At 60.8% G+C, this 44,312-nt stretch carries 34 protein-coding genes; 26 read left to right on the top strand and 8 right to left on the bottom strand.

From position 1 onward, the window contains the following. The first annotated feature begins 236 nt into the window (after window positions 1-236). The 4 genes from AAA069_RS09025 (at window position 237) to AAA069_RS09040 (ending at window position 5,959) form a co-directional block, all read left to right on the top strand. Complete coding sequence (locus AAA069_RS09025; protein WP_349128164.1) at window positions 237-950, top strand: ABC transporter ATP-binding protein; 714 nt, start codon at window positions 237-239, stop codon at window positions 948-950. Window positions 951-958: 8 nt separating this feature from the next. After that, window positions 959-3,625 (top strand): FtsX-like permease family protein, encoded by a 2,667-nt coding sequence (locus AAA069_RS09030; RefSeq protein ID WP_349128165.1) that lies wholly within the window; start codon window positions 959-961, stop codon window positions 3,623-3,625. Window positions 3,626-3,744: 119 nt separating this feature from the next. Next, window positions 3,745-4,389, top strand: coding sequence for a class I SAM-dependent methyltransferase (locus AAA069_RS09035; protein ID WP_349128166.1), 645 nt, complete (start codon window positions 3,745-3,747; stop codon window positions 4,387-4,389). Window positions 4,390-4,762: 373 nt separating this feature from the next. After that, entirely contained in the window at window positions 4,763-5,959 is a 1,197-nt protein-coding gene (locus AAA069_RS09040) for a DUF362 domain-containing protein (RefSeq protein WP_349128167.1), read from the top strand. A 131-nt stretch (window positions 5,960-6,090) separates the two neighbouring features. On the opposite strand, the gene AAA069_RS09045 is transcribed toward AAA069_RS09040, so the two are convergent. Beyond that, window positions 6,091-7,056, bottom strand: a complete 966-nt coding sequence (locus tag AAA069_RS09045) for an alpha/beta hydrolase (RefSeq protein WP_349128168.1) — start codon at window positions 7,054-7,056, stop codon at window positions 6,091-6,093. Between the two features lie 186 nt (window positions 7,057-7,242). Here AAA069_RS09045 and AAA069_RS09050 point away from each other — a divergent pair, with 186 nt between their 5' ends. The 8 genes from AAA069_RS09050 (at window position 7,243) to AAA069_RS09085 (ending at window position 16,472) form a co-directional block, all read left to right on the top strand. Further along, a complete protein-coding gene (locus AAA069_RS09050; protein WP_349128169.1) occupies window positions 7,243-7,926 on the top strand; it encodes a hemolysin III family protein in 684 nt (227 codons plus the stop codon). Window positions 7,927-8,036: 110 nt separating this feature from the next. Further along, a complete protein-coding gene (locus AAA069_RS09055; protein ID WP_055285343.1) occupies window positions 8,037-9,410 on the top strand; it encodes a hemolysin family protein in 1,374 nt (457 codons plus the stop codon). A gap of 24 nt (window positions 9,411-9,434) precedes the next feature. Next, the gene (locus AAA069_RS09060; RefSeq protein ID WP_233504106.1) at window positions 9,435-10,268 is read left to right on the top strand and encodes a hypothetical protein; all 834 of its coding nucleotides are present in this window, start codon (window positions 9,435-9,437) and stop codon (window positions 10,266-10,268) included. A 136-nt stretch (window positions 10,269-10,404) separates the two neighbouring features. Next, complete coding sequence (locus AAA069_RS09065) at window positions 10,405-10,794, top strand: YtxH domain-containing protein (protein WP_035136593.1); 390 nt, start codon at window positions 10,405-10,407, stop codon at window positions 10,792-10,794. Next, window positions 10,794-11,549: a hypothetical protein gene (locus tag AAA069_RS09070; RefSeq protein ID WP_055252569.1), complete on the top strand. Its 756-nt coding sequence runs from the start codon at window positions 10,794-10,796 to the stop codon at window positions 11,547-11,549. The genes AAA069_RS09065 and AAA069_RS09070 overlap by 1 nt, the downstream gene beginning before the upstream one ends. Window positions 11,550-11,621: 72 nt before the next feature. Further along, the gene (locus tag AAA069_RS09075; RefSeq protein ID WP_349128170.1) at window positions 11,622-13,028 is read left to right on the top strand and encodes a polysaccharide deacetylase family protein; all 1,407 of its coding nucleotides are present in this window, start codon (window positions 11,622-11,624) and stop codon (window positions 13,026-13,028) included. Between the two features lie 328 nt (window positions 13,029-13,356). Further along, window positions 13,357-15,201, top strand: coding sequence for a CBS domain-containing protein (locus AAA069_RS09080; protein WP_152067472.1), 1,845 nt, complete (start codon window positions 13,357-13,359; stop codon window positions 15,199-15,201). 74 nt (window positions 15,202-15,275) lie between these two features. Continuing rightward, window positions 15,276-16,472 (top strand): Nramp family divalent metal transporter, encoded by a 1,197-nt coding sequence (locus AAA069_RS09085; protein ID WP_349128179.1) that lies wholly within the window; start codon window positions 15,276-15,278, stop codon window positions 16,470-16,472. Between the two features lie 543 nt (window positions 16,473-17,015). On the opposite strand, the gene AAA069_RS09090 is transcribed toward AAA069_RS09085, so the two are convergent. Further along, entirely contained in the window at window positions 17,016-19,232 is a 2,217-nt protein-coding gene (locus tag AAA069_RS09090) for an acyltransferase family protein (RefSeq protein WP_349128171.1), read from the bottom strand. Window positions 19,233-19,418: 186 nt separating this feature from the next. Between AAA069_RS09090 and AAA069_RS09095 the strand changes: the two genes are divergently transcribed. From AAA069_RS09095 to AAA069_RS09125, 7 genes are all read left to right on the top strand, one after another. Beyond that, window positions 19,419-20,381, top strand: coding sequence for a ribokinase (locus AAA069_RS09095; protein WP_161144657.1), 963 nt, complete (start codon window positions 19,419-19,421; stop codon window positions 20,379-20,381). A 30-nt stretch (window positions 20,382-20,411) separates the two neighbouring features. Beyond that, the gene (locus tag AAA069_RS09100; protein WP_138374336.1) at window positions 20,412-21,386 is read left to right on the top strand and encodes a nucleoside hydrolase; all 975 of its coding nucleotides are present in this window, start codon (window positions 20,412-20,414) and stop codon (window positions 21,384-21,386) included. A gap of 102 nt (window positions 21,387-21,488) precedes the next feature. Beyond that, window positions 21,489-21,977: an S-ribosylhomocysteine lyase gene (locus AAA069_RS09105; protein WP_195521906.1), complete on the top strand. Its 489-nt coding sequence runs from the start codon at window positions 21,489-21,491 to the stop codon at window positions 21,975-21,977. A 144-nt stretch (window positions 21,978-22,121) separates the two neighbouring features. Next, entirely contained in the window at window positions 22,122-22,766 is a 645-nt protein-coding gene (locus tag AAA069_RS09110; protein WP_148332917.1) for a DUF4867 family protein, read from the top strand. Between the two features lie 253 nt (window positions 22,767-23,019). Then, window positions 23,020-24,819: a histidine kinase N-terminal 7TM domain-containing protein gene (locus AAA069_RS09115; RefSeq protein ID WP_349128172.1), complete on the top strand. Its 1,800-nt coding sequence runs from the start codon at window positions 23,020-23,022 to the stop codon at window positions 24,817-24,819. A gap of 2 nt (window positions 24,820-24,821) precedes the next feature. Continuing rightward, the gene (locus AAA069_RS09120; protein ID WP_349128180.1) at window positions 24,822-26,315 is read left to right on the top strand and encodes an ATP-binding protein; all 1,494 of its coding nucleotides are present in this window, start codon (window positions 24,822-24,824) and stop codon (window positions 26,313-26,315) included. Beyond that, on the top strand, window positions 26,312-26,932 hold the full coding sequence (locus AAA069_RS09125; RefSeq protein WP_217107415.1) for a response regulator transcription factor: 621 nt from the start codon (window positions 26,312-26,314) through the stop codon (window positions 26,930-26,932). The genes AAA069_RS09120 and AAA069_RS09125 overlap by 4 nt, the downstream gene beginning before the upstream one ends. Before the next feature lie 109 nt (window positions 26,933-27,041). Here the strand turns inward: AAA069_RS09125 and AAA069_RS09130 are convergent, their stop codons facing one another. From AAA069_RS09130 to AAA069_RS09145, 4 genes are all read right to left on the bottom strand, one after another. Then, the gene (locus tag AAA069_RS09130) at window positions 27,042-27,884 is read right to left on the bottom strand and encodes a hypothetical protein (RefSeq protein WP_349128173.1); all 843 of its coding nucleotides are present in this window, start codon (window positions 27,882-27,884) and stop codon (window positions 27,042-27,044) included. 80 nt (window positions 27,885-27,964) lie between these two features. Further along, a complete protein-coding gene (locus AAA069_RS09135; protein WP_349128174.1) occupies window positions 27,965-29,206 on the bottom strand; it encodes an SPFH domain-containing protein in 1,242 nt (413 codons plus the stop codon). 49 nt (window positions 29,207-29,255) lie between these two features. Then, entirely contained in the window at window positions 29,256-30,578 is a 1,323-nt protein-coding gene (locus AAA069_RS09140; protein ID WP_349128175.1) for a hypothetical protein, read from the bottom strand. Between the two features lie 24 nt (window positions 30,579-30,602). Beyond that, window positions 30,603-31,340: a DUF4428 domain-containing protein gene (locus AAA069_RS09145; RefSeq protein WP_349128176.1), complete on the bottom strand. Its 738-nt coding sequence runs from the start codon at window positions 31,338-31,340 to the stop codon at window positions 30,603-30,605. Between the two features lie 370 nt (window positions 31,341-31,710). Here AAA069_RS09145 and AAA069_RS09150 point away from each other — a divergent pair, with 370 nt between their 5' ends. Then, on the top strand, window positions 31,711-33,246 hold the full coding sequence (locus AAA069_RS09150; RefSeq protein ID WP_349128177.1) for a helix-turn-helix domain-containing protein: 1,536 nt from the start codon (window positions 31,711-31,713) through the stop codon (window positions 33,244-33,246). Between the two features lie 181 nt (window positions 33,247-33,427). On the opposite strand, the gene mgtA is transcribed toward AAA069_RS09150, so the two are convergent. Beyond that, on the bottom strand, window positions 33,428-36,196 hold the full coding sequence (gene mgtA / locus AAA069_RS09155) for a magnesium-translocating P-type ATPase (RefSeq protein ID WP_349128178.1): 2,769 nt from the start codon (window positions 36,194-36,196) through the stop codon (window positions 33,428-33,430). A gap of 681 nt (window positions 36,197-36,877) precedes the next feature. On the opposite strand from mgtA, the gene AAA069_RS09160 reads away from it, so the two are divergent. The 5 genes from AAA069_RS09160 (at window position 36,878) to rpiB (ending at window position 41,658) form a co-directional block, all read left to right on the top strand. Then, entirely contained in the window at window positions 36,878-37,816 is a 939-nt protein-coding gene (locus AAA069_RS09160) for a TIM barrel protein (RefSeq protein ID WP_117821517.1), read from the top strand. 3 nt (window positions 37,817-37,819) lie between these two features. Continuing rightward, on the top strand, window positions 37,820-39,196 hold the full coding sequence (locus AAA069_RS09165) for a PTS transporter subunit EIIC (RefSeq protein WP_117821518.1): 1,377 nt from the start codon (window positions 37,820-37,822) through the stop codon (window positions 39,194-39,196). A 215-nt stretch (window positions 39,197-39,411) separates the two neighbouring features. Then, window positions 39,412-40,197, top strand: coding sequence for a DeoR/GlpR family DNA-binding transcription regulator (locus AAA069_RS09170; protein ID WP_229107741.1), 786 nt, complete (start codon window positions 39,412-39,414; stop codon window positions 40,195-40,197). Between the two features lie 261 nt (window positions 40,198-40,458). After that, window positions 40,459-41,112, top strand: coding sequence for a ribulose-phosphate 3-epimerase (locus AAA069_RS09175; RefSeq protein WP_117821519.1), 654 nt, complete (start codon window positions 40,459-40,461; stop codon window positions 41,110-41,112). 69 nt (window positions 41,113-41,181) lie between these two features. After that, window positions 41,182-41,658 (top strand): ribose 5-phosphate isomerase B, encoded by a 477-nt coding sequence (rpiB, locus tag AAA069_RS09180; protein ID WP_117821520.1) that lies wholly within the window; start codon window positions 41,182-41,184, stop codon window positions 41,656-41,658. A 277-nt stretch (window positions 41,659-41,935) separates the two neighbouring features. Here the strand turns inward: rpiB and AAA069_RS09185 are convergent, their stop codons facing one another. Then, window positions 41,936-42,946: a LacI family DNA-binding transcriptional regulator gene (locus AAA069_RS09185; protein ID WP_152076446.1), complete on the bottom strand. Its 1,011-nt coding sequence runs from the start codon at window positions 42,944-42,946 to the stop codon at window positions 41,936-41,938. A 468-nt stretch (window positions 42,947-43,414) separates the two neighbouring features. Here AAA069_RS09185 and pyrE point away from each other — a divergent pair, with 468 nt between their 5' ends. Then, window positions 43,415-44,095: an orotate phosphoribosyltransferase gene (pyrE, locus tag AAA069_RS09190; protein ID WP_347478416.1), complete on the top strand. Its 681-nt coding sequence runs from the start codon at window positions 43,415-43,417 to the stop codon at window positions 44,093-44,095. The last annotated feature ends 217 nt before the right edge of the window (window positions 44,096-44,312 follow it).

Below are 44,312 nucleotides of genomic sequence, written 5' to 3' on the forward strand. Positions count from 1 at the left end.
GGCGATATACGCCGTGATGCGCGACCGGGTGCCCTACCGGGAGTAGCCCCGACGGTTGACAAAACTATAGGAACACCTAACTGCCGGGTGGCGAAAGAGTGTCCCCAACAGCTAGTCGTTTAAGAACGTCCCCAACGACTAGTCTTGAAACAAACCCCCACTCTCGCCCAAAAATAGTTCACTTGGGTTTACTATTACCCTATAAAAGTAGCAATAGGCTAACAATGGGGGATACCATGGCAACGCAGGAAGCCTACGTCCAGGTTAAGGATCTCAAAAAGCACTACGGCGACGGTGATGCGCGCCTGACGGTACTCGATGGCATCGACACGTCCATCAACCGGGGCGAGATCTGCGTCATGCTGGGGCCCTCGGGCTCGGGTAAGTCGACGTTTCTTAACCTGATCGGCGGCCTGGAGGATGCCGACGCCGGCTCTATTCTGGTGGACGGCTGCGACCTCACCACGCTCAACGCCGGCGACCTAGGCGAGTATCGCCGACGTGAGCTGGGCTTCGTGTTCCAGTTCTACAATCTGGTGCCCGACCTCACCATCAAGGAAAACATCGAGGTCACGGCGCACCTGTCCAAAAACCCGCTCAACATTGACGACCTGCTGCGTTCGCTGGGCCTCTACGAGCACCGCAACAAGTTCCCGCGCCAGGTCTCGGGCGGCCAGCAGCAGCGCTGCGCCATCGGCCGTGCGCTCGTCAAAAACCCGGGCCTGCTGCTGTGCGACGAGCCCACGGGCGCGCTTGACTATAAGACGTCCAAGGAAATCTTGCAGCTCATGGAGGATGTCAACCGCACCTACGGCTGCACCATCATCATTGTCACCCACAATGCCGCCATCGCGCGCATGGCCAATCGCGTGCTGCGCCTGCGCGACGGGCGCATCGTCGAGGATGAGCTTAACGAGTCGCCCGTTGCGGCCGCCGAGCTCGATTGGTAGGCGGCGCCATGGCACCTCTCGCAAAACGTCTCCCGCGCGAGCTGCGCCGCAATATCGGCAAGTACCTGGGCATCTTTTTGCTTATGTGCGGAAGCATCGCTCTCACCTCGGGCTTTTTGCTCGCAGCGCATTCCATCGGCTGCCTTATCGACGACATGCGCGATGCGTACACGATTGAGGACGGCCGCGTGACCACCTCCTTCGAGGCCACCAAAGACCAGCTCAAGGCGGCCGAGGATGCAGCCGGCGACGTCGGCGGCGTTACGCTCTACAAGAATTTCTCCATCGACGCCATCATCAAAAAGACCGCCGGCGACGACGGCACCAAGCGCACGCTGCGCACCTATGCGCACCGCACCAAGGTCGATATCGCGTCCTACTGTGAGGGCAAGGAGCCCAAGACGGACGATGAGGTAGCCATCGACCGTGTCTTCGCCACCAACAACGACCTCGCCGTGGGCGATAAGGTTGAGCTTGAGGGCCGCACCTACATCATCTGCGGCATCATGACCCAGCCCGATAGCCAGGCGTTGTTCCTCAACAATTCGGACTTTACGGTGAACACCATCACGTACGGCGTGGCCGAGGTCACCGATGGCGGCTTTGCCGCGCTCGAAGATGTCGGCGGCGCACCCGCCTACACCTACTCCTTCACCTTTACCGATCGCGACCTCCCCACCGCGGACCGCATCGACGCCGAGCAAGATATGGTCGAGGCACTGACCGACGCCGATGCGCGCGTGGACGATCTGATCGACGCCGATTCCAATCAGGGCATTGGCTATGCGCGCGATGACGTGGACGGCGACTCCATGATGTGGATGACGCTGCTCGACATCATCATCGTGATCATGGCGTTTGTCTTTGTGGTCCTTACCGACGCCACCATCGAGGAGGAGAGCGCCATCATCGGCACGCTGCTCGCCAGCGGCTATCGTCGACGCGAGATCGTGCTGCACTACCTTGCGCTTCCCGCCATCGTGGGCGTGGTCGCGGCGCTTTTGGGCACTGCGCTCGGCGTTGTGTTCTTTACCGAGCCCATGCGCAGCCTCTATTACGGTTCGTACAGCCTGCCGTCTTTCCAGGTGTACTGGAGCTGGGAGATCTTCGTGAAGTGTGCCGTGGTTCCCGCCGCCGCGCTCATTCTCATCACGCTGGTGGGCCTGCTTCGCAAGATGGGCAAGACGCCGCTGCAGTTTCTTCGCCACGAGGCGAGCGGCAAATCGGGCACCAAGCGCGGCTTGCAGCTGCCGGAGCGCATGGGTTTTGTTTCCCGCTTCCGCCTGCGTATCTTCCTGCGCAATCTGGGCAACTTCGCCACGCTCTTCGTGGGCATTGCGTTTGCCTCGCTGCTACTGCTCTTTGGCCTGGCGATTTTGCCCACGATGACGCACTATGCGGACAACCTCGAGACAAGCCTGGTCGCCGAGCACCAGTACACGCTCAAGGCGCCGCTGGAGCTCGAGGGCACTGCCGAGGAGCGCGAGCAGTGGTCGGCACTCGAGCGCTTACAGTCGGTTGACGGCGTGCTGCTTTCTGCCGCTCAGGATGCCGATGACGAGCTTGACGACGCGGCCGATGCGGCGCAGGCGGCGACCGATGCCGCGACCGCATCTCCGTCTGCCGAGAGCCTGACTGCGGCGCAAGATGCGCTTGCAAACGTCCAGGACAAGAAGGATGCGCTTTATGCGCGCCTCGATGACCTTGCCGATGCCCTCGGCTGCGACCGCGACGAGGCTATCGACCTGATCGACAAGGCCTCTAAGATCGACACTGACAACGACGACATTCACCCGGTTAACACGACCAATAACGGTGCAGACAAGATTGCGCAGACCGAGAAATATGCCGTTTACCAGCTGCAATACGACCGCGGCGATGGTAATGGCGAGGAGACGATTTCCGTCTACGGCATCTCGTCCGATTCGCGCTATTGGAAAGACCTCAACGTTGGCGATGGGCGCGTCGTCTTTGGCGGCGGCCTGCTCGACAAGTTTGACTGGAGCGAGGGCCAGAAGGTCACGCTCATCGACAAGTACGAGGGGGAGCATTATTCCCTTGAGTACGCGGGCAAGGACTGTGCCTGGGGCTCCAAGTCGGACATGAATATCTATATGAGTATCGACGACTTTAACGAGCTGTTCGGCAACGACACCGCCTACTTTAACGGCTATGTGAGCGACGAGAAGCTCGACCTCGATGCTCGTTACTTTGCCGGCGACACCACGCCCGACGACATGCGCGCCGTGGGCGACCAGTTCATCGGCATGATGAGCAAAATGATCGGAATGATGATCGGGCTCGCGGTGTTTATCTTCCTGCTGTTTATGTACCTGCTGACCAAGGCGGTGATCGACCACAGCGCCCGTTCGATCAGCTACATGAAAGTCTTTGGCTATCGCGATAGCGAGATCTCGCATCTGTACATCCGCTCGATCACGCTGTGCGTGGCGGCGTCGCTCGTGCTGAGCCTGCCGGTCATTATTGGCTCGCTCACGGCCATCTTCCGCTCGATGCTGCTCGCCTACAACGGCAATATCGAGATCTACGTGCCCGCTTGGTCCATGGCGGCGTGCGTGGGCATTGGCTTTGTGACCTACCTGGTCGTGGCGCTGCTGCACACGCGTTCTATCAAGCGCGTGAGCCTCTCCGAGGCGCTGAAGGTCCAGGAATAGAGAACCGCCCGCACGCGGGGGCCCGAACCGAAGGAAGGGTGCCCCCGCGTTATTTGCCCGCCAGGCCCGACGTGGGCAAACGCGCGCAACGTCAGACTTCCCCGAACAGAAGGAGACCCATGGCAAGATCGGCAGAGGAGCTCAAGCAGCTCTCCATCAAGGAGTTCACCGAGGCGGCAAAGGTCTACGAATCCGGCCATGCCGGCATTTACGAGATGTGCAAGGACGACTATCCGCAAATGCTCGAGGAGCTTGAGCTCGAACCGTTCGAGGACGCGCTCGACGTGGGCTGTGGAACCGGAGCCGTCCTAGAACTGCTCCACGCCCGGTATCCCAGCAAGCGCTTGACTGGACTCGACCTCACACCCGGGATGATCGACGTCGCCCGGGCAAAGCAGCTCGATAACGTCAGCTTTGTCGTCGGAGACGCGGAGGCACTGCCCTTCGAGCCCCAGAGCTTCGACGCCGTGCTCTGCTCCAACAGCTTCCACCACTACCCGCATCCGGAGAGGTTTTTCGCCGAGGTGGCGCGCGTCCTTCGGCCCGGCGGGCGACTGGTCCTTCGCGACTACGCCTCGAACGATGTCGCGGTCTGGCTCATGAACAACATCGAGCTACCGCTGGCACGCCTCTTGGGCCATGGCGACGTGCGCATCCTCAAGCTGTCCGAGCTACGCGTGCTCGTCGAGGAATCCGGGCTCACCCCGCTCAAGCTCGAGGCGCAGAAGGGATTCCGCGCGCATCTGGTCGCGCGAAAGGGCTAGCGGTCCACGCCAGGACGCTCCGTCACGCCAGGGCACGCCATCAAACCAGATTGTGGCCACGCCAGAACGCGCCACCAAACCAAGGCGCGCCGCCACAAACGTGACGGCGCGCCCCACTTACCAGATGCCGATGATTCGCCGGTCTACCGGTCGGGTTGGCAAGGACTGTCCCTATATGTCGGCCTTCGGGGACGTTCCTTTCCTGCCGGCACTTGGGAACTGCCTCCAACTGCCGGGCGGTGAAAGAGTGTCCCTTGCGACTAGTCATTTAAGAGCGTCCCCAATGACTAGGTGCCGTACTTGACTTTAACTCTGCTTTAACTGGTACCATCCTCTATGTCTGTAACGCCATATAGACCGAGGGGATATATCTATGACCGCAACTGCACCCGCTAAGGTGTACTTCACCAACCTGCGCACGCATGCTCGCGAGAGTCAGCTCGACAAACTCAAGCGCCTCATCCGTCACGCCGGTATCGAGCAGATCGACTTTGAGAACAAGTTCGTCGCCATCAAGATTCACTTTGGCGAGTTGGGCAACCTGAGCTTTTTGCGCCCCAACTACGCCCGCGCCGTCGCGGATGTCGTGAAGGAGCTGGGCGGCAAGCCCTTCCTCACCGACTGCAATACGCTCTATGTGGGTAGCCGCAAAAACGCGCTCGAGCACATCGATACCGCCTACCAGAACGGCTTTACCCCGTATGCCACGGGCTGCCAGATCATCATCGCCGACGGCCTCAAGGGTACCGACGAGGCACTTGTCCCGGTCGAGGGCGGCGAGTACGTGCACGAGGCCAAGATCGGTCAGGCACTCATGGACGCCGATATCGTGATCAGCCTCACCCACTTTAAGGGCCATGAGCAGGCCGGTTTTGGCGGCGCCATGAAGAACCTGGGCATGGGAGGCGGCAGCCGTGCCGGCAAGATGGAGCAGCATGCCGCCGGCAAGCCGAACGTCGCGACCGAGCACTGCATTGGCTGCCATGCCTGCGAAAAGATCTGCGCGCACAACGCTATCTCGTTCGACGACACCCGCGACCGCGAGCTTGCCAGCGGCGCTACTCGCACGGTGCACGTGGCTGCCATCGGCCACGATCGCTGCGTGGGCTGCGGCCGCTGCATTGCGGCATGCAACCAGGACTGTATCAAGCCCGGCTATGACGCTGCGGCCGACGTGCTCAACTGCAAGATCGCCGAGTACACCAAGGCCGTCGTCGACGGCCGCCCGAGCTTCCATATCTCGCTTGCCATGGATATCAGCCCCAACTGCGATTGCCATCCCGAAAACGACACGCCTATCGTCAACGACATCGGCATGTTTGCGAGCTTCGACCCGGTCGCCATCGACCAGGCCTGCGCCGATGCCGTCATGGCATCCGAGCCGCTGCCCAACACCGAGCTTACCGATAGTGCTGCCAAGATGGAGCACAATCACGAGCATCTGGAGGGCGAGCAGGCCAAGGACCCCTTCTGCATCACGCATCCCGACACCGATTGGCGCGCGTGCATCGCGCATGCCGAGAAGATCGGCCTGGGCACGAGCGAGTATGAGCTCATTGAGGTCAAGTAGCGCCTAGCTATTGGACAAAATAAGCGCCTTTGTAGCACAACGTTAGTAAAAGCCGCCCGTGAGCACAGTGCCCACGGGCGGCTTTTTGGAAGTGCTAGGGGGTCAGATAGACCAGTAAACCGTCCTATTTCCTAAAAATACTCGTCGAGGAAGTCGTCGACCGTATTCCAGTAGAGCTCGGGGTCAACTTGCGCACTCTTGGCGTGGGTGGCGCCATGGATAGTGAGCTTTTGCTTGACCTTGCTGGCGCACGCGTCGTAGTTTTGGTCGAGCATGCTGTACGGTACAAAGGTGTCCTGGTCGCCGTGGATAAACAGCATGGGAACCGTCGCGTGTTTGAGTTGCTCCACACTGCTTGCCGTATGAAAGTCGTAGCCTGCGCGCACGTTGCACACTAAGTTTGCTACATCGAGCAAGGGAAAGCTGGGCAGGCCGAACACGTCCTTGAGCTGCAGGGAAAACTCGTCCCAAACACTCGTATAACCGCAGTCCTCGATAATGCATTTCACGTTTGCGGGCAGAGATTCCCCCGCGACGTTCATGGCGGTTGCCGCACCCATCGACTCGCCAAAGACCAGGATGCGCGCCTCGGGGTCAGCCTGAACGATTTGCTCGATCCATGCGACGATGTCGAGGCGCTCGGGCCAGCCCATGCCGATATAGTCGCCGCCGGAGCGCTCGTGGGCGCGGGCGGCGGGTGCGAGTACGTTCATGCCGCGGTCGTGGAATCGCTTGACGTATCGGGCCATACCGATAGGCTCGTTGGTATATCCATGCAGGCAGACGGCGTAGTCGTGTGTGCTCTCCGACGCAGCAAAATACCAGGCGGCGAGCTCAGTCCCGTCGTCCGCGGTGAGGCTGCTGCTCTCGCGGTTCTCTTTAAACCACGCCCGTGCCTCGCCCTCCTCGGCATCCATCTGCTCGCCCTTTTCGGCGTCCTTGCCGTCCTGCATCATCTTCATGGTGTATGGCGCGCGGGGATTCAGCGCGAAGTCAAACAGAAAGTTGCCGGCAAACCCCAGCAGCGCGACAACGAGCACCAGCGCAACGACGCCGGCTATCTTGAGCTTTCGATGGGAACGTGCGTTTTGAGACATAAGAAGCTTTCCTATAAGATGTTAATACATCAACATTTAATGCAAGCGCATTATGGACGTTCGCCGTTGATGCGTCAACAGGCAAAGAATGGGTAAACAAAGGGTCACGTATGGTGCAAATTTCGCACGTACCTAGACGCTTTGATATAGTGTTGAGAACTCTTTACGTTGGAGGATGTAACCGGCATGTCCGATTCGAGCGACAGTTCTAAGCCGCGACCCAAGACCGCGGCCGTTCCACACTACACGGTGGGCGAGGAGATCATGAACTCCGTCACCCATGGTGTCGGCTGCCTGCTGGGTATCGCGGGCCTGGTGCTCCTGATCGTATTCGCCGCCCTGCGCGGCGGAAGCCCGGCCCACATGGCCGCGGCGATTGTCTATGGCGTCAGCATTATCCTCGAATACCTAGCCTCCACGCTCTACCACGCGATTCAGCCCGCGCGCGCCAAGCGCGTGTTTCGCATCATCGATCACAGCTGCATCTACCTGCTCATAGCCGGCAGCTATACGCCGTTTTGCCTCATCACGCTCGCAAACGACGGCGGCGCTGTGCTGTTCTTTGCCGTATGGGCCATCGCCATCATCGGCATCGCCCTCGAGTGCTTTATGCGTGAGCGTCAACCGCACTGGGTAAGCGGCCTGGTCTACCTGCTGATGGGCTGGCTCGTTGTCTTTAAGCTGCCCGAACTTGTGGCGCTGCTCAACCCCGTGGCACTTGCCCTGCTCGCCGTCGGCGGCGTGTGCTACACCGCGGGCGTGCCGTTCTATATCGCCAAAAACGTGCGCTATCTTCACAGCGTGTTTCACCTGTGGGTACTCGCCGGCAGCATCTTCCAGTTCATGGCGGTGATCCTCTTCGTAATCTAGCGACCACGCCTGCGCACCCGCGTCCTTGTTTGGGCGCCGGTGCAATTGCCGTATCCGCCGTCAACGTTTTAATCCGACGTCCCGAATCTTGGAGGTTCGAGAAACTCCCGATGGACATAACCATCTCCCTTATCACCACCCTCGTTTTGACCCTCATCAACGGCTACTTCTCTATGTCTGAGATGGCGCTCACCACGGCCAAGCGCGCCGTGCTGGAGCACGAGGCCGAGGAAGGCGACAAGCGCGCCGAGCGTGCCATTAAGCTGGCTGCCGACTCCGACCAGCTGCTCGCCACCATCCAGGTCGCCATCACGCTCGTGGGCTTCGCCTCGTCCGCCGTCGCCTCGACGAGTCTGTCCGACCCACTCGCCACGTGGCTCATGAGCTTTGGCATCGCGCCGCTCTCCGCCATCGCGCGCGGCCTGGCGCCGGTCATCATCACCGTCGCGGTCGCCTTCGTGTCCATTGTGATCGGCGAGCTTGTGCCCAAGCGCATCGGCCTGGCCAACGCCGAAGGCGTGTCCAAGCAGGTTGTGGGGCCGTTGTCGTTTTTCCAAAAGATCGCCCGTCCGCTCGTGTGGCTGACCGGTGCTTGCTCCGATGGCCTGGCCCGCATCCTGCGCATCAAGAGTGCCGACGACCGCCAGAACGTCTCGGAAGAAGAGATCAAGTACATGGTCTCGGAGCAGGACGACCTGCTCGACGAGGAAAAGCGCATGATCCACGAGATCTTCGACCTGGGCGACACCGTTGCCCGCGAGGTCATGGTGCCGCGCGTGGACACCACCATGTGCGAGGACGACGAGACGGTCGCCGACGTGCTGTCCACCATGCGCCAGACCGGCTTTAGCCGCATCCCCGTCTATCACGAGGATCCCGACAACGTCGCCGGCATCGCGCACATCAAGGACCTGATTCAGCCCGCGCTCGACGGCAAGGGCGACCAGCCCATCGCCGGCTTTTTGCGCGACGCCACCTTTGTGCCCGACACCAAGGACATCCTGCCGCTGCTGTCCGAGATGCAGACCTCGCACGACCAGATCGTGGTGGTCGTGGACGAGTACGGCGGCACGGCCGGCATTATCACCATCGAGGACATCGTCGAGGAGATCGTCGGCGAGATCGAGGACGAGTTCGACCCCGACAACAAGTATCTCACGCGCCTTTCGCGCCGCGAGTGGCTCGTTGATGGGCGTTTTTCGTGCGATGACGCGATTGAGCTTGGTTGGCCGCTTGAGGAAAGCGATGATTATGAGACCATCGCCGGCTGGATTTTGGAGCTTTGCGACTCGGTGCCCGACATCGGAGAGGTGTTTGAGGTTGCGGGGTACAAGTTTAAAGTGCAGTCGATGCGTGGCCAGCGCATCTCGCTCATTCGCGTGATCGCTCCGGCCGAAACCGATAAGAAGGATTCCGAGTCTTCGGTAGACGAGCCGACGACGTCGGGTGCGGGTTCCGCGAATCCGCACGACGGCGACGAGTAGGACAAGGAAGAGTAGGGGAGAGTTATGGCAGGCCTGTTCAACATCCTTAAGGTCACCGTCAGCGAGGACAAGATCTGCGCGCACGTGCTGGTGAACCCCGGCATGCCGCTCATGACCTCGGAGGATATCGAGGCTACGGCGCGCGTGTATTACCTGGTGCCGGCGATTGCCAAGCACCTGTGCCTGGGTGATTCCGGTCGCGAGTTCCAGGACTGCATGGGCCAGACCGAGCTCTGCCACCTGCTGGAGCACGTGACGGTCGAGCTCATGAACGAGACCGGTCTTGCCGGTAGCATCTCGTGCGGCCGCACGCGCGTAAGCGAGCACGACGAGCGCGTTTTTGAGGTTGAGCTTTCGTGCCCCGACGACGCGCTGGCCATCGGTGCACTGTCTTCGGCCACCTTTATGATGGACTGGGCGTACCTGCACGCCGACCAGCCTGCCCCCGACGTGGAGGGCACGGTCGCGGGCCTGCGCAACCTGGTGCTGGGCATGCGCGCCGAGGCCGAGGGCAAGGATCCTCACGAGGCCGTCGCCGCTGCGAACGGCGAAGATGCTGCCGAGGACGAGGGCGCTGACGAGGGCGATGTGCCGGTCGACGCCGAGCCCGTTGCCGATGCGACCGCCGAGCCCGTTCCCACCGAGCCCCAGGGTGTCCCCAACTTTGACGACGAGCCCCAGGTGGCGATTGATACCGAGGGTGCGGTTGCCGAGAACCACGAGGCCTCCGCTGCCGTCTTTGGCGGTGCGGCGACGGTTCCGGCAGGACCTGCGCATGAGGGCGGCCTGCCGCTCGTGGACGGCGCCGGCGAGGACCCGGGTGCCACGGTGGCCATGCCGGCTATGCCCCAAGAGTAGGCCTACGCGTTTATCACCATCACGTACCTGCGCCTTTGCCGTACACAGATGAGCGGAGCGGCAAGTGATGCGCTGCGGGTATAATGGACAGCATTCAAACGGTGGGCACCGACGTGCCCGCAGGAGAGGAATGATCATGGGTAAGACTTTCAGCTTTGTCTCCGGCGCACTTTTTGGTGCCGCTGCCGGCGCTATTGTCGGCGTTGCTCTGGCCCCGCGCTCGGGCGCCGAGACCCGCGCCATGGCTGCCGATATCGCCAACGACGCCTGGGACAATATGCGCGACACCTACGAGCACAGCGCCGAGGAGGCCCGTGCTGCGGTGAATGACTTTGGCCCGATGGTCGACGCCAAGACCGACGACCTGCGCGCCAAGGTCGACCTGGCCCGCGAGCGCATGGACCAGCTGCGCGAGCAGCTCAACGACGCCATTTCGGGCGGCAACGTGACGCCTGCCGCCGACGTCGTGGTCGAGAACGCCGTCGAGGCTGATACCGAGGCTGCGGAGCCCTCGACCGAGGCATAATGCGCGCCGGGGATTTTGTCGGCGCCAAGATCTATCGCAAGCCTACCGAGGACAAGCGCACCAAAAAGGACGGCACGCCGCGCAGCCCTAAAAAGCTCGGAAAGATTCACTTTCCGGTCTTTACCCCGGGCGGTACGCGCGTGGTCGGCTTTATGGTCCGCCAGTCCGATATCGCGGGCATGATCGAGCGCCCCGACCGATTCGTAGCGCTCGACGCCATTGGTGTCTACGAGGGCGCCATTGCGGTCGATGACGTCAAGGACACATACGATGCCGCCGCCGCCAAGCGCCTCGACATCAACCTGGACGATTGCATCATCTGGGTCGGTATGGACGTGCGCACGGAATCGGGCGACGTCGTGGGCTATTGCTCGGACGTTGAGTTCAAGCCACGCTCGGGCATCGTGCAGGCATTCTATGTGACCGCCGGTGCTGCTTCGAGTGTTTTGGTCGGTGACACGCAGGTGCCGCCGACGATGCTGCGCGGCTACGAGAACGGCGCGATGGTCGTCTCGGACGAGGTCAAGTCGCTCGGGTATTCGGGCGGTGCGGCTGCCAAGGCCGCCGAGGCCAGCGTCGTGGTGGGCGACAAGGTCAAAAAGGGCGCCAAGGTGCTCGACGACAAGGGATCGGTTGCCGTGGACAAGGGCAGTCGCGCACTGGGCAAGCAGCTCGGCAAGACGCGCGGCATGTTCAAGGCCTTTAAGGACGAATACCAAAAGGCGAGCGGAGGCTCGTCAAAAGCTACAAAATAGCGACGTACCAAATGATGGGAGGCAAGCCGGAGACCTGTTGCTCCGGCTTGCTGTGTTTATGGGGGAGGGCACATGCGCCAAAACGGATCCAACTTAAACGGGCGTTCGGGTGCGCGTCCGACGGCGCGCCGCGATCTGGGGCAGCTGCCCAGCGGTCAGCGCAAGCGTCACCGTAAGCCCGGCGCGATGTATCTCAACCATAGCCGCGGTTTTAGCGATCGCAGCGCGCGCATCGGCAACAGCCGCACACCCCGTCGTTCGTCTCGCCTGCCCTATGCGCTCATCGCCGTGGGTTGCGCGCTCGTGCTGTTTATCGCTGCCGTCGTGGGCTACGTCAACCGCAGCGTGGACGTGGAACTCAACGGGCAAAAGACCGCGGTGCGCGTGGGCTCTACGTTGCAGAATCTTATCGACGATCAGGAGTTGACTGACACCTACGACGCAGGCGACCTGCTAGCCGTCGATGACAGCGTGCTCAAGCGCCATGGGGGCGAAAAGCTGTCGGTGAAGGTCGACGGCAAGCGCGTGAAGCAGGGCAAATGGGATAGCCGCGAACTTGAGGGTGGCGAGAAGGTGACGGTCAAGGATGGCCGTAACACCTACGAGAAGCACGAGGTTCAGGCTACGGTTATCGAGCCCAAGCTCAAGGTCGAGGGCACGGGCGCTATCGAGTATGTGCAGACGTGGGGTGTCCAGGGCCGCTCCGAGGTGTGGGTTGGTGAGCAGTCGGGCAAGACGCAGGACCGCGGCGAGGTTGTGCCCGCCACCGATTGCGTCGTTGCGTGCGCCAGCGTGGCGCCCAAGGGCAACAAAAAGTACGTGGCGCTGACGTTTGACGAGGGTCCGAGCGGCGCTACCAAGCAGATCTTGCAGGTGCTCAAGGAAAAGGGCGTCACCGCGACGTTCTTCCTTTCGGGCGATGCGGCCGAGGCCTCGCCTGCCACGGCCAAGGCGATTGTCGATGCCGGGTGCGAGATCGGATCCAACAGCTACAGCGACGATTCGCTCAAGGGCCAGGACCGTGAGGCGGTACGCGAACAGATCACGAAAGGCACCGATGCGATTAAGTCGGCGACCGGCGTGAAGACGATGCTACTGCGTGCTCCCTACGCTGCCTTTGACGAGCAAAACTGGATTGATGCGATGGACCTGGTCTCCGCCGTGGTCTCGTGGAATATTGACTCGGGCGACTGGCTGCTCAACGGTGCCGACGAGCAAGTCTCGACGGTGCTCGATTCGGTGACGCCGGGCAATATCGTGCTGCTCACCGATAGAGACGAATGCGCTGAGCAGACACTCGAGGCGCTGCCGCAGATTATCGACGGCCTCATTGCCGACGGCTACAAGATCGTGACGCTCAGCGACCTGGTCAAGACGGACACGTCGCTGAGCAAAAAGCTCACCTTGCTGACGAAGGTCACCATGCCCAAGGACGCCGTGTTCCCCCAGCTTGCTGAGGACAATGACACCACAGGGTAGTTATTGGGTAGTCATTTAAGAACGTCCCCAATGACTATGTCACGGATGCGTCAGCGTTTGGTATGCCTGCAATGTGCAGCGCATAAATTCGATGCCGCAGGGCGATGCTGATGCTATAGTTACTGCGGTTAATGAGGGTCAAGAGAAAGGTTACAGGTGAAATCCAAACCTCGACCATACAGTCGATGACCCCATGCAGGTGCTTTTTGCGCATGCACGGGGTGTAAGCGTCGAGCGGCGTGCCGCCCGCGCATGCGTATACATATCCAGAAGCCCCCAGACGCCGCACGCGCGGCCGCGTCCGGAGGAATAATGATGGGGAGCACCATTGAATTATCTGAGTGAGATGCTCAAATTGCCGGTCTTGGACGTCGACGGCGAAAAGCTCGGCGTGGTCAACGATTTTGGTATTGCTACCGGCGAAGTTTTTCCGCACGTGACGTCGCTCGCGTTCCGCGGACCCGGCAAGACGCCGTTTATGATCAGCTGGCGCAAATGGGTCGACCGTATCGACGAGACGGGTGTACACCTTAAGACGTCGGCCACCGAAATCCGTTTTTCGTACCTGCAGCCGACCGAACTCTTGCTTGCCCGCGACGTGCTCAACAAGCAGATTGTCGATACGCAGGGCATGAAAGTCGTGCGCGTAAACGACATCAAGTTTTCCATGTCGGGCGAAAATCAGCTGCGCCTGCTGGGCGCCGAGGTCGGTGCCCGCGGTCTGCTGCGCGCCATCAGCCCCGCGCTCGAGCATATCGTCGAGGGCTTTATGAAGCACCTGGGCAAGCCGCTCAGTGAGGACATCATCGCTTGGTCCTACATGGACCTGCTCGATCGCTCGACTAAGAACATCCAGCTCTCGGTGTCGCACAAGACGCTTGGCGAGCTGCACCCTGCCGACATTGCCGACATCATCGAGCAGCTCGACCCGCGCCTGCGTGCGCAGGTGTTCGCGCAGCTCGACACCGCCCAGGCCGCCGAGGCCATCTCGGAGTTCGATGATGACGAGCTCATGACCGAGATGCTCGAGGGCCTGTCCGATACGGACGCATCGTCGATGCTGGCCATGATGGACCCGGACGACGCCGCCGACCTGATCGACGAGCTCGATTACGAGAAGGCCGAGAAGCTCCTGCGCCTGATGGGCGTCAAGGAGGAGAAGGCGATTCGTAACCTGCTGGGCTATGAGGACAACACCGCCGGCCGCATCATGACCTCGGAGTTTGTCTCGCTGCCCGCCACGGCGACGGTCGGCGATGCCATCGAGGCGATTCGCAAACTCGATGAGGACTTCGAGAGTGTCTATTACGTCTATACCGAGGATCCGAGCGGCATGCTCACCGGCGTGCTCTCGCTGCGCACGTTGATCGTGGCCGACCGCGATGCCACGCTGGGCCAGCTCGCCTATCGCGACCTGGTCTACGTGTCGCCCGACGAGGACCAGGAAGACGTGACGGACGAGATGACCAAGTACGACCTGGTTGCCATCCCTGTCTGCGACGAGAACCGTCATATCCTGGGCATCGTGACCTTCGACGACGCCATGGACGTTATCGCCGAGGAGCATCAGGAGGACCTGCAGATCGCCGGTGTCGGTTCGGGCGATAGCGCGTCGGACGACTCGACGAACGTGCTCAGCTGGTTCGTGCATCGCCAGTACTGGGTTGTCGTGTGGGGCATTGCCTCGTGCATCATGGCAACGGTGCTGGGGACGGCGCTCGGCTCCGCGCATCTGGTGGTGTTCCCCATGTGCGCCATGCCGCTCGTGCTGCTTGCTGCCTCGCGCATGGTGTCGTTCGTCAAGAACTACTTCTTGGAGTATGACGGTCACGACGACGAGCCCAAGCCATATCTGGGATTCTTCTTCCAGAGCACGGGTATGGGCCTGATCCTTTCGCTCGTGACCTACCTGTGCGCCCAGCTGGTGCGCACCGCCGCGTTCCCCGATGCGCCCATGTTTGAGGAGCAACTCTTTACCGGGTGCTTTAATATCGCTGCCATCATTTGCCTGGTTGGCAACATGAGCGCCGTGATTTACCTGATGGTGCTGTTCTGGCGTGACGAGCATGACCTCAACACGTCGGGCACCGCCATGAACGTTATTGCCGTCATGATCTCGTGCGTAGCGTACTGCGCCGCTGCGGTGCTGCTCACCATGTCGGTCATTGGTTAGGTGGTCGCGTGCAAAATACCAAGCAAAAGTCGGGCACCAAGCAAAAGTTGACCATCGCGGCCATCTTTGGCGCTATGGGCCCCGGTCTGCTGGCGGCGCTTTCGGGCAATGACGCCGGCGGCATTGCAACGTATTCCAGTGCGGGCGCCAACTATGGCTACAAGATGCTCTGGATGCTTCCCGTCATGACTGTGCTGCTCATCGTGACGCAGGAGACCGCGGCGCGCTGCGGCTGCGTCACGGGCAAGGGCCTGGCATCGCTCATCCGCGAGCGCTTTGGCGTGCGCAAGAGTGTACTTGCTATGGCGGCGCTGTTGATCGCCAACACGGCTGTGACCATTTCGGAGTTTGCGGGTATCGCCAGCGGCCTTGCTCTCTTTGGCGTGCCGGCGAGCATCTCGGTGCCTTTGGTGGCGCTGCTGGTGTGGATGCTTACCATGTCGGGTAGTTTCCAGCGCATCGAGAAGATTCTGCTGCTGGTAAGCTGCGTCTTCGTGACCTATATTGTCGCCGCGTTTATGGCTGGCCCCAACTGGGGTGAGGTCGCGGTCGACCTGGTCGTGCCTAACATTCAAAATGACCCCAGCTACGTGTCGCTCGTGGTCGCAACGATCGGTACCACCATCGCGCCGTGGATGATTTTCTTGGCGCAGAACAACGTGGTCGACAAGAACGCGGGCGAGGACGATATCGTGCTGCAGCGCATCGATACCGTGAGCGGCTCGCTTGCCGCCGATGTCATTGCCGGCTTTATTATCATCACGACCGGTACGGTGTTGTTCCCGGCGGGCATTCAGATTAGCGATGCTGCCGATGCTGCCCGTGCGCTGGAGCCTATTGCGGGTCAGTGGTCCACGGTACTGTTTGCCTCGGGCCTGGTCGCGGCGAGCTTCTTGGCTGCCTGCGTGCTGCCGGGCGTTACGTCGAGCGCTATCTGCGAGGCATTTGGCTGGGAGCGCGGTGCCGACCGCAGCTGGGACGAGGCCCCGGTCTATCGCGGCATCATTACGGCCATCATCGGTATCTCTGCCGTGCTGGTGCTTATGCCCGGCGTCGATCTGTTCCAGATTATGATGACCTCGCAGGTCATCAATGGCGTGCTACTGCCCGTGGTTCTGGTGTTCCAGGTGGTTATTGCCGCTGACCGTCACATTATGGGCACTAACCGCAACGGCCGCGTGTGGAATGTGCTCACTTGGGCGACTATCGGTGTGATTACGGTGCTCACGGTCGTCATGTTTGTTCTGCAGGCGATGGGTTACAGCGCTTAGCGCCTCTTTTGGACTCCAAACAGGCCGCAGCGATGGGCTGCGGGCTGTTTTTGTCTGCTATAGGGTGTTAGTTATATGGCAGTGGGCAAAAAATGCCAAATATGAGTACTGTTGCTAAGTGAATAGCATTTACATTCAAGAAGATAATAAACATAACCTATAGTATGTTCATTAAAATTGGCTCCAATACGCCTTAAACCAGTCAGGTTGGCTGCTTTAGGGGGTTGTAGGGTTCGCTCGGACGTCATTTTGGGTGGTTTTGCCTGCTACTAAAATGGTAACAGTACTCATATTTGCCCTTTTTTGCCCACAGACCTTTGAGGGTGCGGCGAAAAGGGCTTGTTTTGATTGTTTGGGGCAGGCGCGAGGCGCGGAAACGATGTCTGGAGCGACGGAGCGGCCTGGAATTCATCCGTAGAGGTCTTCATTGGCTGCGCCAGGAGTGTCCCTAGGTACCGGTACATAAGGAACGTCCCTAACTGCCGGAGGGGGCGTCTGCCGTGGCAGACGCCCCCTCCGGATGTGGGAAGTTTGCGCTGCAGGTTACTTGTCGGTGCCCAACTTGTGCGGCTTGAAGGCAAGCGCATTGATGAGTGCGTCGGTGGCAGACTTGACGGCTGCCGGCTGCGGATCGTTGACGTGATCCTCGGGATGCACGGGCAGGTCCTTCTTGACTGCGTCGTGGATCAAGTTGAGGTACTCAGTCACGCCAGTGGTCGATAGGTGCGTGCCATCGCCATCGAACAGGTCGTTGCGGTTGGCGCTGTATCCGTACCAGTCGATAACGCGCACGTTCTTGTAGCGCGTGGCGGCGTTGGCGATGGCCTGGTTGGTAGAGCCAACCCACGGCTGCGGGCTGCGCGTGTTCACAAACACCACAATACGCTTATCTCCCGCATCGGCCATGATGGCGTCGATCTGGTCGTCGGTTACCAAGCCGTTGGTGCCCAGGGCAAAGACCACGATCTTGCCGGCAAGGTTCTGCTGGATATAGCCCTCAAATGTCGCGCGCCCCGCATCAAACTGGCGGCCCTTTTCGGCATCGATATGGCTGTGCGGGAACACGCCGTCAAAGGTGTCTACGGCACGCAGCGACACGGAGTCGCCGATCATAAGCAGATCGTAGGAGCCATCGGGGAAGCCGTCGTTGTCCTTGTCGGTGTCGTCGGCCGCCTGCTGGTCGGTGGGCGCGGTGTTCTTGGCTTCCTTGTTCAGAACTTCGGCGCCCTCGCCGCTCAGCGCAGACGTCTCGGGCACAAAGATCAGGCCGCCCAGTGCAACGACCAACACGACAGCGTAGGCTGCGCAGACAGGGATGTGCGTGCGTGCCCAGTTGGCGGGCGTGGTGGTGCCATCGCGGAATTCGGCGACGGTGCGCCCAAAGGCGCCCTTCCTAAACGGAGTCTCGATAAAGCGATAGCAGCACTCTGCCACGGCGACCACCAACAACACCTGCAAAATGTACTGCCACCACGGCGTATCGTTGATGTTGGCGACCGGGTTCATGAGGAGCAGCAGCGGATAGTGCCACAGGTAGATGCTGTAGGAGCGCTTGCCAACCCATACGAGCGGCTCGGCGGACAGCGCGCGGGCAACCATTCCCTGGGGCTGCACGCAGGCCGCGATGACCATGAGTGTGAGGATCGAGCACAGCAGCGTGCCTCCGCGATACTGGAACGCGGTGTAGCCGTTGGTGAGCGCGACCATGGCGGCAAGGCCAACCAGACCCACGAGGCCCAACACATCGATGGATGCGGGCGAGGACCAAAAGCGCACGAGGGCGCTCGGCTGTGCCGGGCCGGTCTCGGCTGATTCGTCGGCCTTCTCGCCAGGCTTGCCCTCGGCGTTCTTGCCGTGCTTGGCGGCGCCGGCCAGGCGATTGAGCCCCAAACGACGAGCGAGACGCACCGGCGCCAGGTCGCGATCGGGGATAAAGGCCATCCAGGCACCCAGCAGCAGCGAGAACACGCGGGTGTCGGTGCCGTAGTACACGCGGCTGGGGTCGGCGGCAGGGTTGTAAAGCACCATCATGGCAAGGGCAGATACCGCGGCAAGGCCCAGAACCACGCGGCGCGTGTTGGGCTTGCTCATGTGCATGGATACCATAGCGAGCAGCAGCGGGGGCCAAACCAGGTAGAACTGTTCCTCGATGGCGAGCGACCAAAAGTGCGTAAGCGGCGAGGGATCGCCCAGGGCGTTGAAGTACGAGACGTTTTGGGCAATCTGCCACCAGTTGTTGAAGAACAGCAGCGACGGCAGGATATCGGGGCGCATCTTGGTGAGCATCACGTGGTTGAAGACGGTGCACAGCGCACAGGTCACCACCACGACGGTCACCACGGCGGGGACCAGGCGACGGATGCGGCGGATCCAGAAGCTCTTGAGGTCGATACGGCCGGTCTTAGCGACTTCGTTGAGTAGCAGGCGTGTGATCAGATAGCCCGAAAGCACAAAGAAGATCGTGACGCCGAGCAGACCGCCCTGCGCCCACGTGAGGTTGAGGTGATAGAGCACCACCGCGACGACGGCAAGCGTGCGCAGGCCGTCAAGGGCAGGGATGTAGCGGGACTTGGGGCGAGCAGGCGTCTGCTCCGCGGCGGGAGTGTTGGCGCGGCCCGCGTTGTTGGCAGAAGCGCGATGGGGGCTCGTGGTGCGTCGCGGCTCGTTGGCACGGCGTTCGCTCTTCACGCGTTCGTGCGGCGCCGGCTCGTTGCCCGTGCGGCGTCGACCGCGCGAGCCCGATTGCGAGAATTGTTCCATAAAACATCATCCAATGACGAGAATAATCAGCACGTATTCATTGTAGCTGCCTGCTCCTGTGAATGCTTGCTGCTGGCGCAACCTCAAGGGTGCGTTCACATCAAAGTGAACTAAAGTTATAGAGGTGCGAAGGCGCGCAATCGACGGTCGACGGTGGGTGCAAAGCCCGCAGATGAGGAGGTTTCCATGGCAGATCGCGGCATCGTTGCGGTGTTCGGCAGCATGAACATGGACCTTTCGGTGGCGTGCGAGCGCATACCGCGCGCGGGCGAGACCGTCGGCGGCAGCGGGTTTATCACCAACGCCGGCGGCAAGGGCGCCAATCAGGCCGTAGCTGCCGCGCGTATGGGCGCGTGCACGCACATGATCGGCGCGGTCGGTCGCGACGCGTTCGGCGCGTCGCTCGTGGTGGGGCTCCAAGACGCCGGCGTGGACTGTGACTTTGTAGTGCATCGCGATGACGTGGAGACGGGAACGGCGACCATCATTCGCTGCGAGGGCGACAACCGCATCGTACTGTCACCGGGCGCCAACCATGCGCTTGCGGGCGCGGACGTTGCCTGCGCGCTGAGGCGTCTGGTGGCTCATGAGCTCGACGGCGACGCCAGCGAGATTGCCCCGGCTGCCGGAAGCGTCTTTATCGCCCAGGGCGAATGTGACCTTGCAGCGACGGCCGAGGCGCTTGTTTGCGCTCACGAGCTGGGGTTCTATACGGTCTTCAATCCAGCGCCCGCCTGCGAGCTGCCTGCGGAGGTCTGGCCTGCGGTCGACTTGGTCTGCCCCAACGAGACCGAGTGCCAGGTGCTGACGGGCATTCTGCCCACGGATGACGCGAGTTGCGTCACCGCGCTCAATGCGCTGCTCGACAAGGGTGCCGGAGCTGCGGTCATCACGTTGGGCGGTGCCGGCTCGGTTACGCTCGGCGATGGCGGTGAGCTGCTGCGCATGCCGGCACTTTCGAGTACGGTAGTCGATACCACGGCCGCCGGCGATACGTTTATCGGCGCGTTGGCGGCGGCTCGCCTAGAGGGCTTGCCGCTCTTTGAGTGCATGGCCGCGGGTGCTCGCGCCTCGGCAGTGACGGTGTCGCGCCTGGGCGCTCAGCAATCGATTCCCACGCGCGCCGAAGTTGAACATTGGTTTGGTTAAACGATAAAGACGGAGAAGCGGAGTAGAACAATGGCAATCAAGAAGCTGATCCTTGATCTGGATATGGGTGTTGACGATGCGATGGCGCTGGCCTATGCCATCGCGAGCCCCGAGGTGGAGCTCGTGGGCATCACCACGTGCTTTGGTAACGTGCGCGTCGAGCAATCGGCGCACAATTGCCTGGCGGTGCTCGATCTGCTGGGTCGCCCCGAGGTTCCGGTGTACCTGGGTGCCGACCGTCCTCTGCAGGCGACTGAGCCCTATACGCCGCCGGCGTCCACCGCGCTCATTCACGGCAAGAACGGCATCGGCGGCGCGAGCGTGCCCGCGTCGCCCTACGAGCCGGTGGGGGCGACCTCGGCCGACGGCAACGCTGCGGTCGATTATCTGATCGATGCCGCGCGCACCTATGGTCCCGATCTGGTCTACGTAGCGACTGGCCCGCTCTCCAACCTGGCGCTCGCCCTGGAGCGCGATGCGGCGGCGATGATGTCCATCGGCCGCGTGGTCGTGATGGGCGGCGCCCTTACCGTGCCCGGCAACGTGAGCGCGGGCGCCGAGGCCAATATGGCGAGCGACCCCGAGGCAGCCGACGCGGTGCTGCGCTCGGGCCGTAAGCTCACCATGGTGGGTCTGGACGTGACGCATCGCGTGGTGCTCACACGCCGCGACATTGCCGGCTGGACGGGCTCGGGCACCATGGCGGGCTGCGCATTTGCGAGCATGGTCGAGCACTACATTGGCTCGTACGAGATGAACGCACCCTACCTGGGTGGTTGTGCGCTGCACGATCCGCTGGCCGTTGCCGTGGCGATCGACCCCACGCTCGTAGGTGCGCTCGGCTGCAACCTGCGTGTTGATCTGCTGGGCGAGTACCGCGGTCGCACCATCTGCGATGAGCGCCGCCTGTCCGATCCGGACAAGAGCGCGCTTGTGGCACTGACCGTGGATGCTCCGCGCTTCCTGTCCGAGTTCAAGACGCGTATGGCCCGTGTCCTGGGCTAAGTTGTCTTTTTGGACGGGGCTTTTTTGACTGGTATGATTGGTACGACCATTCGAACCAGCTAAAAGAGCCCCGTCCCAATTTGACTATCGAGAGGATCTGCCATGGAGCGCATCGCCAGCTTTTCCGTTGATCATCTGCTGCTTGAGCCCGGCGTGTATGTGAGCCGCATCGACCGCGATCCGGCGACCGGTGCTGCCGTCACCACGTTTGACCTGCGCCTGACCACGCCCAACAAGGAGCCGGTCATGAACACCGCCGAGTGCCACACCATCGAGCACCTGGGTGCAACGTTCTTGCGCAATCATGCCGAGTGGTCGGGCCGCATTGTCTACTTTGGCCCCATGGGCTGCCGCACGGGCTTTTACCTCGTTGTGTTTGGCGAGGTGACGAGCGAGGAGATCCTGCCGCTCGTGCGTGAGCTGTTCGAGTTTGTCGCCGACTTTGAGGGCGATGTCCCCGGTGCCGCTCCCGAGGAGTGCGGCAACTACCTGGACCAGAACCTTCCCATGGCTAACTGGCTCGCGCGCCGTTACCTCGACCGCGACCTGGCCGATATCGACGAGAAGCACCTGCACTATCAGCAGGCATAAGGGCTTTATCGCCCAAAACGCGCGCATTGGGCGCCTTCGCTTATGCGGGGGCGCCTTTTTGTTGATTGGTCGGGACGAGCGTTCAAAATCGCTCATGTTTGTTCTAGAATGTTCGTATAGTCACATTTACGAACAGGAGTGAACATGCATATCTGCTCTGTCAACGATCCCGAGTTCAAATCCTATGGCAACGTTTGGAATAACGTTCCGTCCGAGCTCACGTCGCCCGTGCTCGAGGCGCTTTCTGCCACGTCCATTCCCGAGGGCAGCAAGTACGTAGCAAGTGCGCCGGAGCTCGAGGGCGTCAAGGATGCCGATAAACTGGGCTTTCTCATGTTTGGCGGCCGACCCTTCCAGCTGGGCTGGTGCAATGGCCACAACACGCAGCTCAACTGCCTGGAGTATCACCGCGCCAGCGAGTTCAACCTGGGCGCGCGCGACTTTATCCTGCTCGTGGCGCATCGCTGGGAGATCGAGGACGGTAAGCTCGACACCGCGTGCGTCAAGGCGTTCCGCGTGCCGGCGGGTACGGTCGTCGAAGTCTTCAACACCACGCTCCACTACACGCCCTGCATGGTCGATGACGGCGGCTTCCAGGTGATGGTGGCGCTGCCGGCGGGCACCAACGGCCCGCGCCCCGAGGCTGCATCCGACATGCCTGCTGCCGGCGACAGCTACTGCTACTGGAAGGCCGACAAGTGGGTCCTCTGCCACGCCGACAGCCCCAAGGCAGCCGAAGGCGGCTACGTAGGCCTCATCGGCAAAAATCTCGACATCACCGTGGACTAGCGCATCGCCCCAAACCACCACAAAGGTGCCTGTCTCCTTTGCGGTGGTTTGGGGCGGGCAGATATCGGGAAGTGCCAGACGGGGGAGGCTGCCGGGCGCCTTGCCGTCTGCGGATTTTGGGACATGTGGCCCGCTTTTTGAGCCTGCCTGTCGGTACACTAAAAGCACTATGGGTACCCGCGAGCGACATATCGGCAACGCGGCCGCCCGATCCGCACCCGTGGCGGATCCCAGGGGCGGCAGGCTCTTCGCCATGCCGCGATTCCTTGTTGGCATAACACATCAGGTGTACCGCCACCGCGTCTTTGCTATCGCCGGTGTCATCACCGCGATGTTCCTCATGCTTTTGGCAGTCTTGCCGGCGCTGTTCGCCTTCGACCCCAAACTTTCTAACGCCGTGCCCGCCTATAGCGAGGTGTCCGAAGAGGTCGTGGATGCGCTCGTCCATTCGAGCTCTCTGCCGTTGCTTGTTGCCGCAATTGCATTTTCGATCTGGGGCGTATCGGTCTATCTGCGCTGTTTGGACTATGTGTTGCGCCGCCGTCTTGTTGCCATCGCCACCATCTGCGCCCTGTGGATGATCGAAGTCATTCTCAAGTACAAGTCGTTCACGCCGTTCTATGCCACCGTGCTGTGGTACCTGTACTACGTGCCCATGACGCTCATTCCGCTGCTCTACCAGTTGTGTGGTCTGCGCCTTGCGGGCCTGGAGCAACACCGCCTGGGTCGCCGCTACTGCGCTGCGCTGTGGATTATGGCTATCCTGCTTATCGGATTTGTGCTCACCAACGATTTTCACCAGCAGGTCTTCCACTTTGACCGTACAAGCGACACCTGGAGCAACGATTACACGTACGGCTGGGGTTATTTCGCCGTCCTCGTGTGGACGGCCTTTAACTTTGTGGCCTTTTTTATCCTGGTGGGCCGGTCCTCGTCCTTTCGCATCCAACGTTTCTCGGGCACGGCGGCGCTCGTGCTGCTGGGCGGCGCGTTCTTTGCCATCTCATATGCGTTGCGCGTGCCTTGGGCATGGAGGCTCAACTTCTCGCTCGTCTATTGCGTCTTGTGCGTGGTGGCGATGGAAATCTGTCTCGATTGCGGTGTCGTTCCGTCATATCACGACATCGCCGGCATTTTCGACACCTTGCCGCTTGACCTCAAAGTTCTAACGCGCGACCTGCAGGAAGTCTATGCCACGCCAGTGTCAAAGCCAATGCCGGTGGGCGTGCGCGAGGAGTTGCGGACCCAGGCGCACAGCCGCGCCCATGCCTTTGCCGTGGCGTCCGATCCCGATGTGATGTGCCGTGCCTTTCCACTGCTGGGCGGATCGGCCCTGCTTGCCCAAGACGTGTCGGATCTCAACGAGCTTAACCGTGAACTGGCACATCGTCGTATGGAGCTGCAGCGTCAAAATGAGCTGCTCGCCGCCGACTACGACCTTAAGACGCACCTGGCAGACCAAGAGGCCGAGACCTTGCTGGTCCAAGACGTGGACCAGGCGCTTGCCCGCGCGCTCGAAGGGATGTACGACCTGCTGAGCTCGCTGCCGCCGTTGACCGATGAATCGTCTTCGCACGAGCGTTACCGCATGCTGCAGCGCGCCAAGATGCTCGTCGCCTATTGCAAGCGCAAGGGGTCGCTCACGTTGGCACAGCACGGGGAGAGCGGTTTTGATCGCGACCGCATTCAGCTCATTGCCAACGAGCTCGCAAGCGACCTGCGCACCATCGATATCGATTGCGCCTCGATTATCGCCATACGGCGCCCGATGCACGCCAGTACGGTAAGCGCCCTGTACGACTGCGTGTATGACTTTGCGTTTTTTGCCTACACCACCGACCATCCGGCGCTTATGTATCACTTGGGCGATCATGACCGATGCAGTGTCGAGCTGCGTGCCGCGCTTTTTTCCAACGATGATGCAGATCTTTCGCAGACGCCCGCTGCGCAAGAGCTCGAAAGCGCTCTGCAAGGGCGCAACGTGGCATACCGCCTTGAGGGCGAGCCCGGCCAGCTGCGCATGATCGTCTTGATGCCGAGGGCGGGTGAGTGACGATGCAGATTTCGCTCATTCTTCCCCAAATCGTTGCGCTCGATGTTGTCTTTGCCCTGGCTGCGTGTCTGCAGACGATCCACGTCCCGCTCATCGCATCGCGCCGCTCGTCCTATAACCGTAAGGTGATTTGTGCCTACGAGGCGAGCCTTGTGCTTCACCTAATTATTTCGGTGCTCATCTTGTTCGCGTCGTCTGGCTCATATCTGGTGGCGCCGCTTGACGTTTGCGCCAGGGCAATGGGCGGAGCGTTGTGGCTCAATGCCGTGATCTTTGCCTACGGCATGGTGCTTATGGTGCACTATCGTCGCCCCGTCATGCTGGCCGAACTGTTGCTCGTTGCCGCCGTGACACCGCCGGTGGTTTTTGCCATGGGCTCGGCGTGGACCACGGTCCTTATCGCAGAGGGAGCGTTTTTCCTGTTCCGCTCCATTGCGGCGCTCTTGATGGATGTCCGCAACCGCCAGGAGGATATCACCGCGTTCTCGACGATCGAAACCATCAACGTGATTCCCGTGGGCATCCTGTATCTGGACCCGAGGGGCCGTCCGCTGCTCATGAACCGCTGCATGCGAAAAAACCTGGTGGAGCTTCATATGCCCACCGACCTAGGCGATATGAGCGGTACATGGAACGACCTGCGCAAACTCAGCATGCAAATGCCCGAAAGCAGCCAGAACCGCGTGCGGATTAATCTGGACCGCTTTGGTGAGGCGCGCGTTGTGGTCGAGGTTTCTCCCGCCGAGATTCGCTTGTTCGTGCACGATGACGTTATGGTTTCGGGCCGCCTCTTCGAGCGCATTATCGGTCTGGATGTAACAGAGTATGCGCATGCCCATGATCGCCTAGCGCAAGCCAACCACCTGCTTGAGCTTGCGGGCCAAGAGCTCCAAGCCCAGATCGAAGAAGTCAAAAAAGTTGCTGACAATGCGGCCTATCTGCGTATGCGCGCTCGCGTGCACGACGTGATCGGGCAGCGCCTGTCCATTCTCCATCGTTATCTGGAGGAAGGGCGCCTGGATGACGAGTCACTCGAGCAGATCGACCCGCTGCTGCGCTCAATCGCTGCCGATCTGCGCAGCGGGGGCGACAGCGAACCGGCAGAGCAACTGGGCGATATCGTCCATGCCTTTGGCCTGGTGAGCGTGCGGATCGATGTGGAGGGCGAGCTGCCAAACGACGCGCGTGTCGCCGCAGCATTTTTGCAGATTATCCGCGAAGCCTCGACCAATGCCACCAAGCATGCACAGGCCCATCAGGTCCATGTGCGCCTGTGGCAGGAGGGGACAGAAGACGGCGCTGTCGCGCGGATGGTCGTTTCTAACGACGGCGCGCCTGCACCCGTATCGTATCGCGAGGGAACGGGTATCCCAGGTATGAGGCATGTCGCACAGAATCTGGGCGGCAGCCTGGAAGTCCACACCGCCCCGCCCTTCACGCTTACGGTGTCCATTCCGCTCGCCTCCAGCGCCACGGCCCAAAGGAGAAGTTCATGATTCGCGTGTTAATCGTCGAAGACCAGGCCATCCTGCGCGAGAGCCTCGCGCGCTCCGTCGGTGACCAGCCCGATATGACCGTCGTCGCCGCGATCGCCGATGCCTCCGAGGCCTTGGGTGTCGCGCTCAAGGAGCGCCCGGACATGATACTGATGGATGTGTGCACCGAGCACGATTCCAACGGCATCGTGGCGGCGGCGCACATCAAAGAACAACTGCCCGAGTGCCGCGTCATTATCATGACGGGTATGCCCGAGATCACATTTGTGGACCAGGCACGCGAGGCGGGCGTCGACAGCTTTGTGTACAAGAACGTCGGTATCGACGAGCTTTTCGCCGTGATGCGCTCCACGCTGGCGGGTTACTGCACGTTTCCCAAGCCGCCCGAGAGCATCTTCTCGGGCACGGCGGCCCTCGACGATGTCGAGCTGTCGATCTTGCGCCTTGCCTGCGAGGGCAAAAGCCGTCGCGAGATCGCGGCCGAGCTGTTTATGAGCGAGGGCACCATCAAGCGTCGCATCTCGGAGATCCTGAGCAAGACCGGCTACGACAACATCATGCGCCTGGCCGTGCACGCGGTGACCGAGGGCAGCATCGTTCCCAACATGGAGCGCTAAAGCTCGTCGCGCATCGGCATAAAAACGACGGGGCCGCAGGATCAACTCCTGCGGCCCCGCCTGGTGTGCGCGGATATGTCCGCCAATCCGCGGCTGTCGGTGTCTGTCGCTACGCGATGGTCGCGGTGTAGGAAGCGACGTCCTCGTAGGAATCGGTCAGGTAGGCGTCGATGCCGATGGTCGTGTTGACCAGGTCGTCAAGGCTGTCAAGCTCGCCGCTCGAGAACGTGAACTCCTCGGTGGCGTTGGTGCCGGGCATCAGGTGAGCCGAGAACCAGGGTTCCTTCATGGTGCCGTTGACGTTGGTCTTGCCGGAAGGAGCGTAGAAGGTCAGGTCCTTGTCGCTCTTGTTGGTGATGTTGACGACAAAGCCGATATCGCCCCAGTCGTCCTTGAACTTCTCGGTGATGGTGATGGTGCACAGATCGTCATCGGCGACGGTGACGGCGGGGGAGATTTCGACGTTCTGGACATCGTCGTCTTCGACGGCCTCATCGATCTCCTCTTCCTTCTCGGCCGCCTCGCGATCCTTCTTCACCGTGCCGGACAGGTCCTTGTCGGACTTGGTAAAGACAAGATTTCCGTCATCTTCTTCGAGGATGAGTTTGCCGTCCTTGAGCTTCATGTCATACGACTCGTCTTCGGCGGTGAGGGTTACGGTGGTGGCGTCCTTTGCCTCCCATTTAAGGTCGACGACTTCAAGGAACAGGTCGAGGGCACCTGTACCGTCCTCATCGAGAATCAGGACGCAGTGGACACCCCAATCCTCGAGCATCTTCATGTACTCATCGGTTAGCTCTTCGCCATCCACGGTTCCACCCGAGAGTTCCCAGCTGCCGACGAAGTTGGCCTTGGGGTCCTTGCCGCCGCCGCTGCAGCCCGTCAGGGCAAAGGCGAGCGCCAGGACGCATGTCAGAAATGCGAGTACGGACTTTTTGAACGTTGTCTTCATGGTGTCCTCCTTCATCGAACGAAACCCATAGAAGCAAATGCGGGGGTGGCGGATCCCCCGCCAATTACCAGATAGAGGGGCTAGGGCCGGGGCGTTCCGCAGTTGCTGCAGAACTTGCCGCCGTTTTCACTACCGCAGTTGGGGCAGAACCACTTGGCCGGTGCCGGGGCGGGTGCGGGACTACCGCACTCGGAGCAGAACTTGCCGGTGTTGGTGGCGCCGCAGCTGCAGGTCCACGTGCCGGCCGCGGGTGCGGCGGCGGGGGCCGGTGCGGGGGCGGGCGCCGGAGCCGGCTGCGGGGCGGCCTGCTGCTGTGCCTGGCCGGCGGCGAACAGCTGGCTGGCATTCATGCCGCCCATGCCACCTGCCATGCCCATGCCCATAAAGCCGGCCATTGCGCCGTTGGGGTTAGCGGCCGCCGCGCGCATCGCGTCGCTCTGGGCGCTGGCGATGTTGGCTGCTGCCATGGTGGGATCGCGCATGACCGCGGCCTTCTGCAGGTCCTTGATCATCTGCTCGTCTTCTTGCGAGGCGGCGATGGAGTTGACGCCAAAGCTCACGATCTCGACACCACGCAGGTCGCGCCAGTCGGCCGAGAGGACCTCGTTGAGCGCGCGGGCGAGCTCGGTGGTGTGGCCGGGGATGGCACTGTAGCGGATGCCCATCTCCGAGATCTTGGCAAAGGCGGGCTGCAGGGCGGTGAGCAGCTCGGACTTAAGCTGGCTGTCGATCTTGTCGCGCGTATAGCTATCGGTCACGTTGCCGCATACGTTGGTGTAGAACAGCAGCGGGTTGGTGATGCGGTACGAATACTCGCCGTTGCAGCGCACGGAGATGTCGACGTCCAGACCGATGTTGTTATCGACCACGCGGAAGGGCACGGGCGAGGCGGTGCCGTACTTGTTGCCGATGATCTCCTTGGTGTTGATGAAGTAGACGCGCTGGTCCTTGCCCGCGTCGCCGCCAAAGGTAAAGCGGCTGCCGATATTGGCGAAGGTCTCCTTGATGGAATCGCCCAGGCTGCCGCTAAAGACGCTCGGCTCGCTGCCGGTATCGAAGACGAACTCACCGGGCTCCAGCGCGACTTCGATGATCTTGCCGTTTTGCACCACGAGCATGCCCTGGCCGTCGTTGACGGCGATGACCGAGCCGTTGGAGATGACGTTGTCCTCGCCGCGCGTGTTGGAGCTGCGGCCACCGGTGCGTTTGCTGCCCTTGCAGGCCAAGACGTCAGCAGGCATCGATTCGCAGTAGATAAATTCCTTCCACTGGTCGGCCATGACGCCGCCGGCAGCTCCCAATCCAGCTTTCAAGAGTCCCATGGTGATCTTCCTTTCTCGTCAAAGGCCGGGTGGTTATTGGTCAGAATGACTAATCGTCCTTGTCGTCTTTCATGACAACGGTGGTCTCGGTGTGGCTGAAGGTGTCGTGCTTCTCGGTCAGGTCGAGCTCGCCACAATACTCATCGGCATGGGTTGCTTCGTTGGCCGTCTTGAGCTGGCCTACCAGTAGCACGTCTCCGATAATCACGATGATCAGCGGCGCGATGATGTTGATGAGGATACCCTCGATATCAAAGGTGAGGTAATCCGGATCGAAGGCGTATTCCCCCATAAAGAGAATCTGGGAGAGGATAAATCCGATCACGAAAAACAGCACCGAGGCGATGGCGAGCTTGGGCTTGGAGCAGGGGAGCTCGCCGACCAAACGGCCGGTCTGGCCGTTCATGGCAAACAGGTAGCTCTTGCCGTTCCACGAGGTGGAGAGCATCCAGACGGGGAACAGGGCGTAGTCGCTGTCTTCCCAGGTGTAGTCGAGCTGCTTGCTTTCGACCGTGGCATCGTCGTATTCGTCGACGACGGTCTCGCGCAGGGCCGAGATCGTGCTTTCTTCCATACGGCGCTCGGCGCGCGCCTTGCAGGTCTCGCAGTCCTCGTCGTAACGGTTGGCGATGTAGCCGGGCATATAGGCGACCGAGAACGGACGCAGCGCGTCGTAGTCAAACGGCTCGATGGCATCCATGTGGCCGTCGGGCATCTTGGACGATCCGTCGACGGGCACGCGCTTAAACGAGATATTGCCCTTGCGATAGGCATCGTAGTGGTCGGTGGTCGTGACGGTGCGGTCGGATTCCTCGGTCACGGTCTCGTTGGTCGCGTCAAAGTGCACTTCGCCGTCAACGCGGGCACCGTAGAGCCAAAACGGCACGTAGACACCTTGGACCTCGTCGATGTGGTTGCCGGTGACAAAGCTCTTGGGCAGCAAGATCTTGCCCTTGTAGTGTTCCTTGAGTGCGGCCGTGACGTCATCGCGCCCGAGCTTAAATGGAATCACCAGGTCGGGCGAGAAGTCGCCCGAAAGCTGACCGGGCGCTACGGCGGAGTTGCCGCAGTACGGGCAGGTGGTGACAGCGACGGTGCCGTCGGACACGAGCTCGGCGCCGCGCGACGAGCAGATGTAACCGGCGTTTTGAGCCAGCTCCTGCACGGCATCGTCGACAGCAGGCTTGGGGGCCGCGGCTGCGGCATCGGCTTTGGCATCTGCCTTGTCCTGGCGCTCGCGATAGAGGGCCTCGACTTCTTCGACTTCAAAGCGCGAGTCACAGTAGTCGCAGACGAGCTTTTGCTCGGCGCTTGCAAAATGCAGGGGGCCACCGCAGGCAGGGCACTGATAGTTAACGCTCTCGAAGGCCATGATCGGTCCTTTCGCTGCCGGAGGCTATGCGCCGATGGCGCCGCCGCAGTATTCGCAGCGCCCACTGGCATCGGGAATGGTGGTGGCTCCGCAGAAGGGGCAGGTCACCGCGGTCTTGGGGGCCTTGGCGGCCACGACGCTGTCGCGCGTCTCCTGGCGCAGCTGCACCAGCGCGTCGCGGACCTCGGTTGCCTGGCGCTTGGCCTCGCGGTATTCGATGGAGCCGCGCTGATCGATGGTGGAGTCGTTCACGCGCAGGTTGATCTCGGTAAAGTACGGCGTGTTGACGTGGATGGTCAGATTGAAGTCGTAATCCAGGTCGTAGCGCGGCGGGTTGTAGCTCTCGCGCTCGCCGTCCTTGGTCTCGCGATAGATCTCGGTGCGATGCTCGTCGATATCCATATCGCAGCCGAGTACCTGCGAGAACTCGATGATGTCGGGATTGGCGTCGCGCCAGCGGCTCTGCGAAGTGATGATCAGCAGGCCCGCGTCCTCATCGAGCATAATATTGGTGCGCCCGGCAGAAAGCGTGCGCGTGGGGTTGAACGAAGACAGGCGTTCGGCGTTGGCCTCGCGGTAGGCGAGTTGCTCACGGATGTCGTCCGCGGTGCCGGAGCGATAGCCGTGAAAGTAGGGGGAGAGCTTGCCGGCGCACTCTTTGCACAGGTAGCCTTCATTGATTTTTGTCTTACCTAGAAGTCCCAGCTCGGTACCGCAAATCGCGCACTCTTTCTTCTCGAACATCTTGTCAAAGAAGCCCATGGCTGCCTCCCATCAACTGGTAGCGTGTGTCACTTTTGATGATGGGGGAGTGCGCGATCCTTCGCGATACCCAGACGGCTCAAGGAGTCTCCACAACTGGGACACATGGCCCATTTTTTGATTGGACGCCGGGGACACTCTTCGGCCACTCATTGGGGACGTACTTAAATGAGTGGTAGTTGGGGACACTCCTGGCCGAGCTAGAGATCGCGCGCGTCCCTTCTGGTCCATGCGGCTCAAAATCGCGGCGTGATGTGGACGGCTGGGGTCGAATTGGCAGCATTTCGAGCCTGGCTTCGATATTGAGACTGGTTCTTTATTAAAATAGATTTCCAGACAATTGAGCGGCTGGGGGTTAACCATGAGGGGCATGGGAGACACAACCGCATATTTGCGTCGGGGCATTCGGGAGATTATATGCCTGGCGCTGTTCTTCTTCACGTTTTTGGCGTGCGAGTATCTTTTTGATGTGCGCATGGCCGAGTTCGTGTCTCCGAACGAGGTCGTTATTTATGAGAGCCTTGTCATCGGCGCGAGCGTGATTGGCTTTTTTGTGCGTCCCATTCTGTACTATCGCCGTCCCCATGCTATCGACGCAACGAGTGACGTCACGGGCGTTTTGCTGGTGGCGGCATTGCTGCTGTTGATTATGGCGGTTCAGGTTGAGGTGGTAATTGCCGGCGGTTTGGTGGCGTGCTGCGCGCTGGGCTACTGCGGGTCGACTGCTCATGCAAATTTTGCGAGGCGCTTTGCGCGAACGCCCTGCTTGGCGCGCGCCGCCGCACTTTCTTACGCCATGGGCGTTCTGGTGCAGGTTCTCAACCACATGGTGATGCCTGCCGGCATTCCTCAGCAGGCTGTTCTGGTTGTCTGTGCGATCGCGCAGGTGGCGTTGCTCCACGGTGCCCGACGCGCCAAGCTGCGCGACGAGTCCGATCCCAGCTTTGAACCCAGTGTTGCCGGGCTTTCGGTAGATGCTCTGGAATATGGCGCCAAGTGGCAAGACGATCCCAAGGCAAAGGCGGCATTCCGCCGCGCCGTGGTCCGCCTGACCGTGGCGACGGCGTATCTTTCCGGCGTATTCGCCGCTCTCAACGCGGGTCTCACAACCTTGCATGCTACCGGAGCCGTTGATTTGGGTGACTGGCCGCGCCTGCTGCTTGTCGTGAGCTCGTTGGCTGCCGGCGTCCTATTTGACCTGCACGGCCGCTCGTATATGAATATCGGCATGACATGTGCCGCCATACTGTCCACGCTTTCGTTCTTTGTGCTCATCGTCGATGGCAATGGCGGCAACGAGCTTGCTGCCACGATCATCTTTTATCTGGGCTCGGGCTTTTTCGTGGTGTTCTTTACCACAAAATATGCCGCCGTCTCGCTCTATGCGCGCTGGTCATATTTTTGGCCGTGCATGGGTCGCGTCGTCAACAACGTGTGCTCGATGCTCGTGACGGCGCCGGCGGTGGCGATCATCTCGAGTCAAAACGTGCTGGCTGCGATCGGTGCGGCGCTCGTGATGTTTGTGGGCATTGCGATTACGCTGCTGGGGCAGTTGGGGCAACGAGCCGATGATGCCGTGATGCAGGATGGCCTGCCACTTGCCACCGACGATCTTGGTGGGAATCTTGCGCCCACATGCTCCGACCCCGAGCTCGTGGAGGCAGCGGAGCTCACGTCCGATGAACGCCTTGATGCCTTCGTCGCCACCTTTGGGCTTACAGAGCGCGAGCGCGATATTCTTGAGGTCTTGGTCGTTTCGGACCAGAGCGTTCAGGACATCGCCACAACGCTTTTCCTTTCGCGCTCCACGCTCTATCCTCACATTTCCTCGATCAACAAAAAGACCGGCACCGCCTCGCGCGTGGCCCTTATCATCTTCTTCTGGTCCTGGACACCCAAGGACTAGCTAATCTCCCAATAAGTCGCGGTGGAATAGTCCCTAAATTAAAGTCACGGGGCTTTAAACAGGAACTATTCCACCGCAACTGCTGGGGGGATAGACTGCGGCGGCGGCAGAGGCAACGGCAGCGGCGTTGGCGGCTGTGGTAGTGGCAACGGCAGCTGGCAGGGTGTTTTCCGTCTTCTTGCTACAGCAGCTCGCCGTGGCGGGCAATGTAGCGGCGCTTTGCCAGTTGGGTGAGCGCGATATAGGCGGTAACGATGCCAATGAGCAGCCCAAAAAAGCTCGTGGGCAGCGGCATGAGGCCGAGCGCATCGGCGATGGGGCTTGCCGGCAGCCAGGTGACGAGCGCCAGACCCAGCACGGTGAGAACGCACAGTGCGGGCGCGGCGTGGTCGCGCGGGCTCGGCAGATGCGGGGAGCGCAGCATGTGGACCACGAGTGTCTGCGACCACATGGACTCGACAAACCAGCCGCTCTGGAAGAGTGCGGCAAAGGTCGCCATACCCGCGACGTCGCCCGCGGCGGCAAGCTCGGGCCAGCTTGCGTCCACGGCAGCGGGGCACACGACAAAGAAGAGCGCGGCGAAGGTCACGATGTCAAACAGCGAGCTCACGGGGCCCAGCTCGAGCATAAAGCCCTTGATGGACGCGGCGTCCCAGGCACGCGGGCGGGCAGTCCAGGCGTCATCGACGGTGTCCCACGGCAGTGCGATGCACACGATCTCGTAGACCAGCGACAGCAGTACCAGCTGCAGGGCGCTCATGGGCAAAAACGGCAAGAACAGGCTCGCGACGGTCACGGACAGCACGTTGCCAAAGTTGGAGCTCACCGTGGTCTTGAGGTACTTGAGCAGGTTGCCGTAAGTGCGGCGGCCTTCGATGATGCCGCGCTCGAGCACGCCCAGGTCCTTCTGAAGCAAGATGATATCGGCGGATTCCTTGGCAATATCGACGGCCGAATCGACCGAGATGCCGCAATCGCTCGCACGCATGGCGGCGGCGTCGTTGATGCCGTCGCCCATAAAGCCCACGGTGCGGTCGAGCATCTCGCGCATGACACGTACCAGGCGCGCCTTCTGCAGCGGCGAGAGCTTGGCGAAGAGGTGGGTTTTCTCGGCGCGCTCGGCAAGTTCGGCGTCATCGAGCGTATCGATCTCGGAGCCGAGCAAGACGTTGCTCGCATCGATACCAATCTGCTCGCAGACGGTGGCGGCGACGCGGTCGTTGTCGCCGGTTAGGACCTTGACCGCCACGCCCTTGGCCTCGAGGGTGGCGACGGCGCCCGCGGCACTTGCTTTGGGCGGATCGAGGAAGGCCAAAAAGCCCATCAGCACCATGTCGCACTCGTCGGCGATGCCAAACTCGCCCACGCAGCGCGGATTGGTCTTCTGCGCCACGGCAATTACGCGTAGGCCCTCGGCGTTAAGTCCGGCGATCTGCTTGCGAATCTGGGCGAGCTTCTCGTCGGTGAGCGGCTGAGCGATGCCATCGATCTCGACAAAGGAGCAGATCTCGAGCATTTCCTCGGCGGCGCCCTTGGTAACCATCTGGGTTTTGCCTTGGGCGTCGGCGACAACTACGCTCAGGCGACGGCGCGAGAAATCGAAGGGAACCTCGTCGACCTTGGTGTAGCGGTCGCGCAGACTCTGGCCCAGCATAGAATCGGGCACGACGGTCGAGGGCGTCACATCGGCACGGTCGATTACGGCCAGGTCGATAAGATTTTTGAGGCCGGTCTGGAAGAAGCTGTTCAAAAACGCATGGCGCAGCACGCGCGCGTCCTCGTTGCCATCGGTGTTGAGGTAGCGCTCGAGCACGATGCGGTCTTCGGTGAGGGTGCCGGTCTTGTCGCAGCACAGGACGTCCATCGCTCCGAGGTTTTGAATCGCCGGCAGCTCCTTGACGATAACCTGGCGACGGGCGAGGTCCTTGGCGCCCTGCGACAGGCTCGTGGTCACGATGACGGGAAGCATCTGCGGCGTGATGCCCACGGCCACGCTCGTGGCGAACAGCAGCGCGTCGATGACGTTGCCCTTGGTGGCGGCGTTGATGGCAAAGACGGCCGGCGCCATAACGAGCATCAGGCGCACCAGCAGCATGGAGACGCTCGAGACGCCGCGGTCAAACGCGCTCTTTTCGCCGCGCCCGTTGAGCATCTTGGCGATGCCGCCCAGGTAGGTGTCCGAGCCGGTGGCAACGACAAGCGCCATGGCGGCGCCGTTTTGCACGGAGGTGCCGGTAAAGACGATGTTCTTGCAGGCAGAGAGTGGCAGTGCGGAGCCGTCGGCGCCCTCGACGACGGTGACGGCGGTGGTCTTCTCGACGGCCTCGCTCTCGCCGGTGAGTGCGGACTCGATCACAAACAGGTCGCGCGCGGTGATGATGCGGGCGTCTGCTGGCACCATATCGCCGGCAGAGAGACGGATTACATCGCCGGGGACGAGCTCGTCGAAGGGGATCTCGATGCGCTCGCCGTCGCGCAGGGCGGTGCAAGTGTTGGAGACCAGGTCCTTGAGGGCCTCGGCCGCATTGCCGCTGCGGGCTTCCTGGATAAACTTCATGCCGCCCGATACCAGCAGCATGATGCCGATGACGATGACCGTGGAGGGGTCGCGCTGCGGCTCGGGTGCGGCGAGCACGTCGATGTAGAGCGAGACCAGTGCGAGCGCGGCGAGGATGCCGGCGAAGGGATCGATGAACGCGTCGGCGATGCGGCGGGCGAGCGTTTTGGTCGTTGCCTCGATGGTGTTGGGGCCGACGGCGTTCAGGCGCTCAGTTGCCTGCTCGACGGTGAGGCCGTTTGCCGTGGCGTTAAGCAGTACGAGGGCGTCCTCGGCACTATGGGTGGCGGCGAATATGGTGTTCTTGGACAGGCCGGTATGAGCGGCAGGGCGCGCCGTGCGGCGGCGCTTGGAGATGGCTTCGAGTACCGTGACGGTTTTGAGCATCAGCATAGGGTCCTCCTTGTCGAAGGGAGTTAGCGTACGTGTCGTATTGAATTGCAAAAAACCTAGATGTCGCTCACGTCATGCTCGCGAACCACCACAAAGGGGGCAGGCATCTTTGTGGTGAGTTTTATGGTGCTTGTGCTCGTGAATGAGTGACAGCGATCGGCTGCTGGCGTTTATGCGAGCGGGGAATCCTCGTGGCGTGCCGAGGGCGACATGCAGGTTTTTCGACTATGACTGCCTTCCATGGCACACCTCCTTAAGGCCGGGCGCAGGGCGCGCTCCAGGCACCTTGTACCCGTTTCAATCCGCCCGTATTTTTGACGAGGGGGTTTACCGTGTCAACCCCATGCAAGCTTTCTTCATTTTGCGTCACCGTCGCCGGCGAACGGTTGATTTTCGCCTGTAAACGGTAGTTAAGTTCAGATTAAATCAAATAGTATCAAGAATGGTCAAACTTGATTAACAGCAAAACCACAAGGTAGATGGCCATTTGCAGTGAAAAACTCTGACACAATGAGAAAAAGAATGAAAAATATTGATTGAAAATGAACTTACGTGGCAGTAATCTACATGTCACAGGGTAAGCCCCGGCGCGCAGGCGGCGGCCCTTATCGAATTACGGATATAGATCAGGTGCTCGAACGAGCAGAAACGATTAAGGACGAAGGTAAAGGACGTAGAAGCATGAAGCTTGCAACTCGTATCAACTCCTATTTTCGCGATGGCGACAAGAATCTTGATCGCGTGTTCGCGGAGTTCCAGAGCGTGGGCCTCACGCACGTCGACCTCAACTACCCCGAGCACTGCACAGGTGTCACGGCGGAGGACATGGCCGCCAAGCTCGCAGCTCACGAACTGCAGCTGAACGGCTGCGCGCTGCGCTTCCGCAACGCGTTCCTCAACGGTGACCTGGGCAATGCCGATGATGCCCTTGCCGCGGAAGCCCTTGAGCTCTGCTACGAGGCGTGCGACTACTGCCGCACTGCCGGTGGCAACACGGTGACCATCTGGCTCGGCCACGACGGTTTCGACTACAGCTTCCAGATCGCCTATGCTCGCGTCTTCGACCAGCTCGTAGCCGCATTCCAGAAGGTCTGCGATTATGCGCCCGACCTCAAGATCTCGATCGAGTACAAACCCTACGAGGAGCGCGCGTACGCGTTCATCGACTCCATGGGCATGACCGGCATGATCCTCAACGCTGCAGACCGCCCGAACCTGGGCGTCACGCTGGACTACTGCCACATGCTCATGAAGCACGAGAACCCCGCCATGGCCGTCGACCTGTTCGGCCGCGAGGGCAAGCTCTACGGCATTCACCTAAACGACGGCAACGGTCGCTTCGATGATGGCCTTATGATTGGTACGTCCACGCCGGTGAAGACCCTCGAGTTCCTCTACTACGTGAAGAAGCACGGGTACGACAGCGCGATCTACTTCGACACGTTCCCGGTCATCGAACCCGCTGCCGGCGAGGCTACGCAGAACGACCAGATGATTCATCTGCTCAACGATGCAATCGAGACCGTAGGCATGGAGAAGATCCAATCCGTTATCGATGCAAACGACGCGATTAAGGCAGCCGAGCTTGTCCGCGAGCTCTTCTGCGCAATGGGGAGGTAACCAATGAAACGCGACTGGAACGCGATGGCTCAGGGGATTCTGGACGCCGTCGGTGGTCCCGAGAACATCTCGGGCATGACGCACTGCGCGACGCGCCTGCGCCTCAATCTCAAGGACGACGCGGCTTGTGACGACGCTGCGGTCAAGGAAGTCGAAGGCGTTGTGAACACGCTGAACAAGGCTGGTCAGTATCAGGTTCTCATCGGCACTGAGGTCCCGAAGCTGTACGAGAAGTTTGAGCCGCTGGTCAAGGGCTCGGGCGTGGAGATCTCCGCTGCTACCAAGGACGAGGGCGAGAGCATCGTCAGCCAGATCTTCTCTGCGATCTCCGGCATCTTTGCCCCGCTGCTGCCCGCCATGGCCGGCTCCGGTATCCTGCGCGGCTTCGTCATCCTGGCTGCCCAGCTCGGCATCATCGCCGAGGGTACGGGTACCTACACCATCCTGTACACCCTGGCCATGAGCGTGTTCTACTTCCTGCCCGTGCTGCTCGGCTTCTCGGCCGGTAAGCGCTTCGGCGCGAGCCCGTACCTGTCGGCGCTGCTCGGCGCGTGCCTGCTCTACCCGGACTTCATCGCCCTCATGGGCGACGCGGGCAACGGCGCCATGACGGATTTCTTCGGCATCCCCGTTGTTCTCATGAGCTACAACTCCACGGTTATCCCCGCCATCCTGTCCGTCTGGGTCTACTCGTTCCTGTACAAGTGGCTCGATGAGCACGTCTCCGAGATGCTCAAGCTCGTCGTGCTGCCCGCCATCTCCCTGATCGTTATGGTTCCGCTCACGATGCTCGTCATCGGTCCCCTGGGCGTCTACGCCGGCGAGGGTATCGCCTTCGTGGTCAACTGGCTGATCGAGCGCAGCTCCTTGCTTGCCGGCGTGCTGGTTGGCGGCGGCTGGTCCGTGCTCGTGTCCATGGGTATCCACTGGGCCGTGAACCCCATTATGATCAACAACATCGCCCAGAACGGCTTCGACTACATCTGCCCCTTCACCTTCGCCTGCAACTTCGCCGTTATCGGCTGCGCCTTCGGCGTGTTCCTCAAGGCCCGCGACCAGAAGCTCAAGAGCTTTGCCATGACCGGCGTCGTGTCGATCGCCCTGTCCGCCATCATCGAGCCCACGCTGTTCGGCATGCTCGTGAAGAACAAGAAGGTCTGGCTTGCGCAGATCATCGGTGGTGCCGTCGGCGGTGCGTTCCTCGGCATCATGAAGGTCGTCACGACTGCCTTCACCTTCGGTTCCGTTACCACGTTCCCGGCTTTCGTGAGCTCCGACCCCATGAACTTCGCTTGGGCCATGGCCGGCATGCTCATCTCTGCCGTCGTGGCCGGCGTCCTCGCCTTCATCTTCACCGGCAAGGAGGACCAGCTTGCCTAAGAGCTTGAGGTGCGCTTCCCTTGGGTGCTGTCTCACTTGAGGCGCGGTGCCTCGCCCGGGGCTCGTTATCCTTGCTCAAGGAGCGTCGCCCTTACGTGAGGACGTCAACCTCGTTCAAATTGTGAACGAGCGGGTTGGTCAATCGATTAAAACGGCCGTTATCGTTGCGGATGGCGGCCGTTTTTCTGCTCGTGCGTTACACTTCTCGAAAAGAAATGAACGAGCGTGAAGCAAAGTGGTTTGGAGAGGTTCCCGATATGATCCCGTATGAGCGCCAGGAGCGAATTGTAGAGTGCCTGCAGAAGTCGGGCCTTGTGAGGATTTCTGAGCTGCAGGAGGAGCTGCCGGGCGTTTCTATTTCGACGCTGCGCCGCGACCTCAAGGAGCTGGAGGCGCTCGGCAAGGTTGAGCACCTTTCGGGCGGCGCGGTGAAGTTGGTCTCGGCCGTTCACGAGGTGAGTATCTCGACGCGCTCGGGTTTGCATGGGAACGAGAAGGATCAGATTGCCCAGGTCGCCCTGCGTCTGGTTGAGGACGGGGACACGCTCTATCTGGACTCCGGTTCAACCTGCACGGCCCTGCTGCGCCTGCTGCTCGACCGCGACGTGACGATCTACACGACGGACGCCTCGGCGTGCCTGATTAAGAGCGAGACGCGCGCCCAGCTCATCGTAGTGGGTGGCGAGTTCAACCACGTGAACTCCTCGTTTTGCGGCTCCATGACCGAGTCGATCCTGCGCGATCTGTACTTTGACAAGGCGTTCATCGGGACCAACGCGATTGACGAAGACCGGGGCATCATGACGCCCTCGTATGTGGAGGCAACGAAGAAGCGCATCGTGCGCGAGAACTCGAATAAGGTGTACGTGCTGTGCGACAGCTCGAAGTTTCATAAGTTCTCAAATGTTCGGGCTTTTGGGTTTGATGGCGTGGCGATCATCGCGGAATCCTATGACGAGAAGATCGCCCAACATGCGCGCCTGATCACGCCGGAGGCGTAGGGTTCAAGGCCCACGCCCGTGCGAGCACGGCCCATGGTGGCCAGCTGAATGGCGGGGCCTCTTTCTAGGGAACACAACGGCTTTTCGCCGTACGGAATCCGTATGACGCCAGCTAGATAGACAAATATGACAACGTTGTGAATCTAGAGAAACCTGTAGGTTAACAACGTGGTTAAACGATTAATCAGCCAGACTTTAGATACAGGTTAAACGATTAATTATCAACGAGTAGATAACCAATGAGCAGATAAGGAGTTCACCATGTTGCTCTGCCCCAGCCTCATGTGCGCCGACTACGGCAACCTGCGTGCGACCGTCGAGGAGCTCGACGCCGCCGGCATTGATATCTTCCATTGCGACGTGATGGACGGCAGTTTCGTTCCCAACTTCGCCATGGGCCTCGAGGACATTAAGGCCGTGCGTGCTGCTACTAACAAGCTCGTCGACGTGCACCTTATGGTCGAGAACCCCGCCAGCAAGGTGGAGCTTTTTGCCGCCGCGGGCGCGGACATCATCTACATCCACCCGGAGTCCGAGCGCTACGTGGTCAAGACCCTCGCCGCGATCAAGTCTCTTGGCAAGAGCGCCGGTATTGCCGTGAACCCCGACACCTCGATTTCCGAGGTTGAGGAGATGCTGAACCTCTGCGACTACGTGATGGTCATGACGGTGAATCCGGGTTTTGCCGGCCAGAGCTTTATCGAGTTCACGAACGACAAGGTACGTCGCCTTGCCGCTCTTAAGGAACGTTTCGGCTTTGAGCTCATGATCGACGGCGCCTGCTCGCCCGAGCGCGTGCGCGACCTGTCCGCTATCGGCGCGGACGGCTTCATCTTGGGTACCAGTGCGCTGTTTGGCAAGGACGCCGGTTACGAGGAGTGCCTGCGCCGTCTGCGCGCCGGCGAGGTGTATTAGACGCGAAAAGGCAAATTAGGACGAAATAAGCGCGCGACACGCGCGAGCGGATTTGGAAAGGGGTCTCTTATGAAGATCGGTATTGGAAACGACCACGTTGCGGTTGAGTACAAGGAAGCCATTGCGGCTTATATCCAGGAGAAGTACGGCTATGAGGTCGTGAACTTCGGCACGGACAGCACCGAGCGCTTTGACTATCCCATCGCGGGTGAGGCCGTGGCGAACGCGGTCGTGGCCGGGGAAGTCGATCGCGGTATCGTGATCTGCGGCACGGGAGTGGGCATTTCGCTTGCCGCGAACAAGGTGCGCGGTATCCGTTGCTGCACCTGCTCTGAGCCGTATTCCGCTCGCTTGTCACGCGAGCACAACAACACCAACATGCTCGCATTTGGTGCTCGCGTGGTAGGCATCGAGCTGGCCAAGATGATCGTCGACGCCTGGCTCACCGGCGAGTTCGAGGGCGGCCGTCACCAGCGCCGCATCGATATGATTCGCCAGATCGAGGCTCGTCAGCTCGTGCGTGCGGAGGAGGCACGCGGCTGGTAGTGGAAAAGCCCGTCACCCGTGTGGTGGCGGGCTTTTTGCATATCGCGCGTGGGATAGAGCGCATGCGAGAGGAAAGCTCGGCTGCTTCGGACGGTGTTGGAGGGGGTGCCTGAGAAGACCGAGATCATGCACATCGCCTAACTGTGGTTTCTTCCATTGTCATCCATCCGCTACTCAGCAGGTCGTCCCTAAACCGTCCGAAACAGCCGAGTTTTGGAAACCGACTCCCTCGGGGGATAGGCTGAGCATCACGTTGGGACCATTTACCATCCGCGGTCTAACTGCTCGCGCGCTGCACGAGCTTGACAGGGACAAGCGTCTCCATCTCGGGTTTCTCGCCGCGCAGCAGGGCGAGCAGGGCCTGACATCCCTCGTGCGCGAGGCGCTCGGGGAAGCGGCGAATGGTGCTGATCTGCGGCGTCGGGATCTGCGCGTACACGGAATCGTCGAAACCGATGAGGCGGACGTCCTCGGGTACGCGCTTGCCGGCCGCAACGAGCGCCCGCAGCGCACCCACGGCAGCGTGGTCGCTATGGGCAAAGATGCCGTCGACGGGGCAACCCGTGGAGAGGAAGTCGGTCACGAGTTCCTCAGACTCGATGATGCTCGGCTGCTTGCCCGAGACAAACAGCTGGTAGTCGCGGCACAGCGGCATCCCATGCGCGGCAAGCGCCCGCTCGTAGCCCATCTGACGCTCGTTTCCGGGGTAGTTGGCCGTAAAACTCGAGATGCTCAGGATGTTCTTGCAGCCGCGCTCGATGAGGTGCTCGGTTGCCATGTAGCCGCCGCCGATGTTGTCGGAACCCACGTGCGGGAAACCGAGGTCGTTTTCGGGCGCGCGGTCGATGCAGACCACGGGAATGCCGTGGGGGACAAATTCGCCGTCGAGCCTGCGCAGGCCGGAGATGCAGATGATGCCATCGGCTTGTTTGCTCGCAAGCGTGCGGAAGTAATCGCGCTCGCGGGCGGGGTCGTTGGCGCTGTTGCAGACAAAGACCGAGTAGTCCTCGGTGGCGAGCTCGCGTTCCACATGCAGGGCGATCTTGGAAAAGAAGTCGTTCGAGATGTCCGGCACGATCATGCCGATGGTCCGGGACTGGGCCATGCGGAGGCTCTTCGCCGCCATATTCGTGACGTAGCCGTATTCCTCGACGGCGGCTTCAACACGCTCGCGGGTGTCTTCGGAAAAACGGCCACTGCCGTTGATGACGTGGGAGACCGTGGCGACGGATACGCCGGCCGCTGCGGCAATCTGGCGCATGGACGAGCGCTTGCCGGGTGTGGGCATGGGGCCTCCTGCTGTTTGCGAGTGGTTAACAGGTTAACTGAGATTGTAGCGCATGCGCGATGCCGCGATGGACTCCATGTGCCCAGCCTATAAACTACGCCGCTGAACAGGCAATATTATCCATATGTAGGACCTGAGTAACAAAACGCCGCCGTTTGCTCGACGGTATGGGACCGCTTGTCGCCAGCGGATATAAGGGCTCTCAGTCCAATGTGGATAAACGTTTAACCTACAAAGCGTCAAAACATCGGCGCTCAATACGTCAAACACGAACCCTCAACGGGGGAGTGGCGTCGAGAGCGCTATGGAGGTGTGCAGAGAACGGTTAATAACACTCCGGAGAGCGATCACATAGAAGCAGGGCAGGCACCTCAGCGGCATCGGTTCGCTGAGGTGCTTTCTGGTAAGCTAAGAACCGGATTCACACGCGCCCGTCCAAGCTGGACGCGCCTATTGGAAGGGAGACCCATGGAGGCTTACAAGCAAGAATTCATCAAGTTCATGGTCGAGTCCGACGTGCTTAAGTTTGGCAGCTTTACGCTCAAGAGCGGCCGTCAGTCCCCGTTCTTTATGAACGCCGGCGCCTACGTGACGGGCTATCAGCTCAAGAAGCTGGGCGAGTATTACGCCCAGGCCATCCACGATAACTTTGGCGACGACTTTGACGTGCTGTTTGGGCCGGCCTACAAGGGCATTCCCCTGGCCGTCGTGACCGCGATTGCCTACCACGAGCTGTACGGCAAGGAGATCAAGTACTGCTGCGACCGCAAGGAGGCCAAGGACCACGGTGCCGATAAGGGCAACCTGCTGGGTTATGAGCCCAAGGACGGCGACCGCGTGGTCATGGTCGAGGACGTCACCACCAGCGGCAAGTCCATCGACGAGACCTATCCCAAGGTTAAGGCTGCTGCCGACGTCGAAATCAAGGGCCTGATTGTGTCCCTCAACCGCATGGAGGTCGGCAAGGGCGGCGTGACCACCGCGCAGAAGGAGATCGAGGCAAAGTACGGTTTCCCCGTCGCGAGCATCGTTTCCATGGCCGAGGTCGTCGAGACCCTCTACAACCACGAGATCGACGGCAAGGTCGTCATCGATGACGAGCTCAAGACCGCCATCGACGCCTACTACGAGCAGTACGGAGTGCGTTAGTTACGGCGTTTTACCAAACGCCGTAACCGGCCGACGCTGCGCGCCGCCCAGAGCGACAATTTGTCATTCAAAAGGCAAGGCATGACCAGAAGGTCAATGCCTTGCCTTTTTCATGCCAACTTGTTCGCTCTGGGCGGCGCTCGCTCATATGACCCAATCCGCTGTCAAGAGCCACAATGGCCCCGCCGACCGCTTGCAATCGGTCGGCGGGGCCTGC

Source organism: Collinsella sp. CLA-SR-H006 (assembly GCF_040097075.1).
Taxonomy (GTDB): Bacteria; Actinomycetota; Coriobacteriia; order Coriobacteriales; family Coriobacteriaceae; genus Collinsella.

Coding starts and splice junctions, on each gene's coding strand:
- AAA069_RS09040 (WP_349128167.1), top strand. CDS start 4,763: ATGACCGCAACTGCACCCGCTAAGGTGTACTTCACCAACCTGCGCACG.
- rpiB (WP_117821520.1), top strand. CDS start 41,182: ATGAAGATCGGTATTGGAAACGACCACGTTGCGGTTGAGTACAAGGAA.
- AAA069_RS09085 (WP_349128179.1), top strand. CDS start 15,276: ATGGGCCCCGGTCTGCTGGCGGCGCTTTCGGGCAATGACGCCGGCGGC.
- AAA069_RS09050 (WP_349128169.1), top strand. CDS start 7,243: ATGTCCGATTCGAGCGACAGTTCTAAGCCGCGACCCAAGACCGCGGCC.
- pyrE (WP_347478416.1), top strand. CDS start 43,415: ATGGAGGCTTACAAGCAAGAATTCATCAAGTTCATGGTCGAGTCCGAC.
- AAA069_RS09030 (WP_349128165.1), top strand. CDS start 959: ATGGCACCTCTCGCAAAACGTCTCCCGCGCGAGCTGCGCCGCAATATC.
- AAA069_RS09060 (WP_233504106.1), top strand. CDS start 9,435: ATGGCAGGCCTGTTCAACATCCTTAAGGTCACCGTCAGCGAGGACAAG.
- AAA069_RS09185 (WP_152076446.1), bottom strand. CDS start 42,946: ATGCCCACACCCGGCAAGCGCTCGTCCATGCGCCAGATTGCCGCAGCG.
- AAA069_RS09150 (WP_349128177.1), top strand. CDS start 31,711: ATGGGAGACACAACCGCATATTTGCGTCGGGGCATTCGGGAGATTATA.
- AAA069_RS09125 (WP_217107415.1), top strand. CDS start 26,312: ATGATTCGCGTGTTAATCGTCGAAGACCAGGCCATCCTGCGCGAGAGC.
- AAA069_RS09135 (WP_349128174.1), bottom strand. CDS start 29,206: ATGGGACTCTTGAAAGCTGGATTGGGAGCTGCCGGCGGCGTCATGGCC.
- AAA069_RS09140 (WP_349128175.1), bottom strand. CDS start 30,578: ATGGCCTTCGAGAGCGTTAACTATCAGTGCCCTGCCTGCGGTGGCCCC.
- AAA069_RS09160 (WP_117821517.1), top strand. CDS start 36,878: ATGAAGCTTGCAACTCGTATCAACTCCTATTTTCGCGATGGCGACAAG.
- AAA069_RS09165 (WP_117821518.1), top strand. CDS start 37,820: ATGAAACGCGACTGGAACGCGATGGCTCAGGGGATTCTGGACGCCGTC.
- AAA069_RS09175 (WP_117821519.1), top strand. CDS start 40,459: ATGTTGCTCTGCCCCAGCCTCATGTGCGCCGACTACGGCAACCTGCGT.
- AAA069_RS09090 (WP_349128171.1), bottom strand. CDS start 19,232: ATGGAACAATTCTCGCAATCGGGCTCGCGCGGTCGACGCCGCACGGGC.
- mgtA (WP_349128178.1), bottom strand. CDS start 36,196: ATGCTGATGCTCAAAACCGTCACGGTACTCGAAGCCATCTCCAAGCGC.
- AAA069_RS09115 (WP_349128172.1), top strand. CDS start 23,020: ATGCCGCGATTCCTTGTTGGCATAACACATCAGGTGTACCGCCACCGC.
- AAA069_RS09145 (WP_349128176.1), bottom strand. CDS start 31,340: ATGGGCTTCTTTGACAAGATGTTCGAGAAGAAAGAGTGCGCGATTTGC.
- AAA069_RS09100 (WP_138374336.1), top strand. CDS start 20,412: ATGGCAATCAAGAAGCTGATCCTTGATCTGGATATGGGTGTTGACGAT.
- AAA069_RS09055 (WP_055285343.1), top strand. CDS start 8,037: ATGGACATAACCATCTCCCTTATCACCACCCTCGTTTTGACCCTCATC.
- AAA069_RS09130 (WP_349128173.1), bottom strand. CDS start 27,884: ATGAAGACAACGTTCAAAAAGTCCGTACTCGCATTTCTGACATGCGTC.
- AAA069_RS09065 (WP_035136593.1), top strand. CDS start 10,405: ATGGGTAAGACTTTCAGCTTTGTCTCCGGCGCACTTTTTGGTGCCGCT.
- AAA069_RS09170 (WP_229107741.1), top strand. CDS start 39,412: ATGAACGAGCGTGAAGCAAAGTGGTTTGGAGAGGTTCCCGATATGATC.
- AAA069_RS09075 (WP_349128170.1), top strand. CDS start 11,622: ATGCGCCAAAACGGATCCAACTTAAACGGGCGTTCGGGTGCGCGTCCG.
- AAA069_RS09110 (WP_148332917.1), top strand. CDS start 22,122: ATGCATATCTGCTCTGTCAACGATCCCGAGTTCAAATCCTATGGCAAC.
- AAA069_RS09120 (WP_349128180.1), top strand. CDS start 24,822: ATGCAGATTTCGCTCATTCTTCCCCAAATCGTTGCGCTCGATGTTGTC.
- AAA069_RS09070 (WP_055252569.1), top strand. CDS start 10,794: ATGCGCGCCGGGGATTTTGTCGGCGCCAAGATCTATCGCAAGCCTACC.
- AAA069_RS09045 (WP_349128168.1), bottom strand. CDS start 7,056: ATGTCTCAAAACGCACGTTCCCATCGAAAGCTCAAGATAGCCGGCGTC.
- AAA069_RS09095 (WP_161144657.1), top strand. CDS start 19,419: ATGGCAGATCGCGGCATCGTTGCGGTGTTCGGCAGCATGAACATGGAC.
- AAA069_RS09025 (WP_349128164.1), top strand. CDS start 237: ATGGCAACGCAGGAAGCCTACGTCCAGGTTAAGGATCTCAAAAAGCAC.
- AAA069_RS09035 (WP_349128166.1), top strand. CDS start 3,745: ATGGCAAGATCGGCAGAGGAGCTCAAGCAGCTCTCCATCAAGGAGTTC.
- AAA069_RS09105 (WP_195521906.1), top strand. CDS start 21,489: ATGGAGCGCATCGCCAGCTTTTCCGTTGATCATCTGCTGCTTGAGCCC.